The organism is Bacillus daqingensis, assembly GCF_042654445.1.
In the GTDB taxonomy this organism is placed as follows: Bacteria; Bacillota; Bacilli; order Bacillales; family Salisediminibacteriaceae; genus Alkalicoccus; species Alkalicoccus luteus.
This window is the reverse complement of the sequence record NZ_JBHSGK010000008.1, coordinates 1-54,930: the sequence shown is the minus strand read 5'-3', so window position 1 is coordinate 54,930 and position 54,930 is coordinate 1. Positions and strand designations below refer to the sequence as shown.

The window sequence follows — 54,930 nt, the reverse complement described above, 5'->3', positions numbered from 1 at the left end:
AGACAGACGACCGAGCGTCTGGCCTTCTGCGTCAACAACCAGCCATTTGCGTTCTACTTCAGTTGGCTTCGCCATATATGTTGTACGCATGATTAATTTCCCTCCTAAATGTGACTCATTCCAAAAAACAACTTACGATCTAATCGATTCCGTACCCGGGGCAAGTGGGCATAAGAATACCGTTAACCATCATATAATAGATGATCCGTCCTGTCAATACGAAAAAACACACGGCCGAGTTGTTTTTCCATCTTTTTTTACTGGGGACGGATTTTTGCTGCGAGACGTGTCTGCAGCGCCTCTTCCGTGTAGTCGACGCCGGCTAAATAAAGGCCGTGGCCGGGGGCTGTTTTCGCAGCAAGCGTGCGGTCCTCTGCCTCAAGCAGCTCCGGAAGGGACTCCGGCTCGCGGCTGCCGTACCCGATGTCTAACAGCGTGCCGGTCATGACGCGCACCATCTGGTACAAAAAGCCGCTCCCGATAAAGCGCAGCACCCACTCCTCGCCTTCCCGGATCACGTCGATCGCGTACATCGTTCTTACTTTGTCCTCGACGTCCGTGCGGGGCGAGGAAAGGCTCGCAAAGTTGTGCGTGCCGAGCAGATAGGCAGCCGCTTTCCGCATGCGCTCTGCATCCGGCTCGTGCCGCAGCTGGTACACGTAGTGCCTGCGGAAGACGTCCCGCTCCCGGGCTGTCGTGAGCCGGTAGCGGTACTCCTTCGCCACAGCCCCGTAGCGGGCGTGAAACCCTTCAGGAGCCGTCTCAGCATGTCTCACGTGGATGTCATCCGGCAGCAGGCTGTTCAGTGCCATCGGCCAACGCTCCTCCGGAATAGCGAGCGGCGTATCGAAGTGAACCGGCTGGCTTAGTGCATGCACGCCGGTGTCCGTTCGCCCCGAGGACGTGGACGGCCAGCTGGCCGCTTTATGCAATTTAGCGAGCGCCCGCTCGATCTCTCCCTGGACCGAGCGCGCGTCCGGCTGCTTCTGGTAGCCGCGAAAGCCGCTCCCGTCATAGCTGATCTGCATCACCATACGTTTCATGAACAACGCTCCTTCTTATACAACAGACAGCACGCTCCACACGCCAAAAGCTGCAAACACGAGCAGCACGACCGTATCGCGGTTCCGCCAGGCGAGCTGCCGGAACTTCGTGCGTCCTTCACCGCCCGCGTAGCCTCTCGCCTCCATCGCTTCTGCCAGCTCTTCGGCCCGCTGAAACGACTGGACAAACAGCGGCACGAGCACGGGGATAAACGCGTTGAGCCGCTTCCAGATCGAGCCGCTGGAGAACGTGGCGCCCCGGGCGGTCTGTGCCTTTAAAATCTTTTCCGTTTCCGTTAAAAGCGTCGGAATAAAGCGGAGCGCGATCGACATCGTCAGCGCAAGCTCATGCACCGGCACGCGGAAACGGTTGAGCGGATGCATGAGCCGCTCCATCCCGTCGGTCAGATCAACCGGGGTCGTCGTGAGAGTCAGCATCGTCGCGAGCACGATTAATAAAAACAGGCGCGTCGCAATCAGGCTGCCCTCTATAACGCCGCCGCTGTAAATCGTGAGCCAGCCGAGACTGACGAGCACTGTTCCATCCCGCGTCATAAACAGATGCAGGAGGAACGTAAAGACGACGATAAGCAGAATCACGCGGATTCCTTTCCAGAAAAAGCGGAACGGGATCCCGGCGGATAAAAAGGCGGCGACCGTGAGCGCCGCTGCCGTCCCGAGCACGAGCGGGTCGCGTGAGACGAACAGAAAGATCATAAAAATGATGACGGCAATCAGCTTTGCCCGGGGATCAAGCGAATGAACGAACGATTTCCCCGGCACGTACTGGCCGATGATGACGTGCTCAAGCATCCCGTACGCCCCCTTTCAGAAGCGTCAGAATGCGCGAGAATGTTTCTGTTTCATCAAAGGCACTGATGTCCACTTTAGCTCCGGAAGCCTCTCTCAGCCGGTAAAGAAGCCTGACGGTGTCCGGCATTTCCAGCTGGTGGCGCTCTAAAAGCTCCGCATCCGTAAACAGCTCATGCGGCGCTTTCTGCGCGATCGCTTTTCCGCTCTCCATGACCGTCACCGTGTCCGCATAGCGGGCGACGGCATTCATGTCATGGGAAATCATAACGACGGTCCGCTCCGGCTTTTCCTCTTGCCAGGAGCGGAACAGCTCCATCATGCTTTCACGGCCGGCCGGATCGAGTCCTGCCGTCGGCTCATCGAGTAACAGCAGCTCCGGCTCCATTGCGAGCACGCCTGCAATCGCAGCCCGGCGCATCTGTCCCCCGCTCAAATCGAACGGCGAACGGGTGAACAGCTCGGCGCTGATGCCGGTGCGTGCAAGTGCCTCTTCCGCGAGACGGCGGGCCTCGTCATCCGTGAAACCGAGGTTTTTCGGACCGTACATGACGTCGTCGATCACTGTTTCATCAAACAGCTGGGCCTCGGGAAACTGAAACACGACGCCTGCTTTGCGGCGAAGACCTGCGATGTGCTTCTGCTTCGTTTCCGGGGTGATCGTCCAGTCGCCGACGTAGACTGTTCCCTCCTGCGGACGGAGCAGGCCGTTTAACAGCTGCAGCAGCGTCGACTTGCCCGACCCGGTATGGCCGACACAGGCGTGAAAGGCACCGGAGGCAAACGAGACCGACGTGCCCTGAAGTGCCTTCGCTTCAAACGGGCCTCCCGGCATATAGGCATACGAAACGTTCTCTACACGTAATTGCACAGCACCCTCACCAGCTCTTCTTCTGACGTAGGGGACCCGGGGTCAATCCCTTCCAGCCGCAACCGCTCTGCCATCAGCACCGCAAGCGGAAGCACCAGGCCCGCCTCTTTTAAGAGATCAGGCTTTTTGAACAGCTCAGCCGGCGATGCATCGGCTGTCAACTGCCCTTCGCGCATGACGAGCATGCGGTCCGCTTCAGCAGCTTCCTCGAGGTCATGCGTGATCATAATGACCGTGATTCCGTCCTCGCGGCAAAGCCTGCGGACAACGTCACGTACGTCACTTCGTCCGGCCGGGTCCAGCATCGACGACGCCTCGTCCAGAATGATCACATCCGGCTTCAGCGCCGTAATGCCGGCAAGGGCCACACGCTGCTTCTGACCCCCGGAAAGGCGGTGCGGCTCGCGGTCCTCGAGCCCGCTTAATCCGAGCCTCTCCACTGCCGCTGCGACACGCTCCTTCATCTCGTCATACGGAATGCCCGCATTCTCAAGTCCGAAGGCGATATCGTCTGCGACCGTCGGGGCGACCAGCTGGTTATCCGGCTGCTGAAACACCATCCCGGCCCGGCGGCGGAGTGTCATGATCGTCTCCGGGTCGGTCGTCAGAAAGCCGCACGTCGTCACCGTGCCCTCCCGCGGAAGCAGCAGGCCGTTCAGACAGCGGGCGAGCGTCGACTTGCCGGAACCGTTGTGGCCGGTTACCGCCAGCCATTCACCGGCTGCAGCGGTAAACGACACGTTTTTTACGACATCTGTCTCCCCATCATAGGAAAACGAGACGTTTTCTACGATTACCCGGCTCATGTCTGCCCGCTCCTTTCACGTATAGATGAATGATGGATCTCTGCTGAGAGGCTAGTCGTAACTCACAGCCCCTATTCGCAGCAGATTCCGCCGCTGTGCGCAGTGATCACTGCTTTATGCGTACCGAACCCCTGTTGTGCGTAAAGTACACTGCTTTATGCGCACCAGAGGCCCCGTTACGCGCACGGACCCGCCGTTTGTGCATAGGCGGACGCCTGTTTATTACCAAACTGCCGCCGCGCTCTGCACCAACGGAACGCTTCTGGCTGATATATAGATGTTTACGGGTTCCGGCACTGGCCGGAACCTTCCTGCTGAGAGGCTAGTCGTAACTCACAGCCCCTATTCGCAGCAGGTTCCGCCGCTGTGCGCAGAGATCGCTGCTTTATGCGTACCGGAACCCTCGTTGTGCGTAAAGATCCGCCGTTTATACGCAGATAGACGGCTGTTGTGCGGAAGCGGAAACGAGGAGCCCCCTGCGGTCGTCCATTATCAACAAAAAAAGGGCGTCGCGCAATGACTGTTTCCAGCATTGGCTGTGCGCCCCTTTCGCTTCCTTATACGAGCTCGATGATTGCCATTTCCGCACCGTCTCCGCGGCGTGGTCCAAGCTTCATCACGCGAGTGTAGCCACCCTGGCGTTCGTCGTAGCGCTTTGCGATGTCATCGAAAAGCTTCTGGACTGCGTCCTGACCAGTTTCTTCGTTCGCTGTTTCTTTGCGGACGAATGCAGCAGCCTGACGGCGTGCATGCAGGTCTCCACGCTTACCGAGCGTGATCATCTTCTCGACTGTGGAACGAATTTCCTTTGCTTTCGCTTCTGTCGTTTCAATGCGCTCATTGATAATCAGATCTGTAGTGAGATCGCGGAGCAGGGCTTTACGCGCGCTGCTGTCACGACCGAGCTTTCTGTATGCCATGAGTCATTTCCCTCCTTCGCTGAATCCATCCGGCCAAAGCCGGATGCAAAGTCGTCAGTCTTCTTTACGCAGGCCGAGGCTGAGTTCGTGCAGCTTTTCCTGGACTTCCTCAAGGGATTTGCGTCCGAGGTTGCGCACTTTCATCATGTCCTCTTCGGACTTCTGCGTCAGTTCCTGAACTGTATTAATACCGGCACGCTTCAGGCAGTTGTATGATCGCACAGATAGGTCGAGTTCCTCGATCGTCATCTCGAGTACCTTTTCCTTCTGATCTTCCTCTTTTTCGACCATGATCTCAGCGTTTTGCGCCTGATCGGTGAGGCCGACGAAGATGTTCAGATGTTCTGTCAGGATCTTTGCTCCGAGCGATACGGCTTCTTCCGGACGGATACTTCCATCTGTCCAAACGTCGAGCGTCAGCTTGTCATAGTTTGTTACCTGACCGACACGCGTGTTTTCCACCTGGTAGTTCGCACGCACGACCGGCGTGAAGATGGAGTCGATCGGAATGACACCGATCGGCAGGTCGCCGGTATTGTTGTCCTCAGCGAGAACATACCCGCGGCCGCGTGACGCTGATACTTTCATTTGGAACTGCGCGCCTTTGGAGAGCGTTGCGATGTGAAGTTCCGGATTCAGGATTTCAACGTCGCTGTCGTGCGTGAAGTCCGCAGCAGTGACAACTCCCTCTCCATTTGCTTCGATCTCAATCGTCTTCTCCTCATCGGAGTAGATTTTAAGCGCGAGCTTTTTCAGATTCAGGATGATCGTGGTTACATCCTCCACGACACCTTCAATAGTTGAAAACTCGTGCAGTACGCCGTTAAAGGAAACGGACGTAACCGCTGCTCCCGGCAGTGAGGAGAGCATGATGCGGCGCAGAGAGTTCCCAAGCGTTGTTCCGTATCCACGTTCCAGAGGTTCTACGACGAATTTTCCGTACGTTTGATCGTCGCTTAATTCGACTGTTTCAATCTTCGGCTTTTCTATCTCGATCATTCAACAAACCCTCCTTCAAAACGTCGAAACCCCGGTTGTGAGTGACCACAACCGGAATCCCTCACTGGGCACACCTTGAACTGTTACGATTTTCATCCCGTTCAGGTGGAACGAGACATTGTGCTCGTTGCAATTATACGCGGCGACGTTTTGGTGGACGGCAGCCGTTGTGTGGAACAGGTGTTACGTCACGAATCATGCTCACTTCAAGACCAGTAGCCTGAAGGGAACGGATCGCTGCTTCACGTCCTGCACCCGGCCCTTTAACGGAAACTTCAACTTCCTTCATACCGTGATCCATTGCTGCTTTTGCTGCTGCTTCTGCTGCAGTCTGTGCTGCGAATGGAGTGGACTTACGGGAGCCTTTGAATCCAAGACCGCCTGCACTAGCCCAGGATACGGCGTTTCCCTGAGGGTCTGTGATCGTTACAATCGTGTTGTTGAACGTGGAACGGATGTGTGCAATACCGGACTCTATATTTTTACGCTGACGGCGCTTTGCGCGAGTCGTTTTTGGTTTAGCCATAGTATTCCGTTACCTCCTTTACTTTTTCTTGTTCGCTACAGTGCGGCGTGCACCTTTACGGGAGCGCGCGTTGTTCTTCGTCTTCTGACCACGGACTGGCAGACCGCGACGGTGACGGATTCCACGGTAGGATCCGATTTCGATCAGACGCTTGATGTTGAGGGAAACTTCACGACGGAGGTCCCCTTCTACCTTCACGCTGTCGACAACGCTTCGGATTTTACCGAGCTCTTCTTCTGTAAGATCGCGGACGCGGGTATCAGGAGATACGCCGGCTTCCTCGAGAATTTCCGCAGCGCGGGACTTTCCGATTCCGTAGATATACGTCAGGGAAATGACTACTCGCTTGTCGCGGGGAATGTCAATACCTGCAACTCGTGCCATACATTACACCTCCTGTATTTATCCTTGCTTCTGCTTGTGTTTTGGATTCTCGCAAATTACCATGACGGTACGTTTGCGGCGAATTACTTTGCACTTTTCGCAAATTGGTTTGACGGATGGTCTTACCTTCATGTTCTTTACCTCCTTGATAGTCGGAGTACTGCGCGACTTCTGCCGGTGTTATTTATATCGATACGTGATTCGACCGCGAGTCAGATCATACGGAGATAATTCGACGGTGACCTTGTCTCCCGGAAGAATACGGATATAGTGCATACGAATTTTGCCGGATACATGTGCGAGCACCTTGTGCCCGTTATCCAGCTCGACACGGAACATCGCGTTTGGAAGCGGCTCTATGACCGTGCCTTCAACTTCAATAACATCTTCTTTGGCCATGAATTTACTCTCCTTCCTTCAGTAAATTATCGTTGATATGGGACGAAATTGCAAAACGCAGTTTCGCATTGGTGACACGACCTGTTTCTATTATACTGTTCCTTACTTCGGGGGCAATGATCTCCATGCGTTCTAAATGCTGCAGGTTCTTGCGTTTCGGACGATCGACTTTGCGCTTGTCGCCGTCGGCAATGTGCACAAACCGTTCGTCAAGAACCTCTATGATGCACGCATATTGATCTCTATCCCTTCCATTCAGTATCCGCACAAGCTCACCGGCTTGTGGAACCGAGTCAGGATCTTTCATTCCTTGACCACCTTCATCCATCACTGGATTTTGTCAGTATTTCGTATCCTGTTTCGACAATAGCAATCGTGTGTTCAAAATGAGCGCACCGGGAACCGTCACTCGTGACGACCGTCCAATTGTCGGACAGCGTCCGTACGTACCGCTTCCCAGCATTGATCATCGGCTCCACGGCCAGCACCATTCCTGTTTCCAGCCGGGGTCCCTTGCCGGGAGGCCCGAAGTGGGGAATGGCCGGATCTTCGTGAAGGCTGCGGCCAATACCGTGTCCGGTGTATTCTCTCACAACAGAAAATCCCGCTGCTTCTGCATAGGTCTGCACGGCATGGGAAATGTCGGAGAGATTGTTCCCCGGCGCAGCAGCGCGCAGGCCTTCGTACAACGAGGCTTCGGTGACGTCCAAAAGACGCTCCGACTCCGGGGAAATGCTGCCGACTGGATACGTCCAGGCGGAGTCCCCGTGAAAGCCTTCGTACATAGCCCCGATGTCAATGCTGATGATGTCACCATCCTGGAGCACCCGGGATCCGGGTATTCCATGCACCAACTCTTCGTTTACTGAAGTACAAATACTTCCCGTAAATCCATAGAGCCCTTTGAAGGATGGAACCGCATGTTGAGATCGGATATACCTGTCGGCGATCTGATCCAGTTCTTGCGTTGTGACTCCCGGCTGGATGTGTGCCTGAAGCTCCTGATGGGTGCGGGCAACGATGTCCCCCGCCTTGCGCATCAGGGCCAGTTCATCCGCAGACTTGCGGATGATCATGCACGCGACTCCTGCAAAAGCTTGTCCACATCTGCAAAGACGTCGTTGATATCCTGCTGGCCGTCAATATTACGAAGATAGCCTTTCTCTTCATAAAAGTCAACGAGTGGCTTTGTCTGCTCGAGATTGACTTCGAGACGCTTATCAACCGTTTCCGGCTTGTCGTCGTCACGCTGAATCAGCTTGCTTCCATCCTTGTCGCATTTGCCGGCTTCCTGAGGAGGATTAAATACCTCATGGTAAGCCGTACCGCAGTCAGGACAGATCCAGCGGCCTGTGAGACGCTTAAACAGATCGTCACGCGGTACCTTGATGTAGATCACGTGATCGAGCGTGCGTCCAAGATCCGTTGTCATCTCTTCCAGTGCCTGGGCCTGGGCCGGTGTCCGTGGAAAGCCGTCCAGCAGGAAGCCTTTCGCACAGTCGTCCTGGCTCAGACGCTCACGAACGATGCCGATCGTGACTTCATCCGGGACGAGGGCGCCTTCATCCATAAAGGCTTTTGCCTTCAGCCCTAGTTCCGTGCCGTTTTTAATGGCAGCGCGGAACATGTCGCCTGTCGAGATGTGTGGAACACCGTATTTTTCAACGATTTTTTCTGCCTGAGTCCCTTTTCCGGCTCCCGGAAGACCCATAAGGATTAAATTCATGTGTCGATTCCCTCCAGCGTTTTGATGCGGCCGGCCTTATTCGGCCGTACCGGTGGAACATCTTCACTTTCAACTTGTTTCATCGTTTTAAGCAGCGGCATCTGCGACGATTCGTATTCCGTGGAAAGTTAAACGAGAGAATAACATGAGCTGATCCTGCGTCCTTGTTTCCGGGACGGATGTACGGGCCTCCGGCAGTCCGGTCTGCCCGCCGAATCGTACGGCGCGCTGAACAGGTATTTCCATCTTCCAAAAGCCCTATTCTGTAAAGACCGCTGACAGTACCGGCTCAGCGGCACAGTAACGAGGTGCTTTTATATGGCATCTCCTGCGCCTTCGAATAGCGTTACATTCACAGGTAACTCCATTCGGAATCCCAGCAGCAATCCCAGCAACGAGGAGAATAATGATCCCTCTCTGGATCCGCCTGACCTGCTGCTAAAACAGCATATGCGGTTGTCAAAAGACGATCACATTCTGCCTGTCTCTTGTCACTTGTGCCAGCTTTCCTGCGACCTGTTCCTCCGCTGCCGTCTGAACGGCAAGGAAGGTCATTGACGCGCCCTATCCCGAAAGGTGCAGCCCGAAGGCGTCGATCTCCCCGCTCCTTGGCGGCAGAATTGAACCTTCAGGGGCATGGGGCACCGATTTCGAAAGACGTGAGCGCTGCAGGTGAAGGCAGAAGCCCTCAGCCTGCCGGAAGATGCGTGAACGGGTGATTAAACGAGTTCAGCAGTTCCGCCGGCTGCTTCGATTGCATCTTTTGCAGATCCGGAGAATTTTGTAGCTTTAACAGTAAGCTTGCGCTCAAGGCTGCCGTTGCCAAGCACCTTGATGCCGCTCTTTTCATTTTTCACTACGCCTGTTTCCACAAGCAGAGCTGGTGTAACCTCTGTTCCGTCTTCGAAACGGTTCAGTGTTTCCAGGTTCACTACAGCGTACTCTGCGCGGTTAGGGTTCTTGAACCCACGCTTAGGCAGACGGCGGAAGATAGGCATCTGTCCACCTTCGAAACCAGGGCGTACACCGCCTCCGGAACGAGCGTTTTGACCTTTGTGTCCGCGACCGGCAGTTTTACCGTTACCAGTTGCGATACCACGGCCTTTACGCTTGCGCTCTTTGCGGGACCCGACAGCAGGCTTAAGTTCGTGAAGTTGCATGATGACACCTCCTCAGGTTTTTTCGTGTCTTACGCTTCGATCTCGTTAACTTTAATGAGATGGGATACTTTGTTTACCATCCCGCGCATTGCAGCGTTGTCTTCTTTCACAACAGTGCTGTTGACTTTGCCAAGACCAAGAGTCTTCACAGTCACGCGCTGATCTTCAGGACGTCCGATCAGGCTGCGGGTGAGGGTAATTTCGAGTTTCTTTGCCATGCCAATCCCTCCTTAACCTAGCAACTCTTCAACAGATTTGCCGCGTAGTTTAGCAACCTCTTCAGGGCTCTTCAGGCTTTCCAGACCCTGCATTGTTGCACGTACCATGTTAATAGGGTTGTTGGAACCTAGTGACTTGGAAAGGATGTCACCGACACCTGCAAGTTCAAGTACCGCACGGACTGGTCCGCCGGCAATAACTCCAGTACCCTCAGAAGCTGGCTTCAGAAGGACAGAGCCTGCACCGAACTGGCCTGTGATCTGGTGAGGGATCGTTGTTCCCTGCATTGGCACCTGAATCAGGTTTTTCTTGCCTTCTTCAATTGCTTTACGGATCGCTTCCGGTACTTCAAGAGCTTTACCCATACCGAAACCGACATGTCCGTTCTTGTCGCCTACGACAACGAGTGCTGCGAAACGAAAGCGGCGTCCGCCTTTTACTACCTTCGCGACACGGTTGACCGTGACCACTCTCTCTTCAATTTCCAGTTTGCTTGCATCGATACGCAATGTGTTTCCCTCCTTTATTCCGTTGATTAAAACTTGAGGCCGGCTTCACGCGCAGCGTCTGCAAGTTCTTTAACTCGTCCGTGGTACAGGTAGCCGCCGCGGTCAAATACAACCGTTTCCTGGCCATTATCAATGGCACGCTTCGCTACAAGTTCCCCGACCTGGCGAGCAGCGTCTTTGTTTCCGCCGTTTTCAACGTTAAGTTCTGTATCTAAGCTGGAAGCACTTGCGACTGTGACGCCTGCGACGTCATCAATCAGCTGTGCATAGATGTGCTTATTAGAACGGAAAACATTCAAACGCGGACGTTCAGCTGTGCCTGTGATCGAACGACGAACGTGGGCGTGTCTTTTCTTACGTACCGCGTTCTTAGCAGTCTTCGTGATCATCGAACGTCAGTCCTTTCTTTCCGTTAATTCAGGGCTTACTTCCCTGTCTTACCTTCCTTACGGCGAACGTACTCGCCCTCGTAGCGGATTCCCTTGCCTTTATAAGGCTCTGGAATACGTACGGCACGGATGTTGGAAGCAAGTGCGCCTACGCGCTCCTTGTCAATTCCCTTTACCGTTACCTGCGTGTTGGCAGGAACTTCAATTTCGAGACCGTCTTCCGGAACAAACTCAACCGGGTGGGACAGGCCTACGTTCAGAACCAGCTTGTTGCCGGTCTTCTGAGCACGGTAACCAACACCGACGAGCTCAAGCTTCTTCTCGTATCCTTTGGAAACACCTTCGATCATGTTGTTGATCAGGCTGCGCGTTGTGCCGTGCAGGGAACGGTGCTCCTTGTGGTCGGAAGGACGCTCGACTGTGATCGTGTTATCTTCGTGCTTGATTGTCATGGCTTCGTGCATTTCACGTGTCAGTTCCCCTTTAGGGCCTTTCACGGTTACAGTCTTGCCATCAAGCTTAAATTCAACTCCAGATGGAACTTCAATCGGTTTTAAACCAACTCGGGACATACGTGACACCTCCGTTCTATTACGTAATGAATTACCAGACGTAGGCGATTACTTCGCCGCCGACTTTTTGCTGTCGTGCTTCTTTATCCGTGATAACGCCAGAAGATGACGAAATGATTGCAATACCGAGTCCTCCAAGTACGCGCGGTACTTCGTCAGACTTTGCATAAACGCGCAGGCCAGGCTTGCTGATTTTCTTAAGACCAGTGATAACCTTCTCGTTGTTAGCACCATACTTAAGGAAAATACGCAGCATACCCTGCTTGTTGTCCTCAACGGATTCGTAGTCGCGGATGAAACCCTCACGCTTGAGGATATCTGCGATTTCTTTTTTCATGTTGGAAGCCGGGAGCTCCAGGCTTGTGTGTCGCACCATGTTCGCGTTGCGGATGCGGGTTAACATATCAGAAATAGGATCTGTCATGACCATCGTAGTTACCTCCTTCCTTTAAGCGGAATTACCAGCTAGCTTTTTTGACGCCCGGAATTTGACCTTTGTGTGCAAGTTCACGGAAGCAGATACGGCAGAGCTTGAATTTGCGCAGTACACTGTGAGGGCGTCCACAGCGTTCGCAGCGGGAGTACTCTTGTACACCAAACTTTTTCGTACGCTTCTGTTTAGCGACCATCGATTTTTTCGCCAAGGTCTTCACTCCTCTCGTTTATAAGAGTTTATTTTTGGAACGGCATACCGAACTGTGTGAGAAGCTCACGAGCTTCTTCGTCTGTGTTAGCAGTTGTAACAATGACAATATCCATTCCTCGGACCTTGTCTACATCATCGTAGTTGATCTCTGGGAAGATCAGCTGCTCTTTCACGCCGAGCGTGTAGTTGCCTCGTCCGTCAAATGCTTTCTTGGAAACACCGCGGAAGTCACGTACACGTGGCAGGGATACAGAGACAAGCTTGTCGAGGAAGTCATACATACGCTCACCGCGCAGTGTTACCTTCGCACCGATTGGCATTCCTTCACGGACTTTAAAGCCTGCGATGGATTTCTTCGCCTTTGTTACAAGCGGCTTCTGACCAGTGATCGTTGCGAGCTCTTCTACTGCTTTGTCAAGCACCTTCGAGTTCTGTACAGCGTCACCGACACCCATGTTTACAACGATCTTTTCGAGCTTCGGTACTTCCATAACGGAAGAGTATTCGAACTTCTCTTTCAGAGAAGGTGTAATTTCCTGATTGAATCTTTCCTTCAAACGACTCATTGAATGAACCTCCTTTCAGCAGCCGGCTGCTTAGTTATCAAGCGCTTCGCCGGATTTTTTAGCAATACGTACTTTCTTGCCGTCTTCGACTTTGAAACCAACGCGCGTAGGCTCGTTTGTTTTCGGGTCGATCACCATAACGTTTGATACGTGAATAGGCGCTTCCTGGTTAAGAATTCCGCCTTGTGGGTTCGTCTGGGATGGCTTAGCGTGTTTCTTTACCATGTTTACGCCTTCCACGAGTACGCGGTCTTTCTTTGGATAAGCTTCAAGAATTTTACCTTCTTTACCTTTATCCTTACCGGAGATGACTTTAACGTTATCTCCCTTTTTCACGTGCAGTTTCGCCTGGGACATGAGGGCACCTCCTCTTTACTCGGTTGTTTCCGATCTCTATTCTTACAGTACTTCCGGCGCCAGAGAAACGATCTTCATGAACTTGTTTTCACGCAGTTCACGTGCAACCGGTCCAAAGATACGAGTTCCTCGTGGGCTCTTGTCGTCACGTACGATTACAGCTGCGTTCTCGTCGAACTTGATATAAGATCCGTCCGGACGGCGTGCACCTGTGCGAGAGCGTACGATTACAGCACGTACTACTTCACCTTTCTTGACAACGCCACCAGGTGTTGCCTGCTTTACAGAGCAGACGATTACGTCACCGATGTTCGCAGTCTTACGGCCTGTACCACCAAGTACTTTAATGCACTGTACTTCACGGGCACCGGAGTTATCAGCTACTTTTAAACGGCTTTCCTGTTGAATCATAGATTCCTTTACCTCCCTTCGGATGCGAAGACGCTATTGCGTGCTTAGATGATTACGGCCTCTTCCACTACCTCAACAAGGCGGAAGCGCTTGTCTTTGGAAAGCGGGCGGGTTTCCATGATGCGGACGATGTCGTTCACCTTTGCAGTGTTGTTCTCATCGTGCGCTTTATATTTCTTCGTGTGCTTAACACGCTTTTTATACAGCGGGTGCATCTTGTAGGACTCGATGGAAACAGTGATTGTCTTGTCCATCTTGTCAGATGTCACGCGGCCTACGTAAACTTTACGGTTGTTACGTTCCACGGTTATTCCTCCTCTCGGGACTATTCCGCAATACCGAGTTCGCGCTCGCGTAGTACGGTCTTAGCTCGTGCGATTGACTTCTTCACTTCGCTGATGCGAGCCGGGTTATCCAGCTGACCAGTCGCAAGCTGAAAGCGAAGGTTGAAAAGCTCTTCCTTAAGAGAAGTGGCTTTCTGTTCAATTTCTGCAGTGGTTAGGTTGCGGATTTCATTAGCTTTCATTTGCGTCACCACCCACTTCTTCACGTTTAATTACTTTCGTACGGATCGGCAGCTTGTGGGATGCAAGACGAAGTGCTTCGCGTGCAACCTCTTCCGATACACCGGCGATCTCGAACATTACCTTCCCTGGCTTTACGACTGCTACCCAGCCTTCAGGAGAACCTTTACCGGAACCCATTCGGACTTCAAGCGGCTTTGCAGTGTAAGGCTTGTCTGGGAAGATCTTAATCCATACCTTACCGCCACGCTTCATGTAACGCGTCATTGCGATACGCGCAGCTTCGATCTGACGGTTTGTGATCCAGGAAGCTTCAACTGCCTGAAGACCATACTCACCGAAAGATACTTCCGTTCCGCCTTTCGCTCGTCCGCGCATCTTACCACGGTGCTCACGACGGAATTTAACACGTTTAGGCATTAGCATGATTAATTTCCTCCTTCCTCTGCGTTCGTTCCTTTAGTTGGAAGGACTTCACCCTTGTAGATCCAAGTTTTAATACCGAGCTTGCCGTACGTAGTATCTGCTTCTGCAGTACCATAGTCGATGTCAGCACGGAGTGTGTGAAGTGGAACAGTACCTTCGTTGTATGATTCTGATCGGGCGATATCGGCTCCGCCGAGACGTCCGGATACTTCTGTTTTGATACCTTTTGCGCCGGAACGCATTGTGCGCTGCATGGACTGCTTCATTGCGCGGCGGAAAGAAATACGGCTTTCCAGCTGGCGTGCAATGTTCTGAGAAACGAGTGTTGCATCCATATCAGGCTTCTTGATTTCGTTGATGTTGATGTGAACACGCTTGCCAGTCATCTGGTTCAGTGTTCTGCGAAGTACTTCTACTTCAGAACCGCCTTTACCAATAACCATACCTGGCTTAGCAGTATAGATCGTAACGTTCACACGATTTGCCGCTCGTTCGATTTCAATCGTGGAAACGGACGCTTCGCTGAGACGCTGCTCGAGATAGTCGCGGATGCGGATATCTTCGTGAAGCAGATCAGCATAGTCTTTATCAGCATACCATTTGGACTCCCAGTCTTTGATGACGCCGACACGCAGTCCATGAGGATTTACTTTTTGACCCACACTTATCCCTCCTTCTTTTCTGTTAGCACTAATGTGATGTGGCTCGTACGCTTATTGATACGGCTTGCGCGTCCCTGTGCTCTTGGACGGAACCGCTTAAGTGTAACTCCTTCGTCTACGAATGCCTGAGCAACGACGAGGTTGTCCGGCTCCATTTCGTAGTTGTGCTCCGCGTTCGCGATCGCTGAATTCAAAAGCTTCTCTACAATCGGGGATGCTTTTTTCGGCGTGTGGTTCAGGATGGAGATTGCTTCTCCAACTTCCTTTCCACGGATCAGGTCAACGACCAGACGAGCTTTGCGAGGAGCAACACGTACTTGTTTTGCTACTGCTTTGGCTTCCATGAGTCAGTACCTCCCCTCTTTATTAACGTCGTGTTTTCTTATCGTCAGAAGCATGGCCCTTGTACGTACGCGTTGGCGCGAATTCGCCAAGCTTGTGGCCTACCATGTCTTCCTGAACGTAAACCGGCACGTGTTTACGGCCATCGTATACAGCGATCGTGTGACCGATGAACTGTGGGAAAATTGTAGAACGGCGGGACCAGGTCTTGATTACCTTCTTGTTGCTGGAATCAGCCTGTGCTTCTACCTTCTTCATCAGATGATCATCTACAAATGGTCCCTTTTTCAAACTGCGACCCATAATGGTACCTCCCTTCGCGATTGCGCTACGGCCCTCCGTGAGAACCGTAGGACAACCCCGTTATTTTTTACGGCGACGACGCACGATATATTTGTTGGACTCTTTGTTCTTGTTTCGTGTCTTGTAACCAAGAGTCGGCTTGCCCCATGGAGACATTGGAGAAGGACGTCCGATTGGAGCGCGGCCTTCACCACCACCGTGTGGGTGATCGTTCGGGTTCATAACAGAACCACGTACAGTCGGGCGCTTGTTCATCCAGCGGGAACGGCCTGCTTTACCGATTGTGACAAGCTCGTGCTCAATGTTGCCGACCTGGCCGACAGTCGCACGGCAAGTTCCAAGGATGAGGCGTGTTTCACCGGAGCGCAGACGTACGAGAACGTACTTTTCTTCGCGTCCGAGAACCTGTGCTTCAGCTCCTGCAGAACGTACAAGCTGTCCACCTTTTCCTGGGCGGAGCTCGATGTTGTGGATGATCGTACCTACCGGAATGTCCTTCAGCTGAAGTGCATTTCCGACTTTGATATCGGCATCCTTACCGGACATGATCTCTGTTCCAACCTTGATGCCTTTTGGCGCAAGGATGTAGCGCTTCTCACCGTCAACATAGTTGATCAGTGCGATGTTCGCAGAACGGTTCGGATCGTATTCGATCGTAGCAACGCGGCCTGGAATTCCATCTTTGTCACGCTTAAAGTCGATGATGCGGTATTGACGCTTATGACCGCCGCCCTGGTGGCGTACTGTCAGGCGTCCCTGGTTGTTGCGTCCAGCTTTTTTCGAAAGCGGCGCAAGCAGTGATTTTTCCGGCTTGTCGGTCGTGAGTTCTTCGTTCTGAAGAGTTGTCATGAAACGACGGCCGTTCGTAATCGGTTTATACTTTTTGATAGCCATGAGCTTTTCCCTCCTTCGTTAAGACGTTTTATTTACGCACCTTCAAAGAACTCAAGTTCTTTGCTGTCTGCGGAAAGTTGTACAATTGCTTTCTTGCGCTTGCGGGTATAGCCGCTGTGGCGACCGAAACGCTTGAACTTGCCTTTGTAGTTCATCGTGTTGACAGAAGCTACTTCCACGCCGAAGATTTCTTCGATAGCTGCGCGGATCTGAGGCTTAGTGGCAGATGGGGAAACTTCGAACGTGTACTTCTTGTTCTCCATCAGCTCAGCAGAGTTTTCAGTGATAATCGGGCGCTTAATAATATCGCGTGCGTTAGCCATTATGCAAGCACCTCCTCTACCTGTTTAACAGCATCCTGTGTAATAACGAGCTTCTCGTGCTTGAGAAGATCCAGTACGTTTACACCGGAAGCTTTAATAGCCGTTACTCCTGGAAGGTTACGGGCAGAAAGTGCAACTGCTTCGTTTTCGTCCGCTGTTACGATCAGTGTCTTCGTGTTAGCAGAAAGACCTGCAAGTACAGCTTTCATTTCCTTCGTTTTTGGAGCTTCGAAGCTCAGCTCTTCAAGAACAAGAATGTTATTCTCGTTTACCTTTGAAGAAAGAGCGGATTTCAGTGCAAGACGACGCTGCTTCTTAGGAAGCTTGTATCCGTAGCTGCGTGGTGTTGGACCAAACGCTACGCCGCCTCCTACCCAGATTGGGGAACGAGTTGAACCATGACGTGCACGGCCTGTTCCCTTCTGACGCCAAGGCTTGCGTCCACCGCCGCGTACTTCCGAGCGGTTCTTAGTGGAATGAGTTCCTTGACGAAGTGATGCTTGCTGCATGATGACAGCTTCATAAACTACGTTTTCGTTCGGTTCAATACCGAATACGCCTTCTGCCAGCTCGATATCGCCGGCCTGTGAGCCATCCTGTTTGTACAGAGTTACTTTAGGCATCGGGGCTCCTCCTTTCTTATCCGAAATTAGTTAGCTTTTACAGCAGACTGAACAGTTACAAAGCTGCGCTTTGCACCAGGTACGTTACCCTTAACGAGCAGTACGTTGCGCTCTGCGTCAACTTTTACAACTTCAAGGTTCTGAACGGTTACAGTGTCTCCGCCCATGCGCCCTGGAAGCAGTTTACCCGGACGTACGTGGTTCGGGTCAACAGGCCCCATGGAACCTGGCGAGCGGTGGTAGTGAGAACCGTGGGACATTGGCCCTCGGGACTGATTGTGTCGCTTGATCGCACCCTGGAATCCTTTACCTTTGGACTTACCAGTTACGTCTACGATATCTCCCTCAGCAAATACATCTACCTTGACTTCCTGACCAACCTCAAGTTCAGCTGCGTCAGCGTCGCGGATTTCCTTCACGAAGCGCTTAGGCGTTGTGTCTGCTTTAGCAGCGTGTCCTTTTCTCGGCTTGTTCTGGTTGTTTTCTTTCTGGTCAAAAGCACCAAGCTGAATCGCTTCGTAGCCGTCGCCTTCTGCTGACTTCTTCTGAAGCACAACGTTTGGCTCCGCCTGGATTACAGTGACAGGCACTGCTTCACCGGCTTCTGTAAAAACTTGCGTCATGCCGAGCTTTTTTCCTAAGATTCCTTTGGTCATCCGTCACACCTCCTGTTAATAATTAAATATTTTTTATATAAAGAAATTAAAGCTTGATTTCAATGTCCACACCAGACGGCAGGTCAAGACGCATCAGCGCATCAACTGTCTGTGGTGTCGGCTCAAGAATGTCGATAAGACGCTTGTGCGTGCGCATTTCGAACTGCTCACGGGAATCCTTGTACTTGTGCACCGCACGAAGGACTGTGTATACAGAACGTTCTGTCGGAAGCGGGATAGGACCGCCTACTCCGGCACCTGAACGCTTGGCAGTCTCAACAATCTTCTCAGCAGAAGCGTCGAGTACGCGGTGATCATACGCCTTTAAACGAATACGAATCTTTTGCTTTGCCATTTTTTTACCTCCTTTTTTCGCCCATTTTTGGAAATAGACTTGCTCCTCGGAAATTTTCCGTCACCCGATCCATGGCAACGGGATCGGGTGTGTCGGTAACCTCCCGAATCAAAGCCTTTCTGTGACCAACATTGTATAGTATACAGGAAACGCGCTGTATACGCAATGCTTTTTCCGCTTATTTCTACAGTCACACTTTGTGTAGTATACAGGCTCGAAACGCTGATTTCAAGGGGTATTTGATGTAAATTCACAGATTACGAAGGGCGGAATTTTCTGATAGTTATCTGGTGGGTCCAAGCCTATGGAGAACTCCTCCCCGGAGAACATCCATAGTATAGAAGAAACTCGTCACGACCGGAAGTGAAGCTGGATCACAGCCGGAGCCAGCAGGTGCACAGGGTGCAGGTTGCCGGGATCCTCATGAAACTGAAGAATGTCACCTCGCGCACCGGCAAACAGGTGCATCGCTTCAGCCGGGATGCCGTCATGACGTACGTTTATCAGCACCTCCCCTTCTTCGTTTTTCACATTGAACTGCGTGCCGCTGAATCCGCCGTCGCTCTCGCCGATCTGCTTGCCTGCTTCATCGTAGAACGTCGTGTAGCTGCGCGTCACGTTCCAGACGTTCAGCTTATATGAACCAAGCTTTCTGCCATGCTTGTCATAGAGATACGTATACTGATGCAGCCCGCGCTTCTTTTTAAGCCGGTACAAGACGCCCTCTTGGTTTTCGACGATAAGCTGTTTCTTTAAGTACGGCCGCAGTCCGAGCAAGTGCAGCAGTGCGGTGATAATTTTTGTGAATCCCTCTGCTTCTTCCCTGACAATTGCCGACCCCTCACCGCGCATGGTGATGTAATGCATGTTTCTGAGCCAGTGCACAGCAGGGACGAGCATGATGCGCCTTTCCCCTTCGAGTGCAGGTGGTACATCAGGTACCGTCAGACGGAGTTTTTCGGCACGGTGCCTTTTAGCAGCGGCGGCAATAAAGTGGCCCGGTCCGGCCGCAATAAGAGTCAAGAGCGGAACAAGCGAATCGGGTGAGTCCGGCCAGCCGGTCAGTATCCAGTAGCCTGCAAGGAGAAGCGCTGCAATCGTACAGGCGGTGCCGATCTTTTGAAATGTGCGCGCCGTGCGCAAGTAATGTGCTTGTAAGTCAGGCATCGGTTCTCTCCTTTTTGAGCTGAATTGTTTGAACAAACGCAAGTAGCTGTAACCATCGAAGGCTCATGCTCCGCCCGCCTGTCGATCGTGAGCAGACAAGCTTCTGTTGGTTTTGAGAAGCGTAAAGTTAGATTTGCAGCTTCTTGTATCACTTTTTTCGTTATATCGGTCCGCTTGTGTTGCGCAAGTGACAATTGGGTCCGCGACAGTTAATGATAGGACGAGCTGTGTTACTTTCCGTTACCGTTAAGTTCTTTTTGAAGCCCGGAGTTTTACTTTTTCATTCTAGTTTTCAACATGCCTGCCTGTTTTTATACGCTGCTAAGCTTCTTACATATAAATCCGCTGCCAAAATTGACAGCGGACAAGAATCTTATAAGGATTCAATAATTTCATTCATACGTTCAATGTTTTCAACCGCAAGTTCATAGTATTCAAAACCCGTTTCATATTGTTCAGCATTATTTGTTACTGCTCTATATAAAAGATGGCGCGTCTCGTATGACCATTCATGAATCAATTGATATTCTTCACTCTTATAATGTTGTTCCAATTCGTAGAGCTCACGATTAATATTTATAGAAGTATTTTGGATAGCGTCCCAACCGTAATGTATGATTTCAGTTGGCCGTCCTTCTTCTTCGATTCGCTCTGTTCCGAATGTCCCCATTGGTTCCGTTATATATTCACCGTAATAATCTGTGCCGCCGCTTAGGGGCAGGCCAAATTCACCGGATGGTGTGTTAAATGAGTCATAACTAATACTTGCGCGTTTCATCATTAAGCCTACCGCCTGACTTGCTTCAGGAATTTCAGGATCCCTTTGATGAAATTCCGGTGACGGCAAATGTCCGTGTGTGGCTACTTTCGTTTCCCGCTCAAATTCAAAACCGTTCTCATAAACGATCAGGTCACCCTCAATCGATTTCCCCTTTTCAGGAAGATTCAAATTTCGCAACGTTTCTTCGATAGATCGATACTTTTCTTCATCTAAATACGACTCCGGCGTGTCATATGTTCTATTTCTCAGTTCATCAAAATAGGATAACTGCCCCTCTTCACCTGCATTCTCTTCATCAGCCATAGCTTCGATATTATTCTGATCGTCTTCTAATTGTCCTTCGTTTAATTCTGCGTTTTCTCCTTCACCGCATGCAGTTAAGAAAGCCAGTGAAAGGAGAGCGGATGATTGTATGTATTTCTGCAAATTTGGACGCCCCTTTTTATTTGTAATTCGTTTCCAATGCTAACAAATAACCGTTTGATTTGTAAACTTGTATGAAATAGATCTGCTTTATTTGATGCAGGTTAGCGGACCCCGAGAAAAGATGCGAACTCCGCCATTCTTTAACTTCTTGAATACTTAGCGGCATGATCATATAAGCGGAACGCTGCCTTCCAGCATAAACAGTAATCCACCACAAGAAATAGGTAAAGACCATTCTCGTAGAAATTATTTACAAATATAAATGGCAAACATTGTCTGACATTGGCAAAGGAATCCACAAAAAAAACCGGGCAGGTAAGCCTGCCCGGCTGGAGATGCGGATGAAGATCCGCATGTATTCATTCAATTACTCAGTGATTTCAGCAACGACGCCTGCGCCTACTGTACGTCCGCCTTCACGGATTGAGAATTTAGTACCTTCTTCAATCGCGATTGGGGAGATCAGTTCAACAGTCATCTCTACGTTGTCACCAGGCATAACCATCTCTACACCTTCTGGAAGGTGAGTAACACCAGTTACGTCCGTAGTACGGAAGTAGAACTGTGGACGATAGTTTGTGAAGAATGGAGTGTGACGTCCACCTTCTTCTTTAGACAGAACGTAAACTTCTGCTTTGAACTTTGTGTGTGGAGTGATAGAACCTGGCTTAGCAAGTACTTGTCCACGGTTGATGTCGTCACGGGATACACCACGGAGCAGTGCACCAATGTTGTCACCAGCTTCAGCGTAGTCGAGAAGCTTACGGAACATTTCAACACCAGTTACAGTAGTCTTGGATGGAGCTTCAGCAAGACCAATGATCTCAACTTCGTCACCAACGTTAAGCTGTCCACGCTCAACACGGCCAGTTGCTACTGTACCACGGCCTGTGATAGAGAATACGTCCTCTACAGGCATCATGAATGGCTTATCCTTGTCGCGGTCAGGTGTTGGGATGTAGTCATCCACCTGCTGCATCAGTTCAAGGATTGCGTTTTCGTGCTCTTCGTCACCTTCGAGAGCCTTCAGAGCAGAACCTTTAACGACTGGGATGTCGTCACCAGGGAAGTCATACTCAGAAAGAAGCTCACGTACTTCCATTTCTACGAGCTCGAGAAGCTCTTCGTCGTCAACCTGGTCCGTCTTGTTCAGGAATACAACGATGGAAGGTACACCAACCTGACGGGAAAGCAGGATGTGCTCACGCGTCTGTGGCATTGGGCCGTCAGCAGCAGATACAACGAGGATTGCTCCGTCCATCTGTGCAGCACCAGTGATCATGTTCTTAACGTAGTCAGCGTGACCTGGGCAGTCAACGTGTGCATAGTGACGAGAATCAGTCTCGTACTCTACGTGTGCAGTGGAGATAGTGATTCCACGCTCACGCTCTTCTGGTGCACCATCGATCTGGTCGTACGCCATTGCAGTACCCTTACCGGACTTCTTGTGAAGTACAGCAGTGATAGCAGCAGTCAGAGTTGTTTTACCGTGGTCAACGTGACCGATTGTACCAATGTTCGCATGCGTTTTGGAACGATCAAATTTTTCTTTTGCCATGATCGAAATCCTCCTTACATATAGTTAAATTATTTGTATTTCTATTTGAAAAGGTGAAGAGCGCATCTGTCACCTTTTCTAGCTTACAACAAAATCAAAACAGTGACAATGACAGGCTTACTTACCGGAGGACTTTTTTACGATTTCCTCAGAGATGCTCTTTGGAACTTCTTCATAGTGGTCGAAGTGCATCGTGTACTGTCCACGGCCCTGTGTGTTGGAACGCAGGGAAGTTGCATAACCGAACATTTCAGCAAGCGGCACCATCGCTTTCACGATCTGTGCGTTTCCGCGTGCTTCCATACCTTCTACACGTCCGCGGCGTGACGTGATGTCACCCATGATGTCACCCATGTACTCTTCAGGGATAACAACTTCGACGCGCATAACTGGCTCAAGAAGAACCGGGCTGCACTTGCCTTTTGCTTCCTTCAGTGCGAGGGAAGCTGCTACCTTAAATGCCATCTCGTTGGAGTCGACATCGTGGTAGGAACCGTCGTAAAGACGTGCTTTTACGTCAACAACCGGGTAGCCTGCGAGCATACCGTTCTCCAGGGATTCTCTTACACCCTGTTCAACAGAACCGATATATTCACGTGGAACGACACCACCGACTACGTTGTCGATGAATTCGAATCCGCCGCCTTCGTCGTTTGGAGAGAACTCGATCCAAACGTGACCGAACTGACCGCGTCCACCGGACTGTCGAACGAACTTACCTTCACACTTAGCAGCCTGACGGATTGTCTCACGGTAAGATACCTGAGGTGCACCGACGTTTGCTTCCACTTTAAACTCACGCTTCATACGGTCTACGATGATGTCGAGGTGAAGCTCACCCATACCACCGATGATCGTCTGTCCCGTTTCGTCATCTGTGTGCGTGCGGAAAGTAGGATCTTCCTCTGCCAGCTTGGCAAGCGCCATACCCATCTTATCCTGGTCTGCTTTAGAAGCAGGCTCTACGGACAGGTGGATAACCGGCTCAGGGAATTCCATGGACTCAAGAATAACGAGATTCTTTTCGTCACAGAGCGTGTCCCCTGTAGACGTGTCCTTCAGGCCGACACCAGCTGCGATATCCCCGGAGTAGCAAGTCGGGATTTCTTCACGGTGGTTGGCGTGCATCTGAAGAATACGGCCCATACGCTCACGCTTGCCCTTCGTAGAGTTCACTACGTAGGAACCTGCGTTAACCGTACCGGAGTAAACGCGGAAGAATGTCAGCTTACCAACGAACGGATCGGTGGCAACCTTGAAGGCAAGCGCCGCGAACGGCTGATCGTCGCCGGACTTCCGAACAACTTGTTCTTCCGTCTCAGGTACGTGACCTTCAATATCTTTAACGTCTGTCGGAGCCGGAAGGTAGTCAATAACAGCATCAAGAAGAAGCTGGACACCTTTGTTCTTAAATGCGGAACCGCAGAGTACCGGATAGAATTCAACGTTACATGTTGCAGTACGGATTGCTTTTTTAAGCGTTGGCGTGTCGATCTCTTCTCCTTCGAGATAGAGCATCATGAGATCTTCGTCAAGGTCGGAAACGGCCTCAACCAGCTTCTCACGATATTCGGCAGCCTGTGCTTTGTACTCTTCCGGAATTTCGCGTGCTTCTGTACGCGTGCCCTGGTCATCCAGGTAGTAGAACGCCTCCATTTCGACGAGGTCGATGATTCCTTCGAAGTCATCTTCCGCACCGATTGGCAGCTGCACTGCTGCAGCGTTTGCACCGAGACGGTCAGAAAGCGTCCCGAGAGAGTAGATGAAGTCTGCACCAAGCTTGTCCATCTTGTTGACGAAAACAATACGAGGTACGCCATACGTTGTAGCTTGACGCCAAACCGTTTCAGTCTGTGGTTCAACCCCGGACTGGGCATCAAGTACGGCTACTGCACCGTCGAGTACACGCAGGGAACGTTCAACTTCTACTGTGAAGTCTACGTGACCTGGAGTATCGATGATGTTAATGCGGTGGCCATCCCACTGGGCTGTTGTTGCAGCAGAGGTAATCGTGATTCCACGCTCCTGCTCCTGCTCCATCCAGTCCATCTGAGAACCGCCGTCATGCGTTTCACCGATTTTATGGATACGTCCTGTGTAGAAAAGAATACGCTCGGTCGCGGTCGTCTTACCGGCATCGATGTGAGCCATGATCCCGATATTACGAGTCTTTTCCAAGGAGAACTCTCGTGCCATGTGTCTTTTCTCCTTCCTGTGAATCGGAATTTGATTGTCTGCGGCAAAGGCGGAGAAAACTCCGCCCCTGCTGCAGGATGATCATGACAGTGGATCCTACCAGCGGTAGTGTGCGAATGCTTTGTTCGCTTCTGCCATTTTGTGTGTTTCCTCACGCTTCTTCACGGCTGCGCCAGTGTTGTTAGCTGCGTCGAGGATTTCGTTAGCGAGACGCTCTTCCATCGTCTTCTCACCGCGAAGGCGCGCGTAGTTCACGAGCCAGCGGAGACCAAGCGTGGTTCGGCGGTCCGGCTTTACTTCAATCGGTACCTGATAGTTGGCACCGCCGACACGGCGTGCTTTTACTTCAAGTACTGGCATGATATTCTTCAGCGCTTCTTCGAATACTTCCTGTGGATCCTTGCCGGATCGCTCACGGACGAGGTCGAAAGCTGCGTAAAGAGATTTCTGTGCAACACCCTTCTTACCATCGATCATGATGCGGTTGATCAGGCGTGTCACAAGCTTAGATTTATAGATAGGATCTGCTAATACATCTCGGCGAGGTACTGGTCCTTTACGAGGCATTAAAGGTCCCTCCTTTCAATATGATTCGGCTGCTTGCGCGCAGCTGCTTATTTCTTAGGACGCTTTGTTCCGTACTTGGAACGGCCCTGCATACGGCCGTCAACTGCTGCAGTGTCAAGTGCACCGCGCACGATGTGGTAACGTACACCAGGAAGGTCCTTTACTCGTCCACCGCGGATAAGCACAACGCTGTGCTCCTGCAGGTTATGTCCGATACCAGGGATGTAGGCGTTCACCTCAATCTGGTTTGTCAGACGTACACGTGCGTACTTACGAAGGGCCGAGTTCGGCTTCTTCGGAGTCATAGTACCAACACGCGTGCAGACACCGCGCTTCTGTGGAGAAGCTTCATCCGTCTGGCGCTTCTTGTAGCTGTTGTAACCTTTGTTCAGTGCAGGAGAGTCAGACTTCTTCCCTTTAGACTGGCGTCCCTGACGTACTAGCTGGTTAATTGTAGGCATGATGTTTCCTCCCTTCTGATCTCAAAATGCAAGCCCACTGGTCCAGGTGGTTCACAAATGGGTAAAAGGAAAGTTTTCGCTGCATCTGTAAGAATACAGCCAAAACTTTTTTCATTTTTTAATTGCTACGATCGCTGCGTTGACATCGATTCCGCATGCCCTGCCGAGCTTCTTCATCGAATCGGCATAGGTGATGGGAACGTTAAGTTCACGTGCTGTCTCGAGCGCTTTTGCCAGCACTTCCTGATCAGCGTCTTCAGCAACGACGAGCTCCCTTACCTGTTCACTTTCCAGTGCTTTTAAAGTTTGTTTCGTGCCGACCACTTTTTCAGCTGCCTGTGCTACTTTTTCATAAGACATTGTCATCCTCCAAAGCATCAGGTATTTGGCACACTTAAATATAGTATCACCAGGGCCGGACAGTGTCAACACTTTCCTGAAGGGAATTTTGTGCTGTGTCCGGCCCGGCGATCCTACATTTCTTCTTCGGGTACGGTTACTTCTTCAAATGATTGTTCTTCCGGCTCGCTCGTGTCGACGTGCTTCATCTGACGGTAGCGCTGCATGCCGGTTCCGGCAGGTACGAGCTTCCCGATGATGACGTTCTCCTTCAGGCCGACCAGTTCATCGCGCTTGCCTTTGATGGCTGCGTCAGTAAGAACACGTGTCGTCTCCTGGAAGGATGCAGCGGACAGGAACGAATCCGTTTCAAGCGATGCTTTTGTGATACCGAGCAGCACCGGCAGTCCGGTTGCCGGACGGCCGCCGCGCAGCAGAATCTCGCGGTTCACGTCGTTGAACTGATGGATTTCCACGAGGGATCCAGGCAGCACCGTCGTGTCGCCGGCGTCGATCACGCGTACTTTGCGCATCATCTGGCGAACCATGACCTCGACGTGCTTATCACCGATTTCAACACCCTGCATACGGTAAACCTTCTGTACTTCGCGCAGCAGGTATTCCTGCACGCCGTGTACACCGGAGACAGTGAGAAGCTCTTTCGGATCGATCGAACCTTCTGTCAGTTCCTGACCCGGCTTCACTTCATCGCCGATCTCCACTTTAAAGCGGGCTGCGAACAGCGCCGTATACGTGCGCGTTTCAAGCTTGTTGGAAACGACGATCTCTTTCTTTTCGCTCGCTTCGCGGATATCCGTGACTTGACCTTCAATCTCGGAAATGACAGCCTGACCTTTCGGATTACGCGCTTCGAATACTTCCTGAATTCGAGGAAGACCCTGTGTGATGTCATCCCCGGCTACGCCGCCTGTGTGGAACGTACGCATCGTAAGCTGGGTACCCGGCTCACCGATGGACTGGGCCGCGATGATGCCGACTGCTTCGCCGACTTCCACTTCTGCGCCTGTCGCCAGGTTGCGTCCGTAGCATCGCTTACAGGAACCGTGCTTCGTATCACACGTGAAGACAGAGCGGATCAGAACGGTCTTGATGCCTGATTCCTCAATAACCTTCGCCACATCTTCGGAAATATCTTCGTTACGGCTGACGAGCAGCTCGTTTGTTTCCGGATGGTAGATGTTCTGGAAGGAGACACGGCCGACAAGACGGTCGTAGAGGCTTTCAATAACCTCAGCGCCTTCAGTAATAGCCTTCACTTCCAGTCCGCGATCCGTGCCGCAGTCTGTTTCACGGATAATCACGTCTTGGGCAACGTCAACGAGACGACGCGTCAGGTAACCGGAATCCGCTGTTTTCAGTGCGGTATCGGCAAGACCTTTACGGGCACCGTGTGTCGAGATAAAGTACTCAAGTACCGTCAGCCCTTCACGGAAGCTGGACTTGATCGGAAGCTCGATGATTCGTCCGGACGGGTTCGCCATCAGACCACGCATACCCGCAAGCTGCGTAAAGTTCGAGGCGTTACCTCGTGCACCGGAATCACTCATCATAAAGATCGGGTTCGTCTTCTCGAGTGTTCCGAGAAGCTTCTCCTGGATCACATCTTTCGCTTTGCTCCATACTTCGATGACTTTATCGTAGCGCTCTTCCTCCGTGATCAGACCACGGCGGAACTGCTTCGAAATCTTGGATACTTTTTCCTCAGCCTCATCGAGAATTTCCTGCTTGTCTTCGAGTACGACGATGTCGGAGACCCCTACTGTAATACCAGCTTTTGTGGAATAGTAGAAACCGAGTGACTTCATCTTATCGAGCATGACGGACGTTTCGGAAATCTTAAACTTCTTAAATACTTCCGCAATGATGTCCCCGAGGAAGCCTTTCTTAAACGGCGCTACGAGCTCGCTGTTTTTGAAATGCTCTTTTACATCGGTTGTACCCGGGACGAAGAACCGCTCCGGTGTTTCGATCTCCAGGTTTTCTGCCGTCGGCTCGTTCACATACGGGAAGGACTTCGGAAGAATTTCGTTAAAGATCACCTTGCCGACTGTCGTCAGCAGCAGGTGGTTTTGGAATTCTTCACGGAAGTTATCTTTATCAATCGAGCTTACCGGCAGCGCGATACGCGTGTGCAGATGCGCATAGCCGTTCTGATAAGCCGTGAGCACTTCGTTCGGATTGTTAAAGACGCCGCCTTCGCCGATTGCGCCCTCACGCTCGAGCGTCAGGTAGTAGTTACCAAGAACCATATCCTGGGAAGGTGTGACGACTGGCTTGCCGTCCTTCGGGTTCAGGATATTCTGTGCAGCGAGCATAAGCAGGCGGGATTCAGCCTGTGCTTCAGCGGAAAGCGGTACGTGCACCGCCATCTGGTCCCCGTCAAAGTCAGCGTTGTAGGCTGTACATACGAGCGGGTGAAGCTTAATCGCACGACCTTCCACAAGCGTTGGTTCAAACGCCTGGATACCGAGACGGTGAAGCGTCGGTGCACGGTTTAACAGCACCGGATGCTCACGGATCACTTCTTCCAGTACGTCCCATACTTCCGGATTCACGCGCTCTACCTTGCGCTTTGCACTCTTGATGTTATGTGCAAGCCCGCGGCTGACGAGTTCTTTCATGACGAACGGTTTGAACAGCTCCAGCGCCATTTCCTTCGGCAGACCGCACTGATACATCTGCAGGTGCGGACCAACGACGATAACGGAACGGCCGGAGTAGTCAACACGCTTACCGAGAAGGTTTTGACGGAAGCGTCCCTGCTTCCCTTTCAGCATGTGGGAAAGGGATTTAAGCGGACGGTTACCTGGTCCTGTGACCGGTCGGCCGCGGCGGCCGTTGTCGATCAAGGCGTCTACTGCTTCCTGCAGCATACGCTTCTCGTTCTGCACAATGATGCTCGGTGCACCGAGGTCGAGCAGGCGCTTCAGACGGTTGTTCCGGTTGATCACGCGGCGGTACAGGTCGTTCAGGTCAGACGTTGCAAAACGTCCGCCGTCCAGCTGGACCATCGGACGAAGCTCCGGTGGAATAACCGGAAGCACGTCGAGGACCATCCAGTCCGGATCGTTGTCGGAGTGACGGAATGCTTCGATCACTTCCAGACGCTTGATTGCACGCGTACGGCGCTGTCCCTGAGCTGTTTCCAGCTCTTCTTTCAAGGAAGCCGCCTCTTTGTCGAGGTCAATGTCCTCGAGCAGCTGGCGGATCGCCTCCGCTCCCATGTTAGCGGTGAACGAACGACCGTATTTCTCGCGGTAGCTGCGGTATTCTTTCTCAGACAGCAGCTGCTTCAATTCGAGCGGCGTGTCGCCGGTATCTGTTACGACGTAGGAAGCGAAGTAGATCACTTCCTCGAGGGAACGCGGAGACATATCGAGCACGAGGCCCATACGGCTCGGAATTCCTTTGAAGTACCAGATGTGGGAGACAGGGGCAGCAAGCTCGATGTGCCCCATACGCTCACGGCGGACTTTCGCACGTGTTACTTCTACGCCGCAGCGGTCACAGACAACGCCCTTATAGCGGACGCGCTTGTATTTACCGCAGTGGCATTCCCAGTCCTTTGTCGGACCGAAGATACGCTCACAGAAAAGACCGTCCTTTTCCGGCTTCAGCGTACGATAGTTGATCGTTTCCGGCTTCTTGACTTCTCCCCGTGACCAAGAGCGAATCTTGTCGGAGGAAGCGAGGCCGATTTTCATATATTCAAAGTTATTTACATCTATCAAGGGGCCAACCTCCCTTTCAGCATTCGAATTCACCGATTACGCGTTCGATTCTCCGCCTGACTCCAGATTCAGGTTCAGCTTATCGTTCGCCTGATCTTCTTCTTCATCGATTTCGAGCATGTCGATCTCTTCATCGTTGCTGGACAGCATCTTCACGTCCATACCGAGACTCTGCAGCTCTTTGATGAGAACTTTGAACGACTCTGGTACACCCGGCTCCGGTACGTTTTCACCTTTTACAATTGCTTCGTACGTCTTCACGCGGCCGATCGTGTCATCGGACTTCACGGTGAGGATTTCCTGAAGCGTGTAGGCAGCACCGTAAGCTTCGAGTGCCCATACCTCCATCTCACCGAAACGCTGTCCGCCGAACTGGGCTTTACCACCGAGCGGCTGCTGCGTTACGAGCGAGTAAGGACCTGTGGAACGGGCGTGCAGCTTGTCATCTACCATGTGTGCAAGCTTAATCATATACATGACACCGACAGAGACTCGGCTGTCGAACGGTTCACCTGAACGGCCGTCATACAGGACGGTTTTTCCGTCGCGGGCCATACCGGCTTCTTCGATCGTGGACCAGACATCTTCCTCGTTGGCACCGTCAAATACCGGCGTTGCAATGTGCATGTTCAGCTGACGTGCAGCCATACCCATGTGCAGCTCCAGCACCTGTCCGATGTTCATACGGGAAGGTACCCCGAGCGGGTTCAGCATGATGTCGATTGGTGTGCCATCCGGCAGGAACGGCATGTCCTCTTCCGGAAGGATTTTGGAAATAACACCTTTGTTTCCGTGACGGCCGGCCATCTTATCCCCTTCGTGAATCTTACGCTTCTGTACGATGTAAACTCGTACGAGCTGGTTCACGCCAGGAGGCAGCTCATCGCCGTCTTCACGGTTGAAAATCTTCACATCAAGCACGATGCCGTCGCCGCCGTGCGGAGCGCGCAGGGACGTGTCACGGACTTCACGTGCTTTTTCTCCGAAGATGGCGTGCAGAAGACGCTCTTCTGCGGTCAGCTCGGTAACCCCTTTAGGCGTTACTTTACCGACGAGAATGTCGCCGTCTTTTACTTCAGCACCGACGCGGATAATGCCGCGCTCATCCAGGTTGCGGAGTGCATCGTCCCCGACGTTTGGAATGTCACGCGTGATTTCTTCCGGTCCGAGCTTCGTATCACGTGCTTCGGATTCGTACTCTTCAATGTGGATCGACGTGTACACGTCGTCCTTGACGAGACGCTCGCTGAGAATGATGGCATCCTCATAGTTGTAGCCGTCCCACGTCATAAAGCCGACGAGTACGTTCTGACCGAGTGCCATTTCACCTTTTTCCATGGAAGAGCCGTCTGCAAGGATTTCTCCCTTTTCCACGACCATTCCTTCAGAGACGATTGGGCGCTGATTATAGCACGTTCCCTGGTTGGAACGTTCAAATTTCATCATGTTGTAGCGGGTAACGTCCCCTTCTACTTCACGGCCGTCGATCGTCTTCAGCTCGCGAATGTCCACGAAGTCGGCAGTTACTTTTTCCACGCGGCCGGGCTTTCTGGCTACGACTGCAGCACCGGAGTCTTTGGCAGACACGTATTCCATGCCTGTACCGACGAGCGGGGAGTGCGGCTCAAGAAGCGGCACTGCCTGACGCTGCATGTTCGCACCCATGAGGGCACGGTTGGAGTCATCGTTTTCAAGGAACGGAATACACGCCGTTGCAGCAGATACAACCTGCTTTGGCGATACGTCCATGTAGTCAACGCGGTCGCGGGCAACGATAATGTTTTCCCCGCGGAAGCGGCAGATGATGTTCTCATCCACGAAGTGACCTTCATCATCGAGCTTGGCGTTCGCCTGGGCGACGACGTAGTTGTCCTCTTCATCCGCTGTCAGGTAATCCACTTCCCGTGTTACGAGTCCTTTTTCATGGTCCACACGGCGGTAAGGCGATTCGATAAAGCCGAACGGATTCACTTTCGCAAAAGAGGAAAGCGAGTTGATCAGCCCGATGTTCGGACCTTCCGGCGTCTCGATCGGACACATACGCCCGTAGTGGGAGTAGTGAACGTCACGCACTTCAAAGCCGGCGCGTTCACGCGTCAGACCACCGGGTCCAAGCGCAGAAAGGCGGCGCTTATGCGTTAATTCCGCAAGCGGGTTCGTCTGGTCCATGAACTGGGACAGCTGGGAGCTTCCGAAAAACTCTTTAATAGATGCGATAACCGGGCGGATGTTGATCAGCGCCTGCGGCGTAATCATGTTGGCGTCCTGAATGGACATACGTTCGCGCACGACACGCTCCATTCGGGAAAGTCCGATGCGGAACTGGTTTTGAAGCAGTTCCCCTACAGAACGGAGACGGCGGTTGCCGAGATGGTCAATATCATCGGTCTGGCCTGTTCCGTGCAGCAGGTTGAAGAAGTAGCTGACAGACGAAATGATGTCGGCCGGCGTGATGTTTTTGATTTTGGAATCAATGCCGCCGTTGGCAATGATCTTCACCGGCTGCTCTTCGTCGCCATCCTTCTGGGAGTAGATCATCACCGTCTGAAGATCCACATCTTCATCCTCAATGACGCCTCCGTTCAGGTTGTGGCGCTCAAATGAGAGCCCGTCTTCAAAGTAAGGAATGAGTTTATCGAGGACGCGGCGGTCGATCACCGTTCCTTCTTCTGCAAGAATTTCGCCTGTTTCCGAATCAACGAGTGTTTCTGCAAGACGCTGATTGAAAAGACGGTTCTTTATATGAAGTTTTTTGTTCATCTTATAGCGGCCGACGTTTGCCAGGTCGTATCGCTTCGGATCAAAGAAGCGGGACTCGAGCAGGCTTTTCGCGCTTTCGACTGTCGGCGGCTCACCAGGGCGGAGACGCTCGTAAATTTCAAGCAGCGCCTTTTCGGATCCGTCTGTATTGTCTTTTTCGAGCGTATTGCGGAGATACTCATCTTCTCCAAGCAGATCAATGATTTCCTGATCAGAGCCGAAACCGAGCGCACGCAGGAGCACCGTCACCGGAATTTTCCGCGTACGGTCAATACGTACGTATACGACGTCCTTGGCATCTGTCTCCAGCTCCAGCCATGCACCACGGTTTGGAATAACCGTAGCCGTGTAGCCGCGCTTGCCGTTTTTGTCCATCTTCTGACTGAAGTAGACACTTGGCGATCGCACGAGCTGGGAAACGATGACGCGTTCTGCCCCGTTAATAATGAATGTACCGGTATCTGTCATGAGAGGGAAATCTCCCATGAATACTTCTTGTTCCTTTACTTCACCGGTATCTTTATTAATCAGGCGTACTTTCACGCGGAGCGGTGCGGAATACGTCACGTCGCGCTCTTTCGATTCGTCGACCGGATACTTAGGCTCCCCTAAGCTGTAATCGACAAATTCCAGAACGAGGTTTCCAGTAAAATCCTCGATCGGTGAAATGTCCTGAAACATGTCCTGAATACCTTCATCAAGAAACCATTGATAAGAAGCCGTCTGAATTTCAATTAAGTTCGGCAGATCCAAAACTTCATTGATTCGTGCATAACTTCTTCTCTGGCGGTGGCGTCCATACTGAACTAGTTGACCTGTCAACTCATTCACCCCTCAAACCTAACGTTTTTATCATCAAGAGACCATAAATGCCCCTGACTGATCGTATACTGATAATGTGTGTTACGGTGGAATATGCTGTAGGAATCACAGGCCGTGCTTTTCGAGGCTGCTGTGCAGGAAGATTTGTGCAGATTCTGGAAACAAAGAAAAAAAGGGCACTAAGGTCGTTGGCATGCATCCATGTTGATGACGACTGTAGTTAATGTTCCCACCCTTTTTCTCCGCAGTTTTCTATTCAAATTCTATAAAAGCAGCTGGCGCTATGATAAAGAAGTGCATAAGAGCCCTATTTTCATATTCATACGCATTAAATAACATTAACACAGCGCCCGTATCGCGTCAATGTTTTTCTGCACGAAAGATGAAATAGCCCTTCTTTTTAGCAGTCGTTTCAACGGTGAAGCCCAGTTCTTCAAGCTTTGCCTTCGTCGACGGCGCTCCCTGCTTTTTCTGAATCACAATTGTAAGCGTACCGCCCTGCTTCAGGACGTGCCACGCCTGTTCGTACAACCGGAAGACAACCTCCTTGCCAGCCCGGATCGGCGGATTGCTGACGATCATCGCAGCACTGCCGGCATCGAGCCCTTCCAGCAGATCCTGCTCCCGCACCTCGGCCCGGGCTGCTCCGTTTCGATCCGCATTGCGCCGGGACAGTTCCACGGAACGTTCGTTCACGTCGACCATGAGCACCGGTCGTTCCGGATACCAGACGGCTGCGAAAATTCCCAGCGGCCCCCAGCCGCAGCCGGCATCGATCAGACGCCCTTCCGCTGTCGGCTCTTCAAGCGATTCGAGCAGAAGTCGTGATCCAAAGTCGAGCCCGCCTTTGGAGAAAACGCCGCTGTCGACGGTAAAGGACAGCTCCGTGCCGCGGACGGACTCCTTGAGCTCCCGCGGGCTGCTCGCTGTCGACGGTTTTTTTGAGTAATAGTGATCTGCCATAGCAGTCCCTCCCAGTCATTCAGGGCCGAAGCCCTTCTGTTTATCAGCTGCACATCATGCACTTTTACAGTTATGAGAACAAACGTTCTTATTTGTTTTTATGCGCACAGTGCCGTGTCCCTGCACCGGCTGACCTTATGAGTATCGGGTGTATATCGCGCGGTCAGCCTGAATGTCAAAAAAGAACCCGCAGGAAATGAATTCCCGCGGGTTCCAAGCGTGCGTTGAACGCGATTACTTAACCGTGATCTTCGCTCCAGCTTCTTCAAGCTTCGCTTGCATTTCTTCAGCTTCAGCCTTTTCAACGCCTTCTTTAACTGGTGAAGGAGCGCCGTCAACAAGTGCCTTCGCTTCTTTCAGGCCGAGACCTGTGATTTCACGAACAGCCTTGATAACACCGATCTTGGAAGATCCAGCGTCTTCGAGTACTACGTCGAATTCAGTCTGTTCTTCAGCAGCTTCTCCTCCGCCGCCGCCTGCTACAGCTACCTGAGCTGCTGCAGATACACCAAATTCTTCTTCAATTGCTTTTACCAGGTCGTTCAGTTCGAGTACGGACATTTCCTTAACCGCATCGAGAATCTCTTGATTCGTCATGATTAAATTCCTCCTGTAAATAAGTTTTTATGCTGCCGGGCAGCTTTTTATGACGCGCTTTCTTCTTCGTTCTTGTCTGCCACTGCCTTGAGGCCGATCGCGAGTCCGCGGATTGGAGCCTGAAGTACGTTGGCAAGCATGGAAAGGAGTGCTTCCTGCGAAGGAAGTTCCGCCAGTGCTTTTACTTCGTCGAGAGACACAACTTTGCCTTCGATGATTCCCGCCTTGAGTTCAAGAGCTTCATGCTTCTTCGCAAACTCGTTGAGGATCTTGGCTGGTGCTACAACATCGTCATAGCCGAACGCAATTGCAGTAGGGCCTGCAAGCTGCTCATCGATTCCAGTCAGTTCTGTCTGTTCTGTCGCGCGGCGTACCATTGTGTTCTTGTACACCTTGAAGTCGATTCCGGCTTCACGCAGCTGCTGACGCAGTTCCGTTACTTCTGCCACGTCCAGTCCGCGGTAGTCTACAACGATTGTAGACTGGCTTTCTTTCAGTTTCCCGGCGATTTCTTCCACGATGCTTTGTTTCTGCTCAATTACACTGCTCATCTAGATGACACCTCCTATGCCTGAAGCTGTTCATACCGTCCGTGTTCCAGCCCAATAAAAAGGGCTTCCTCACATAGACGCAAGGAAGCCGCAGGTCGTCCTGGGCAAACTACTGCCCGGACTGTATCTGGTGCAAACCTCGGCAGGACGTTTAAGCCCGAAGGCTCCTGCTGTCTACGGTATGATTTATTTATTCACAACTGACAGTATAACGCGCTCAACAGGCTTCGTCAACTACAGTTTGAATTCGTTTGTTGATACGCGTACGCCAGGTCCCATTGTTGCAGCAACGGAAAGGTTGCGCAGGTAGGTACCTTTTGCAGCAGCAGGCTTTGCCTTCATGATAACATCCATCATCGCACGCAGGTTTTCTTCCAGCTGCTGTTCGCTGAAGGAAGCTTTCCCGATCGGTACGTGCATGTTACCAGTCTTGTCGGCACGGTATTCTACCTTACCAGCTTTGATTTCTTCAATGGCCTTTGTTACGTCGAATGTAACAGTGCCTGTTTTCGGGTTCGGCATGAGGCCGCGTGGTCCGAGAACACGTCCGAGCTTACCAACCTGAGCCATCATGTCCGGAGTAGCTACGACAACGTCGAACTCCATCCAGCCCTGGCTTACTTTGTTAATCAGGTCTTCTTCTCCGACAAAATCAGCGCCGGCTGCTTCTGCTTCCTTTGCCTTTTCGCCTTTAGCGAATACAGCAACGGTCTGGGTTTTACCCGTTCCGTGTGGAAGAACAACAGCTCCGCGGATCTGCTGGTCGGCTTTCTTTGTGTCGATTCCAAGGCGCGCAGCCATTTCGATTGTTTCATCGAAGTTGGCTGTTGCAGTCTGCTTTACAGCTTCCACTGCTTCTGTTACACCGTAGTTCTTCTCACGGTCAATAACTTTCAGTGCATCTTCGTACTTTTTGCTGAACTTAGCCAATGTTTTTTCCTCCTCGTTGTGGTTTTAGCGGTTAAACCTCCCACTAATAAAGGTTGCGAACCTGAACGTGTCAGGCAGGACAGCGTCCTTTACTCGCAACCTCATTGACCGGTTATGGTCTCTACATTAGTCTTCGATCGTGATACCCATGCTTCGGGCAGTACCTTCAACCATACGCATAGCTGCTTCTACATCAGCTGCGTTAAGGTCAGGCATCTTTGTTTCCGCGATTTCGCGTACTTGATCACGTCCCACTGTTGCAACTTTCGTCTTGTTCGGCTCACCGGAACCGGATTCGATTCCTGCGGCTTTCTTAAGAAGAACAGCTGCTGGCGGAGTTTTCGTGATGAATGTAAAGGAACGGTCCTCAAATACAGTGATTTCAACTGGAATGATAAGACCTGCCTGCTCTTGAGTCTGAGCGTTGAATTCCTTACAGAAGCCCATGATATTTATACCTGCCTGACCGAGTGCTGGCCCGACCGGCGGTGCTGGGTTTGCTTTACCAGCTGGAATTTGCAGTTTTACAACCTTAATAACCTTCTTTGCCACGCGACACACCTCCTTAAGTCCGTGATGTGGTAAACCGAGCGATTGCTTCCGCTCTCCCACTCAAAAAAACCTGCGTATTCGCAGGAAAAACGTGAACAGCATGTCCACGTTCATTAGCAACATTCAAATTCTATCACTTCACTACAAAATTGACAAGGAGTTTTTGTGATCCTATGATAATTTTTCAACCTGCGTGAAGTCCAGCTCTACCGGCGTTTCGCGGCCGAACATGTTGACCGTTACCTTCAGCTTTTGCTTTTCGGCTGAAATGTCTTCGATCGTGCCGACGAATTCTGCAAACGGTCCTTCCTTCACTTTGACAGCTTCCCTCAGCTCGAAATCAACTTCCTGCTTCGGTGCTGCCACACCCATTTGACGCAGGATGGCTTCTGCTTCTTCGGGCAGGAGCGGCGTCGGCTTTGATCCGGCACCGGAGGAACCGACGAATCCGGTAACACCAGGCGTGTTGCGCACAACGTACCAGGAATCATCTGTCATCACCATTTCTACAATGACGTAGCCTGGAAATACTTTTTTGGAAACCTGCTTTTTCTTGCCGTTCTTTACTTCTGTCTCTTCCTCTACAGGAACGAGTACGCGGAAGATCTTATCGACCATGTCCATGGACTCGACCCGCTTTTCAAGGTTTGTCTTCACCTTGTTTTCGTAGCCGGAATACGTGTGTACTACATACCAGTTTTTCTCCATAAGAATCAGGGGGTGCCCCCGTATTCCCTCCTCCTACCGGTGCGATCCGGGAATCTGTTAGTTCGTGATCAGCTGGAGCAGTGATGAAATAATAAAGTCGGAAATTGCGAAGAAGATGGCTATGAATGTGACTGTTGCAACAACAATCCCCGTGTAGCGCTTCAGCTCTTTTCCGTTCGGCCACGTAACGCGCTTCATTTCCGCTACGACCTGCTTCAGAAAGACTGCCGGGTTTTTCGTCGTCTTGGTGTTTTCCGCCATGCCGGACACCTCCATTTCCTTTTAGCTCCCCGCTGTGTCAGCCGGATGCCGTATTTCCCACTGCACCGCCGTCACTTTGTTTCGGCGTGCATCGTATGTGATCCGCAAGTCTTGCAATATTTCTTTATCTGGAGCCGCGTCTGGCGGCTGTCGGTTGATTTCGTCGTCCAGTAATTACGGCTGTTGCATGTCTGGCAGGCGAGAGCGACCTTCATCGGCTCTCCCTCCTTTTAGCTGAACTGCTTACATACTAAACGAACTTATCACAGGAAACAGCGGCGTGTCAATGCTTCTCCGGGATTCCGGACAAACGAAACGGCACCTGCCGGATCGTCGCTCGTCCGGAGGTGCCCGCAGGTTTACGTAAATTTAACTTCCTTCAGTTCCACATACCGTTCGAGCTTCCGCTTGACCCGCTGCAGGGCATTGTCGATCGACTTGACGTGGCGCTCCAGATCCTCGGACATCTCCTGATATGTTCTGCCGTCCAGATACTGCATGAGCACCTCGCGCTCCAGCTCACTGAGCATCTCGCCCATTTTGGATTCAATATCGGAAAATTCTTCCCGGTTGATCAGCAGCTGCTCCGGATCGGTTACCCCGTGTCCGCAAAGGACGTCGAGCAGCGTTCGTTCTGATTCTTCATCGTATATCGGCTTATCGAGAGATACGTAGGAATTCAGCGGAATATGCTTTTGACGTGTCGCCGTTTTGATCGCGGTGATGATCTGTCTCGTGATACAGAGCTCCGCAAAGGCGCGGAAAGAGGAAAGCTTATCTGCCTGAAAATCACGGATCGCCTTATAGAGACCAATCATGCCTTCCTGCACAATATCCTCGTGATCGGCGCCGATCAGAAAGTAGGACCTTGATTTAGCGCGTACAAAATTCCGGTATTTCGTAATCAGGTATTCGAGCGCGCCGCTATCTCCCTCCCGGACAAGACGGACGAGTTTCTCATCCTCAATGTCACGATAGTGCTGGTGCATGCCAGTTTCCATAAGATGTACAGCCACGGCGATCCCTCCGACCTGTCTTTAGTGAAAGTCGTACGCAAATTCCGGTTTTCGTGGTGCAGGACTCCTGATAGTAACGTTAAGTATACTAGATAAAAAAGGAAATCGTCAAGGTGTTATCGCTTTCCTCTGCGCCATTTTTCAAAAATTTCTGCCATTTCCTCGTCAATCGGCAGCTTCGTTTTGACCTTCTTCTGCTTCGTTTCCGCTACGCTCTGCTGAATCCCTTTTTCAATTTGCTCCACCTCGGTACGAAGCTCGCGGGCCGACTTGCGGTAGGCGCCGCTTGCGAAAATCACCCGCTGCTCGACAAAGTCGGAAGTTGCGACGTAAATCTGGCGGTCGACCCGCTTGCGTTCAATGACGAGCTTTTCGATCCGCTCATCCGCTGTTTCTTTTTCTTTTGTAAAGACAATATCGAGATCGTAGTGCCGGTACTTCTTACCGGTGCCGGGAACCATATGAGCGTCAAATACAATCGTGACGCTCGTTCCCGTATAGGCCTGATACTCGGCCATCTTTTCAATGAGCAGGTCGCGCGCACTTTCCAGATCGGAGTCGGATAGAGCCTTCAGCTCCGGCCAGTCTCCGATGATGTTGTAGCCATCCACGAACAAGTACGCTTTTCGCATCGGTTATGCCTCCCCGGCTACCGTGCGCCGGCGGAATACTTCATACATCAGCAGCGATGCCGCGACCGATGCATTCAGCGAAGTAACCTTGCCGAGCAGAGGAATCTGCACGAGAAAATCACACTTTTCTTTGACGAGCCTGCTCATGCCGCGTCCTTCACTGCCGATCACAAGCCCGACCGGCATGTCGAGGTCGACGCTCCGGTAGTCCTCGCGTCCGGACGCGTCCGTTCCGACAAACCAGAGGCCGCGGTCCTTCAGCTCATCCATCGTTTTTGCCATGTTCGTCACGCGCACGACCGGTACGTATTCAATCGCACCGGCCGATGCTTTGGCAACCGTCGCTGTCAGGGCGGCTGCCCGGCGCTTTGGGATAATGACTCCGTGCGCACCGGATGCATCCGCTGTGCGGAGAATCGATCCGAGGTTGTGCGGGTCCTCCAGTTCATCCAACAGAAGAAAGAACGGTGCTTCGTTCTTTTTCTCCGCACGCTCAAACAGAGTCTCCATGTCGGCATATTCAAATGCGGCGAGAAACGCCAGCACCCCCTGATGAGCCTTTCCATTTCCGGCAATCTGCTCGATCTTCTGCTTCGGCACGTTCTGCAGCTGCACCTTTTTCTCCCGGCAGAGCTTCTGAATCTGGCTGATCTGTCCTTTTGCGGTATCTGCCACGAGTACTTTATGAACCGTACGGTCTCCCCGCAGGGCTTCCAGTACGGGGTTTCTTCCAATGACGTAATCGGTATCCTTCATGATGCTCCCTCCTTTCCTTCTGCAATTGTCAGGGCAGCAGCCGCAATTTCATCCAGCCGCTCGTCCTGTCCGGTCACGTACAAATAGCCGATGAGCGCCTCAAACGCCGTACTGCTTTGATAAACGGACCGTTCGGTATGTTTTGGAATCGTACCCGATTTGGCATTGCGCCCGCGGCGGACGACCGCTTCTTCCTGCTCCGTCAGCACATTTTGTTCATACAGTTTTTCCAGAATGCGCGACTGGGACTTCGCTGATACATAGGCTGTCGCTGCTTTATGAAGACGATTTGGCTTTACGCCGCCTTTAACGAGCAGCCGATAGCGGACGTAGGTTTCGAATACGCCGTCTCCCATGTAGGCGAGCGCCAGAGCATTCAGCTGCTCAGGCTCGCGGATCGTTTCATTCAGCTTCATGCGTCTCCCCGCTTCCAGCGAGTGCCCTGCGGTGTATCCTCTAACAAAATATGCTTTTCTTTTAATTCGTCCCGGATCTCATCTGCCCGGGCGAAATCGCGATCGTCTCTCGCCTGTTCACGCTCGGCTATCAGCGCCTCGACTTCTTCATCAAGCAGCTCTTCCGCTGTGCCCAGCTGCATGCCGAGCACGTATCCCATGTCGTCGAACTGCTGGAGAAACGCCTTCAGCACGGAGGTGTCTGTCTGCTTTTCCTGCAGGTACAGGTTCGCCTGGCGGACAAGGTCAAACAGAACGGCAACTGCATTGGCGCTGTTTAAATCATCATCCATCGCCTCGGTAAAACGTGATTCGTGCTCCGCGATCACCCGCTCCCACTTTTCTGTCTGCAGGCCGAGATCGGCTGCTGTCTCAAGGCGGTGCTGCACGTTCTGATACGTCGTTTTGATCCGCTCAAGCGAGGCGGCCGCCGTATGCAGCTGCTCGTCGCTGAAATTAATCGGGCTCCGGTAGTGCGCGTTTACGATAAAGAAGCGCACGACTTCCGGGTCAAATGTCCGGATGATGTCGTGAACGAGGATAAAGTTCCCGAGTGATTTGGACATCTTTTCGTTATCAATATTAATATAGCCGTTGTGAATCCAGTAGTTGGCCATCGGCTTTTCGTTCAGTGCTTCAGACTGGGCAATTTCATTCTCATGGTGCGGGAACGATAAATCCTGGCCGCCGGCGTGGATGTCGATCGTATCACCGAGATACTTCTTCACCATCGCCGAGCACTCAATGTGCCAGCCCGGGCGTCCTTCGCCCCATGGACTCGACCATGAAATTTCTCCCGGCTTTGCTGTTTTCCAGAGGACGAAATCGAGCGGATCCTCTTTTTTATCGCCAACGTCGACGCGGGCTCCTGCCTGCAGGTCGTCAATGGACTGATGCGAAAGCTTCCCGTAGCCGTCAAAGCGGCGAGTGCGGAAATAGACGTCTCCCTGAGATTCGTAGGCATAGCCTTTTTCAACGAGCTTATGGATAAACGTGATGATATCATCCATCGTATCTGTTACCCGCGGGTGCAGATCGGCTTTTTTGACGCCGAGTGCAGCTGTATCTTCATGGTACGCATCAATGAAACGTTCGGCGATCTCCATCACGTCGCCGCCGATTTCTTCCGCTGCTTTAATGATTTTATCGTCGACATCGGTAAAGTTGGATACGTACTGCACCTCGTAGCCCCGGTACTCAAAATAGCGGCGGACCATGTCGAACACGACAGCCGGGCGTGCATTGCCGATATGAATATAGTTGTAAACGGTCGGACCGCAGACGTACATTTTAATCTTGCCGGACTCGATCGGTTCAAACGTTTCTTTCTTTCGTGACAGGGTATTGTAAAGCTGAATCGCCATATGCTGGCTCACACCTTCCTTTTTTCTGCTTCCTCTTTTTCGTGCTTCAGCTCGCGCACTTCCCGCTTAAGCCGGATCATTTCTTTTTCCAGCTGCCTGAACTTATCTGCGACAGGGTCGGGCAGGTTGATATGGTCAAGATCATCATCCACCTTGATGCCGTCCTGGACGACAATCCGTCCCGGAATACCGACGACCGTTGAATTCGGCGGCACTTCCTTCAGTACAACGGAGCCGGCTCCGATCCGCGAGTGCTTTCCGATGCGCATTGATCCGAGCACTTTCGCACCGGAGGCGACGAGCACGTGATCCTCCAGCGTGGGGTGGCGCTTGCCTTTTTCCTTTCCGGTCCCGCCGAGCGTTACCCCTTGAAAAATGGTAACGCTGTCTCCAATTTCACACGTTTCCCCAATGACAACGCCCATCCCGTGGTCAATGAACAGGCGCTGGCCGATCGTCGCGCCGGGATGAATTTCAATTCCGGTAAAAAAACGACTGACCTGCGATAAAAAGCGGGCGAAAAAATACAGCTTCTTCTTCCAGAGCCAGTGCGCGGCACGGTGCGCCCAGACGGCATGCACACCGGAGTACGTCATGATTACTTCCAGCCTGTTGCGCGCGGCCGGGTCGCGCTCCAGGACGACATCGACATCATTTTTCAGCGTGGTAAACACCGGCATTCCCTCCTCTCGCTACTTGCACTTCAGGCTGCATGCGCCTGTTAATCGGTACGGCGTGCGGCCGTCTTTCTCTGTCCAGACGATCATCTGATCCTCCGATGAAAAAAAGCGTCTTTGTGCCGCATTGGCACAGAGACGCTTTGTAAAAGCGCGGTTCCACTCTGCTTGAAGGCACGGATGCCTCCCGCTTTTTTCCGCTTCGACCGTTGACGGTGATCCGGGTGCATTTCCAAACTGACGGCCTGATCCGCTTCCAGCCGCGGCGGATCTCTCTGGGAAAGCGTCTGTTTGTACTTCGTCCGGGGACGGTCTTGTTTAATTATGCATCTGCCAGCAGCGTGTCGAGGCGCTTCAGCACCTTGTCACGGCCGAGCAGAACGATCGTTTTTGGTAAATCGGGTCCGTGCATCTGGCCTGTAACAGCCACGCGCACCGGCATAAACAGCTTCTTGCCTTTATGCCCGGTTTCCTTCTGCACTTCCTTCAATGCGGCTTTGACAGCATCCGGCTCCCACGTAAGTTCTTTCACCTTCGTCCGGAATGCATCAAGAACCTCCGGCACCTGCTCTTCATCGAGCACAGCCTTTGCGTCTTCATTATAATCGATCTGTTCCTTAAAGAACAACTCTGTAAGCTCTACAATTTGCGCACCGTAGCTCATTTTTTCCTGATGAAGCGTAATCAGATCATATGCCCAGTGGCGCTGCTGCTCGCTCATGTTTTCCGGCAGCCGTCCTGCTTTGACGAGATGCGGGAGCGACATCCAGACGACGCGGTCAGGATCTGCCTGCTTCATATACTGGTTGTTCATCCACTCCAGCTTTTGTGTATCAAACACTGCCGGGGCCTTGATCACCCGGTCGAGACGGAACTGTTCTGCAAGTTCCTTCAGCGACAGCATTTCCTCTTCGCCGCCTGGAGACCAGCCGAGCAGGGCGATAAAGTTCACGATCGCCTCCGGCATGTAGCCAAGCTCCCGATACTGTTCCACAAACTGAATGATCGACTCGTCACGCTTGCTCATCTTTTGACGATCCTGGTTCAAAATGAGCGACGCATGGCCAAACACCGGCGTTTCAAATCCGAGCGCTTCATACAGCAGCACCTGGTTCGGTGTATTCGACAAATGTTCTTCACCGCGGATAACGTGTGAGATTTTCATCAGGTGGTCGTCGATCGTTACCGCAAAATTGTACGTTGGAATGCCATCCTGGCGCACGATAACAAAGTCTCCGATTCCGTTCGAGTCAAACGTCACGTCGCCGCGGACTTCATCCTGTACGACGATTTCCTGGTCGGACGGTACAAGAAAACGGACGACAGGCTTCCGTCCTTCAGCTTCGTATGCCCGCTTCTGTTCGTCAGTAAGGTTGCGGTCGCGGCCGCTGTACATTGGTGTCTCTCCACGGGCGCGCTGCTCTTCCCGCTCTTTTTCAAGCTCCTCCTGCGTCATATAGCAGTGGTAGGCTTTCCCTGATTCCAGCAGCTGGTCCACGTAGGTTTGATACAGCTCCAGACGGTCCATGCTTTTATAAGGACCGTATTCTCCGCCTTTATCGACGCTTTCGTCCCAGTCGATGCCGAGCCACTTCAGGCTTTCCATCAGTTTTTCAGTGGCCGTATCCACGTTTCGTGCCTGATCGGTATCTTCAATCCGGAGAACGAATGTGCCTCCGTGATGGCGTGCAAATAAGTAGTTGAACAATGCCGAGCGTGCCCCTCCAATATGGAGGTGACCGGTCGGACTCGGTGCAAACCGCACGCGGATGTCGTTGCTCATATCCGTGATCCCTTCCTCTCTCAATAGCATCTTTTCCTATTTTATCATGCCTGGCATCAGGCTTTAACCCTTTTCGGGTACAAGCAGGATTACCGCCTGGGAGGCAATGCCCTCTCCGCGTCCGGTAAATCCGAGCTTTTCTGTCGTCGTCGCTTTCACGTTTACTTGGCCTGGATCTGCTTCAAGCAGTTCCGCAATTCGTGCCTGCATCTGCGGCACGTACGGAGCCATCTTCGGCTTCTCGGCCATGATGGTACAGTCGAGGTTGCCGAGCCGGTAGCCGTGCCGCTTAATGATCCCCCATACGTGCCGGAGCAGCTCCGCTGAATCCGCTCCTTCAAAGGCCGGGTCCGTATCCGGAAAATGGCGGCCAATATCTCCTTCCGCAACTGCTCCAAGAGCCGCATCTGCTACGGTGTGGAGCAGCACGTCGGCGTCCGAGTGTCCGGCCAGTCCTTTTTCATAGGGAATGTCAATGCCGCCTAAGATAAGCGGGCGCCCCTCTGTAAGCTGGTGTACGTCAAATCCTTGTCCAATCCTCATTCCAACGCTTCCTTTCGATAACGGATGACCGCCTCAGCAAAGACGAGGTCTTCCGGAGTCGTCACTTTAAAGTTTTCGTAATCACCTTCCACAATCGCCACGCTGCCGCCGTTGCGCTCAACAAGGCTTGCATCATCCGTGCCGATCCATTCTCCATCTTCTGCAGCCTGGTGAGCATCCAGTATCACCTCGTAGCGAAATGCCTGCGGCGTCTGAGCGCCCCAGAGCAGAGAGCGGTCGGTCGTCTTTTCAATGATGCCGTCTCGCACTTCCTTTACGGTGTCTTTTACCTTTACGGCCAGAATTGCCGCGCCGTGCTCAGCTGTGCGAACAGCAAGCCGGTGCAGCTGCTCCTGCCTGACGAACGGACGGGCGGCATCGTGAATAAACACCAGACCAGATCCGTCACCGGACTCTGCGCCTGCGCGGATGCCGGCACGAACGCTGTCCTGCCGCTCCTTGCCGCCCTCCACGTAGCGAATCGGCGTCAAGCCGTGCCACGAGCTCAGCATGCGGCGGATGTCCGCTTCCTCCTGCTTGTTAATGACGAGCAGGATTTCCGTGCACAGCGAATCCTCCTCAAACACACGAAGCGTGTGCAGGAGAAGGGGGTCGCCGGCTATACTCAGAAACTGTTTGTTTCGTCCTGCCTGCATGCGCCGGCCCTGGCCGGCAGCAAGCAGTACGGTCTGGTACGTTTGCATCTGCATCTTCCTTCTTCAAACTCAGTCTAGGTTCAGAGGGCCTTTTCCACCGGCTTCGGCTTGGCAAAAATCATGCGTCCGGCTGACGTCTGCAGCACGCTGGTAACGATGACCTCTATTGTTTCGCCGATGTGGTTCCGGCCGCCTTCCACGACGATCATCGTGCCGTCATCAAGATAGGCAATGCCCTGATTCTGCTCTTTGCCATCCTTGATCACCTGCACCGGCATTTCTTCACCAGGCAGGACGACCGGCTTGACGGCGTTGGCAAGATCGTTAATGTTCAGCACCGCGACACCCTGCAGGTCGCATACTTTGTTCAGGTTGAAGTCATTGGTAACGACAAAGCCGTCCAGCAGCTTCGCCAGTTTAACGAGCTTGCTGTCCACTTCCTGAATATCGTCAAAGTCGCCCTCGTAAATCTCTACTTCCACGTCGAGCTCTTTTTGCATTTTGTTTAAAATATCCAGCCCGCGCCGGCCGCGGTTCCGCTTCAGCACGTCCGAAGAATCAGCGATGTGCTGCAGCTCTTCCAGTACAAACTCAGGTACAAGCAGCGTTCCTTCGAGAAAGCCGGTGCTGCAGATATCTGCAATTCTTCCATCAATAATGACGCTCGTATCGAGGATTTTCAACCGGTAGCGGTTTGCTTGTTCCTCCGCATTATCTTCCAGCTTCTTCTCACTCTTATTCTGCGCCGTGCGCCCGAGTGTAAACAGGCCCATGAGCTCCTCGCGCTTCTGGAACCCGATCCGCGCACCGAGATACCCCATAAAGAGCGTCAGGAGAATTGGCACAACAGAGCTTACGATCGGAATTTCCAGGCTGATCAGCGCCACGGTGATCAAGTAGGCAAGACCCAGTCCTACAAACAGGCCCATCGATCCAAACAACAGATCTGTCACGGGATATTTCATCAGGGATTCTTCAACATACCGAATGGAGTGGACGATGTTATCGGTGAACCAATAAAGAGAAGAAAAGAGAATGATTGCACCTAGCAGAGACCCGAATAACGCGCCTGTTGACCATTCCGGCAGCTGTTCAAACGGCAGGCTTGCAATTAAGTCCGGCATAAACAAATAACCGAGCACCCCGCCGATAAACACGATCACCAGCTGTACTATTTTATGCAGCATGTTATCACCTCCTTATCATCAATATAGACAAAAACATCTCCGCTGAACCAAAAGCGGACCGTTTCACAACTATTTACATATTTTACCCGTTAAATGTGCCTGTCGATGAACAGCTGCTCCTGCAGCCTAGTTAATCCGTCCTTAATCTTTTTCGCCCGCGCTTCCCCGATGCCATCCACGTCATCCAGCTCCTCCTGTGAGGCCCGCGTAATGTGCGGAAGCTGTTCAAACCGGCTGATCAGGTTTTCAATAACCATCACCGGCAGCCGCGGAATTTTGCTTAAAACCCGGTATCCTCTCGGAGCAATTGGATATTCAGACAGATTGACGATTTTGCTGTAGCCGAGCAGCTTCACGATGACGTTATCATCGAGCAGCTCTTCGTTGCTCAGCCGCTTCAGCTTGCGCAGCGTTTCCTTCGGGCTGTAGTCGGCTTCCTTCATGTAGTCCTTGATTAGAAGCAGTGCCTCCTGCTCGGTGTTCATGACAAGCTCCTCGAGCTGCATCGAGATCAGTCTTCCTTCATCACCGAGCTCGTTGACGTAGTTTAAAATTTCTCCCTTGATGCGAAGCACCATCTCGATCCGGTGCATCACCTGCGAAACCTCCGAAAACGTTACAAGCTCCTCAAACTCCAACGCCCCTAAATTCGTGATGCTCTGATCCAGGACGGACTGATATTTCTCCAGCGTTTGAATGGCCTGATTCGCTTTAGTGAGGATCACGCCGATATCCTTGAGCGCATAGCGGTAGGCACCCTGGTAGAGCGTGATGACGTTCCGGCGTTGGGAAATCGAGATGACGAGGTTCCCGGTCTGCCGGGCTACCCGCTGTGCTGTCCGGTGACGAATCCCCGTTTCGGTAGAATCAATCGTATTATCCGGCACAAGCTGGGTGTTGGCATAGAGAATGCGGCTCCCGTCCTCGCTCAAAATAATCGCTCCGTCCATCTTGGCCAGCTCATACAAGTAGGCCGGTGAAAAATCGGTGTTGATGAAAAAGCCGCCGTCGACAATGTTCATCATCTCATTATTGTATCCGAGGACGATGAGTCCGCCGGTGCCTGCCCGGAGCACGTTATCAATGCCTTCCCGGAGCTTCGTACCCGGCGCGACGAGCCTGAGTACATCGTTTATAAAGTTTTCGTCATAGCTCGAACGATGGTGTTCCACGCGTCTTCCCTCCTAACGTCACTTCCAGCGCCTCGCTTACCGTGCGGACACCGGTTACCTGTATGCTGCTCGGGGGCTCCCATCCTTCCAGGCATTTCGCCGGGACGATCACCCTCGTAAATCCAAGCTTGGCCGCTTCCTGAACACGCTGTTCAATCCGGGAGACACGGCGGACTTCGCCGGTTAGTCCCACTTCCCCGATGATGACATCTCCCGGCTCGGTCGGTACATCCCGGAAGCTTGATGCAATCGCGACGGTGATCGCGAGGTCGATCGACGGCTCATCCAGCTTGACGCCGCCTGCCACTTTAATATACGCATCCTGGTTCTGCAGCATCATGCCGACCCGCTTTTCCAGTACGGCCATAATCAGCGAAATCCGGTTATGGTCCACGCCTGTCGCCATCCGCCGAGGATTTCCAAAGCTTGTTGGAGAAATGAGCGACTGAATTTCTACGAGAACCGTTCGCGTGCCCTCCATCGAGGCGACAACAGCAGAGCCTGCAGCTCCGGCCGACCGCTCTTCGAGAAAGATTTCAGAAGGATTCAGCACCTCTTCCAGTCCGCTTTCTTTCATCTCAAAAATACCGATTTCATTCGTTGAACCGAACCGGTTTTTTACGGCCCTTAAAATACGGTACGTATGATGCTGCTCTCCTTCAAAATACAGCACCGTATCGACCATGTGCTCGAGTATACGAGGTCCGGCAATGGCTCCCTGCTTCGTCACGTGGCCGACGAGAAAGATGGCAATCCCCTTCGTTTTGGCAATACGCATAAAGGATGACGTACATTCCCGCACCTGCGAGACGCTCCCCGGTGCACTCGTCACATCCTCTAAATGAACCGTTTGAATGGAGTCAATGATCACAAGAGCCGGCTCCATTTCCTCGATGACACGTTCAATGACCTGCACGTCCGTTTCAGCGAGAACGAGCAGTTCATCCTCCTCGATTCCAAGACGATCTGCCCGCAGCTTCGTCTGCCTGACAGATTCTTCTCCCGATATGTACAAAACGCGTTTCTTATGAGAGGCAAGCATAGCCGACACCTGCAGCAGCAGCGTCGATTTCCCGATTCCCGGATCCCCGCCGACAAGCACCAGAGACCCCGGTACAATTCCGCCGCCCAGCACCCGGTTCAACTCGTCAATGTGAGTGCTGCTGCGCGCTTCTTCCCGGCGTTCGATCTTCGTGATTGGCTCAGGCTTTACTTTTCTCGGCCCGTCAGACGTCACAAATCCGCGCCGCTTCGTTTTCGGCGCTGCTTCCATTTCTTCCACGAGCGTATTCCACTGCTGACAGCCCGGACATTTTCCCATCCATTTTGTAGATTCATACCCGCATTCCTGACAAACAAATTTCGTCTTCTGCTTGGCCATATGTGTCCTCCTTTGCCGTTTTATCTCCTGCCCTTTATTTTAGCATGAAATCAGGCGTGAGCGCGCCTCTCACGCCTAAAAAGCCGGTATATCCCTGTTTTTAACCCGCAGCAGCCGCTACGGGTTAAAGGTCGTTTCTTTTTTCCGCTTCGGCCTCTTTTTACGCGGGAAGGCCGTCAGTTCAATCAGCACATACAAAACGAGGACAATGATATAAAAATTAATCCCAAATCCGGCGGCAGATACGAACAGTCTGTAAATGAAAAGTCCTGCAACGAAAGCTGCGGCCAGTGCTAAAAGTGAAAGCTGGAGTCGCTGAATCACGAAAATCCCCTTTCCCAGGCTGTGGCTTCTCTATAGTTTCTCCTTCGACACACCGCCCGGCGCTTCCTGCCGCTGCTAAAAAACGGTAAAAAAGATGCCCCGGATTCCGGTCCGGGACATCGTTCTCGTATAGAGATTTTACACCGTTTCTTCTGCTTCGGCAGTCGTTACGTAAAACTCACCGTCGCGAATACCGAGCTTTACTTTTTTCCCTTTCGAGATGTTGCCTTTCAGCAGCTCCTCGGAGAGGCGGTCTTCCACTTCTTTTTGAAGGGCCCGGCGGAGCGGTCTCGCTCCATATTCCGGATCGAAGCCTTCGTCAGCGATTTTCGCCTTCGCTGCGTCCGTCAGCTCAAACTCAATGCCCTGCTCTTTAAGACGCTTTTTCAGTGCATCAGCCATGAGCGTCACGATCTGCTTAATGTGCTGCTTCTCAAGCGAATGGAAGACGATGATTTCGTCGATCCGGTTCAGGAACTCTGGACGGAACGACTTTTTAAGCTCGCCCATCACTTTGCCCTTCATGTCCTGGTACTTTTCGCTTTCCTTTTGAGCCGTAAAGCCAAGGCTCTTCTCCTGGCGCAGCACGCTTGCTCCGACGTTGGACGTCATGATGATCGCCGTATTACGGAAGTCCACGCGCCGCCCTTTGGAGTCTGTAAGGAACCCGTCTTCAAGCACCTGAAGCAGAATGTTAAAGACTTCCGGGTGTGCCTTCTCGATCTCGTCCAACAGAATAACGGAGTACGGCTTGCGGCGGATCTTCTCTGTCAGCTGGCCGCCTTCTTCATGGCCGACATACCCTGGAGGTGAACCGACAAGACGGCTCGTCGTATGCTTCTCCATGTATTCGGACATATCGATTCGCACGATCGCATCCTCGTCACCGAAGAGGGATTCGGCGACAGCACGGGCGAGCTCCGTTTTACCGACACCGGTCGGTCCAAGGAAAATAAAGGAGCCGATCGGTCGCTTCGGATCTTTCAGGCCGGCACGGGCGCGGCGTACCGCTTTGGATACGGCCGTAACTGCTTCATCCTGACCAATAACACGTCCGTGAAGAATTTCTTCCATGCGCAGCAGACGGTCCGTCTCTTCCTCTGCCAGCTTGCTCACCGGAATCCCGGTCCAGGTAGCTACGACGGAAGCAATATCCTCGGTTGTTACTTCCGAATTTTCCTGCCCTTGCTTTTCTTTCCATTTATCCTTCAAAGACTCCAGCTCTTCGCGCAGCTTCTGCTCATTGTCGCGCAGCGAGGCTGCTTTTTCGAACTCCTGGCTTTGCACGGCTGCATCCTTTTCCTTGCGAAGCTCCTCCATCTCCTGCTCTTTCTCCTTCAGGTTCGGCGGAGCGGTGTACGAACGCAGGCGCACTTTGGATCCCGCTTCATCGATCAGGTCAATTGCTTTGTCCGGAAGGAAGCGGTCGGAAATGTAGCGGTCCGACAGCGTGACTGCAGAATCAATGGCCTCATCGGTGATTTTGACACGATGGTGGGCTTCATAGCGGTCACGAAGACCGGATAGAATCTGCTTCGATTCTTCCACCGTCGGCTCGTTTACTTGAATCGGCTGGAAACGGCGCTCAAGCGCAGAGTCCTTTTCAATATATTTACGGTACTCATCCAGTGTCGTCGCACCGATACACTGCAGCTCACCGCGTGCCAGCGACGGTTTCAGAATATTGGAGGCATCAATCGCGCCTTCTGCGCCGCCTGCCCCGATCAGCGTATGAAGCTCATCGATAAACAGGATGACGTTTCCGGCCTGACGGATTTCCTCCATCACTTTTTTCAGGCGGTCCTCAAATTCACCTCGGTATTTCGTTCCGGCTACAACCGTTCCCATATCGAGCGTCATAACCCGCTTGTTACGGAGAATCTCCGGCACTTCATTATTGACGATCTGCTGCGCCAGTCCTTCAGCGATTGCTGTTTTACCAACACCCGGCTCCCCAATGAGCACCGGATTGTTCTTGGTGCGGCGGCTGAGGATCTGAATGACGCGCTCTATTTCTTTTGACCGCCCAATAACCGGGTCGATCTGCTCCTCTTTAGCAATGGCCGTTAAGTCACGGGCGAGACCGTCAAGCGTCGGCGTGCTTGCATTTGCTGCTCCGGAGGTTGCCTGCTGCTGCTGATTGTTTGCCTCGCTGCTTCCAAGCAGCTGCAGTACCTGCTGTCGGGCTTTGTTCAGGCTGACCCCGAGGTTATTAAGCACTCTCGCTGCCACACCTTCTCCTTCACGAATAAGGCCGAGCAGGATGTGCTCTGTACCGACATAGGAATGACCAAGCTTTCGTGCCTCATCCATAGACAGCTCAATGACTTTCTTCGCTCGCGGAGTGTAATGAATCTGCTTTGTTACTTCTTCTCCGCGGCCGATCAGGTTTTCCACTTCAGTCTGAATTTTTTCAGCACCGAGGCCGAGGCCGGTCAGCGCTTTTGCTGCGATTCCTTCCCCTTCCCGAACCAGACCGAGTAAAATATGCTCTGTTCCTATATTGCTGTGGCCGAGACGCGCTGCTTCTTCCTGCGCTAAGGCCAATACCTTCTGGGCTCTTTCCGTAAATCGTCCAAACATCATCTACTTGCACCTCCATCATTATTATCTGTCTCTTCTTCCATCTGCAGCCGTTCCCGAATGAGAGAGGCTCGGCGCTGGTCACGCTCGGAAGCGGAGAGCGCTGCCCCTGCATACTGCTGCAGAAAGCCGGGCTGCGTCATCACCATCAGCTCGTTTAAAATGCTTCCCTTTACTTGCTCAATAATACCCATATCGATGCCGAGCCGTACGTCCGACAATCGTTCCATCGCTTCTTTCGTTTCCATCGTGCGGCTGTAGAGCAGGGCTCCGTAGGAACGGTATATCCTGTCCTCCAGCTTCAGCAGCGAGTTCTGCGCCAGCTGTTCACGTGCTGCACGCTCATGCTGAATCATCTGGGAAACGACGCTGCTGAGGTCCTTAATGATTTCTTCTTCTCCCTGTCCGAGCGTCGTCTGATTGGAAATTTGATACAAATTACCGAGCGCTTCACTGCCCTCGCCGTAAATTCCTCGTACGACGAGTCCCAGCTGATTAATCGCAGGCAAAATCCGGTTCAGCTGGTTCGTCAGCACGAGCGCCGGAAGATGCATCATAACCGATGAACGAAGCCCGGTGCCAACATTGGTTGGACAGGAAGTCAAATACCCTCTTCGTTCATCAAAGGCGAAATCAAGCTCTTCTTCAAGCCAGTCGTCTATCAGTTCCGCATGCTTTAACCCTTCTTCCAGCTGAAATCCGGAGAGCAGACATTGGATGCGGAAATGATCCTCTTCATTGACCATCACACTGATCGATTCATCCTCACTCAGCAGCAGACCGCGCCCGGCGGCTTCGCCTGTCAGATTCGGACTCATTAAATGCTTTTCCACGAGCACGCGCTTCTGATTATCACTCAGATCTTCCATTCGCAGCAGAGAAAACGGCCCGAACGGATCGCGGTTTGTTTCGTGGCAGACAGCACTCGTCTGTTCCAAAATCGACCGCAGCTGCTCTTCCTTTGCCACAATCGGAAATGGAACGTCCGCGAGATTTCGCGCCAGACGGACTCTGCTGCTGATCGCGATGTCCGCCTCCGGTCCCTCGTTTTTCATCCAGGGACTGATCGCATCATTCATAAAAGACTGAAGCGTCATGATGCATCACCTCCCTTTTTCTGAACGGTTTCCTCCAGGCTGCGGATTTTATCCCGTGTCTCTGCCGCCTGTTCGAATTCCTCTGCCTCAATTTGTTCCTGCATCTGCTGTTTCAGTGTCTCAATCTCCCGGTAAACGTGCATGTCCTTCCCTCTGCGCTTTGGAATTTTTCCGCCGTGTGCAGAATTGCCTCCATGGATGCGCTTAAGTACTGGATCGAGTTTCTTGTCGAAGTACTGGTAACAGTCCGCACAGCCAAATCGGCCAATGTCAGCGAACTGCTTATACGTCATGCCGCATGACTCACATCGCAGCTGCGGCCGCGGTTTCTGCGTGGAGCGCTGCTTGGCAGTCTGGGAAAAAGGCTGGTTCGCATCAAGCAGTCCCGACAGAAGCTGATGAATCGAAAAGCTTTTGCCGCCAGGCAGATACTCACCCTTATCCTTGGCACATACCTCACAAATATGAAATTCGGTTTTTTCCCCGTTTATAATTTTCGTAAAATGAAGGGATGCTTCGCGTTCCCCGCACTCTTGACAAAGCATGCAGATCCCTCCTTCACAGGTTCGATAATTTATACTTTAACGTTCTGATTAATGCCACCATCAGCTTCGCACGAAGCTGGTCGCGTGCAGGAAGCGGAACTGTGAGCACTTCCCGGTCCATGACGGCCTTCATCAGCTTTGCCTCCCGTCCTGTGACGGCTTCCTCTTCTTCCAGCCGGCCAATAATCCCCTCGGCTGCCTGCTGGCTGAGCTGAGTGCCGATTAATTCAATCAGCCTGTCATATAAGTCAACGTGATCGGTCAGTTCCACCTTAATGATTCGGATGTAGCCTCCTCCTCCGCGTTTGCTTTCCACGACGTACCCTTTTTCCTCGGTAAAGCGCGTACGGATCACGTAATTAATTTGGGAGGGGACACAGTCGAACTGGTCGGCCAGCTCACTACGTTTAACTTCAATTAAAGCCTGCTCATTTCCTTCTATTATCTGCTTTAAATACTTCTCAATTACATCTGAAATATTCCTCATGGCATCATCCCTCTCTTTCGTGCCAGGCAGACACCCGGTGATATATGCACACTATCTGACTTTGACTATATTTGACTATAATTATATAAAAGAACCGTCTAAAACACAACTAAGACGTTCAGACAAACATGCAGCCACCGTCGGATGGATGAAGCCGTTTCTTTCTATTCCACATTCAGTCGCTTATTAATCGTCGTTTTTAACGTTTGGATTGGATTGATAGGAAGCTGCGCCGTAAGGCATCGAATGGCGCGAGCCAAGCGTTTTTTATAAAAAATCGTAATAAGGGAATTGACGAGGTCCACGCAAGATGTGACCGGCTTTAACAAAAGAAAAAGAACAGGATCTGGAGCACAATGCGCTGATTATCTGGCATCATGGTACGAAGAAAAATCGAAGAACGCAAAAAAAGAGGGTGCCGCCCGGGAACCAGGGTCTGGTTCCGGGAGACACCCTCCGG

Annotated in this window: 69 protein-coding genes and 1 other annotated feature (1 of these 70 only partly in view); all 69 genes read right to left on the bottom strand. The window is 52.1% G+C overall.

Going from position 1 to position 54,930, the window contains the following annotated elements:
- Positions 1–90: the beginning of a 50S ribosomal protein L13 gene (gene rplM / locus ACFO4L_RS09150; protein ID WP_168004325.1), read on the bottom strand. 348 nt of this gene lie to the left of the window's left edge; the window shows 90 of its 438 coding nt (coding positions 1–90); it begins with the start codon at positions 88–90; its stop codon lies off the left edge, out of view.
- 167 nt (positions 91–257) lie between these two features.
- Positions 258–1,043: a tRNA pseudouridine(38-40) synthase TruA gene (gene truA, locus ACFO4L_RS09145; protein WP_377909364.1), complete on the bottom strand. Its 786-nt coding sequence runs from the start codon at positions 1,041–1,043 to the stop codon at positions 258–260.
- A gap of 15 nt (positions 1,044–1,058) precedes the next feature.
- Positions 1,059–1,856 (bottom strand): energy-coupling factor transporter transmembrane component T family protein, encoded by a 798-nt coding sequence (locus tag ACFO4L_RS09140; RefSeq protein ID WP_377909363.1) that lies wholly within the window; start codon positions 1,854–1,856, stop codon positions 1,059–1,061.
- Positions 1,849–2,724 (bottom strand): energy-coupling factor transporter ATPase, encoded by an 876-nt coding sequence (locus ACFO4L_RS09135; protein ID WP_377909362.1) that lies wholly within the window; start codon positions 2,722–2,724, stop codon positions 1,849–1,851. The genes ACFO4L_RS09140 and ACFO4L_RS09135 overlap by 8 nt, the downstream gene beginning before the upstream one ends.
- Positions 2,709–3,530 carry an energy-coupling factor transporter ATPase gene (locus tag ACFO4L_RS09130; RefSeq protein ID WP_377909361.1) on the bottom strand — a complete coding sequence of 274 codons (822 nt, stop codon included), beginning with the start codon at positions 3,528–3,530 and terminating at the stop codon, positions 2,709–2,711. The genes ACFO4L_RS09135 and ACFO4L_RS09130 overlap by 16 nt, the downstream gene beginning before the upstream one ends.
- Before the next feature lie 557 nt (positions 3,531–4,087).
- Positions 4,088–4,450 (bottom strand): 50S ribosomal protein L17, encoded by a 363-nt coding sequence (gene rplQ, locus ACFO4L_RS09125; RefSeq protein WP_168004320.1) that lies wholly within the window; start codon positions 4,448–4,450, stop codon positions 4,088–4,090.
- Between the two features lie 54 nt (positions 4,451–4,504).
- Complete coding sequence (locus ACFO4L_RS09120) at positions 4,505–5,449, bottom strand: DNA-directed RNA polymerase subunit alpha (RefSeq protein WP_377909360.1); 945 nt, start codon at positions 5,447–5,449, stop codon at positions 4,505–4,507.
- Between the two features lie 133 nt (positions 5,450–5,582).
- The gene (rpsK, locus tag ACFO4L_RS09115; RefSeq protein ID WP_168004318.1) at positions 5,583–5,975 is read right to left on the bottom strand and encodes a 30S ribosomal protein S11; all 393 of its coding nucleotides are present in this window, start codon (positions 5,973–5,975) and stop codon (positions 5,583–5,585) included.
- An 18-nt stretch (positions 5,976–5,993) separates the two neighbouring features.
- Positions 5,994–6,359 (bottom strand): 30S ribosomal protein S13, encoded by a 366-nt coding sequence (gene rpsM / locus ACFO4L_RS09110; protein WP_168004317.1) that lies wholly within the window; start codon positions 6,357–6,359, stop codon positions 5,994–5,996.
- An 18-nt stretch (positions 6,360–6,377) separates the two neighbouring features.
- Positions 6,378–6,491 carry a 50S ribosomal protein L36 gene (gene rpmJ / locus ACFO4L_RS09105; RefSeq protein WP_090842670.1) on the bottom strand — a complete coding sequence of 38 codons (114 nt, stop codon included), beginning with the start codon at positions 6,489–6,491 and terminating at the stop codon, positions 6,378–6,380.
- Between the two features lie 48 nt (positions 6,492–6,539).
- Complete coding sequence (infA, locus tag ACFO4L_RS09100) at positions 6,540–6,758, bottom strand: translation initiation factor IF-1 (protein ID WP_090842671.1); 219 nt, start codon at positions 6,756–6,758, stop codon at positions 6,540–6,542.
- 4 nt (positions 6,759–6,762) lie between these two features.
- Positions 6,763–7,065 carry an RNA-binding protein gene (locus ACFO4L_RS09095; protein ID WP_377909359.1) on the bottom strand — a complete coding sequence of 101 codons (303 nt, stop codon included), beginning with the start codon at positions 7,063–7,065 and terminating at the stop codon, positions 6,763–6,765.
- A gap of 13 nt (positions 7,066–7,078) precedes the next feature.
- Complete coding sequence (map, locus tag ACFO4L_RS09090) at positions 7,079–7,834, bottom strand: type I methionyl aminopeptidase (RefSeq protein WP_377909358.1); 756 nt, start codon at positions 7,832–7,834, stop codon at positions 7,079–7,081.
- Positions 7,831–8,484 (bottom strand): adenylate kinase, encoded by a 654-nt coding sequence (locus tag ACFO4L_RS09085; protein WP_377909357.1) that lies wholly within the window; start codon positions 8,482–8,484, stop codon positions 7,831–7,833. Before ACFO4L_RS09085 ends, map begins: the two co-directional genes overlap by 4 nt.
- A 719-nt stretch (positions 8,485–9,203) precedes the next feature.
- Positions 9,204–9,644 (bottom strand): 50S ribosomal protein L15, encoded by a 441-nt coding sequence (rplO, locus tag ACFO4L_RS09080; RefSeq protein WP_377909356.1) that lies wholly within the window; start codon positions 9,642–9,644, stop codon positions 9,204–9,206.
- Positions 9,645–9,673: 29 nt separating this feature from the next.
- Positions 9,674–9,862 (bottom strand): 50S ribosomal protein L30, encoded by a 189-nt coding sequence (gene rpmD / locus ACFO4L_RS09075; protein ID WP_377909355.1) that lies wholly within the window; start codon positions 9,860–9,862, stop codon positions 9,674–9,676.
- Between the two features lie 12 nt (positions 9,863–9,874).
- Positions 9,875–10,372 carry a 30S ribosomal protein S5 gene (gene rpsE, locus ACFO4L_RS09070; protein ID WP_168004313.1) on the bottom strand — a complete coding sequence of 166 codons (498 nt, stop codon included), beginning with the start codon at positions 10,370–10,372 and terminating at the stop codon, positions 9,875–9,877.
- A 26-nt stretch (positions 10,373–10,398) separates the two neighbouring features.
- Complete coding sequence (rplR, locus tag ACFO4L_RS09065; protein WP_168004312.1) at positions 10,399–10,761, bottom strand: 50S ribosomal protein L18; 363 nt, start codon at positions 10,759–10,761, stop codon at positions 10,399–10,401.
- A 35-nt stretch (positions 10,762–10,796) separates the two neighbouring features.
- Complete coding sequence (gene rplF, locus ACFO4L_RS09060) at positions 10,797–11,333, bottom strand: 50S ribosomal protein L6 (RefSeq protein ID WP_377909354.1); 537 nt, start codon at positions 11,331–11,333, stop codon at positions 10,797–10,799.
- A gap of 31 nt (positions 11,334–11,364) precedes the next feature.
- Positions 11,365–11,763 carry a 30S ribosomal protein S8 gene (gene rpsH / locus ACFO4L_RS09055; protein WP_377909353.1) on the bottom strand — a complete coding sequence of 133 codons (399 nt, stop codon included), beginning with the start codon at positions 11,761–11,763 and terminating at the stop codon, positions 11,365–11,367.
- Positions 11,764–11,791: 28 nt separating this feature from the next.
- Complete coding sequence (locus tag ACFO4L_RS09050) at positions 11,792–11,977, bottom strand: type Z 30S ribosomal protein S14 (RefSeq protein ID WP_168004309.1); 186 nt, start codon at positions 11,975–11,977, stop codon at positions 11,792–11,794.
- 28 nt (positions 11,978–12,005) lie between these two features.
- Positions 12,006–12,545: a 50S ribosomal protein L5 gene (gene rplE, locus ACFO4L_RS09045; RefSeq protein ID WP_168004308.1), complete on the bottom strand. Its 540-nt coding sequence runs from the start codon at positions 12,543–12,545 to the stop codon at positions 12,006–12,008.
- Between the two features lie 30 nt (positions 12,546–12,575).
- A complete protein-coding gene (gene rplX / locus ACFO4L_RS09040) occupies positions 12,576–12,887 on the bottom strand; it encodes a 50S ribosomal protein L24 (RefSeq protein WP_377909388.1) in 312 nt (103 codons plus the stop codon).
- Positions 12,888–12,944: 57 nt separating this feature from the next.
- On the bottom strand, positions 12,945–13,313 hold the full coding sequence (gene rplN / locus ACFO4L_RS09035; protein WP_377909352.1) for a 50S ribosomal protein L14: 369 nt from the start codon (positions 13,311–13,313) through the stop codon (positions 12,945–12,947).
- Positions 13,314–13,357: 44 nt separating this feature from the next.
- Entirely contained in the window at positions 13,358–13,618 is a 261-nt protein-coding gene (gene rpsQ / locus ACFO4L_RS09030) for a 30S ribosomal protein S17 (RefSeq protein ID WP_377909351.1), read from the bottom strand.
- 20 nt (positions 13,619–13,638) lie between these two features.
- The gene (gene rpmC / locus ACFO4L_RS09025) at positions 13,639–13,839 is read right to left on the bottom strand and encodes a 50S ribosomal protein L29 (RefSeq protein ID WP_168004305.1); all 201 of its coding nucleotides are present in this window, start codon (positions 13,837–13,839) and stop codon (positions 13,639–13,641) included.
- Positions 13,829–14,263, bottom strand: coding sequence for a 50S ribosomal protein L16 (gene rplP, locus ACFO4L_RS09020; RefSeq protein WP_168004304.1), 435 nt, complete (start codon positions 14,261–14,263; stop codon positions 13,829–13,831). Before rplP ends, rpmC begins: the two co-directional genes overlap by 11 nt.
- Positions 14,264–14,265: 2 nt before the next feature.
- Positions 14,266–14,925, bottom strand: a complete 660-nt coding sequence (gene rpsC, locus ACFO4L_RS09015) for a 30S ribosomal protein S3 (RefSeq protein WP_168004303.1) — start codon at positions 14,923–14,925, stop codon at positions 14,266–14,268.
- A gap of 2 nt (positions 14,926–14,927) precedes the next feature.
- Entirely contained in the window at positions 14,928–15,269 is a 342-nt protein-coding gene (gene rplV / locus ACFO4L_RS09010; RefSeq protein ID WP_168004302.1) for a 50S ribosomal protein L22, read from the bottom strand.
- Between the two features lie 22 nt (positions 15,270–15,291).
- Complete coding sequence (rpsS, locus tag ACFO4L_RS09005; RefSeq protein ID WP_377909350.1) at positions 15,292–15,570, bottom strand: 30S ribosomal protein S19; 279 nt, start codon at positions 15,568–15,570, stop codon at positions 15,292–15,294.
- 60 nt (positions 15,571–15,630) lie between these two features.
- Entirely contained in the window at positions 15,631–16,464 is an 834-nt protein-coding gene (gene rplB, locus ACFO4L_RS09000; RefSeq protein ID WP_377909349.1) for a 50S ribosomal protein L2, read from the bottom strand.
- Positions 16,465–16,496: 32 nt separating this feature from the next.
- On the bottom strand, positions 16,497–16,787 hold the full coding sequence (gene rplW / locus ACFO4L_RS08995) for a 50S ribosomal protein L23 (protein WP_377909348.1): 291 nt from the start codon (positions 16,785–16,787) through the stop codon (positions 16,497–16,499).
- Positions 16,787–17,410 carry a 50S ribosomal protein L4 gene (gene rplD / locus ACFO4L_RS08990; RefSeq protein ID WP_377909347.1) on the bottom strand — a complete coding sequence of 208 codons (624 nt, stop codon included), beginning with the start codon at positions 17,408–17,410 and terminating at the stop codon, positions 16,787–16,789. Before rplD ends, rplW begins: the two co-directional genes overlap by 1 nt.
- Positions 17,411–17,436: 26 nt before the next feature.
- Positions 17,437–18,066, bottom strand: a complete 630-nt coding sequence (gene rplC / locus ACFO4L_RS08985; protein ID WP_377909346.1) for a 50S ribosomal protein L3 — start codon at positions 18,064–18,066, stop codon at positions 17,437–17,439.
- A 46-nt stretch (positions 18,067–18,112) separates the two neighbouring features.
- A complete protein-coding gene (rpsJ, locus tag ACFO4L_RS08980) occupies positions 18,113–18,421 on the bottom strand; it encodes a 30S ribosomal protein S10 (RefSeq protein ID WP_168004296.1) in 309 nt (102 codons plus the stop codon).
- 351 nt (positions 18,422–18,772) lie between these two features.
- Positions 18,773–19,588, bottom strand: coding sequence for a hypothetical protein (locus ACFO4L_RS08975; RefSeq protein ID WP_377909345.1), 816 nt, complete (start codon positions 19,586–19,588; stop codon positions 18,773–18,775).
- 373 nt (positions 19,589–19,961) lie between these two features.
- Positions 19,962–20,795 carry a hypothetical protein gene (locus ACFO4L_RS08970; protein ID WP_377909344.1) on the bottom strand — a complete coding sequence of 278 codons (834 nt, stop codon included), beginning with the start codon at positions 20,793–20,795 and terminating at the stop codon, positions 19,962–19,964.
- Positions 20,796–21,162: 367 nt separating this feature from the next.
- Complete coding sequence (tuf, locus tag ACFO4L_RS08965; RefSeq protein ID WP_377909343.1) at positions 21,163–22,353, bottom strand: elongation factor Tu; 1,191 nt, start codon at positions 22,351–22,353, stop codon at positions 21,163–21,165.
- 117 nt (positions 22,354–22,470) lie between these two features.
- Positions 22,471–24,549 (bottom strand): elongation factor G, encoded by a 2,079-nt coding sequence (fusA, locus tag ACFO4L_RS08960; RefSeq protein WP_377909342.1) that lies wholly within the window; start codon positions 24,547–24,549, stop codon positions 22,471–22,473.
- A gap of 96 nt (positions 24,550–24,645) precedes the next feature.
- Complete coding sequence (gene rpsG / locus ACFO4L_RS08955; protein WP_168004291.1) at positions 24,646–25,116, bottom strand: 30S ribosomal protein S7; 471 nt, start codon at positions 25,114–25,116, stop codon at positions 24,646–24,648.
- Positions 25,117–25,163: 47 nt separating this feature from the next.
- The gene (rpsL, locus tag ACFO4L_RS08950) at positions 25,164–25,577 is read right to left on the bottom strand and encodes a 30S ribosomal protein S12 (RefSeq protein ID WP_168004290.1); all 414 of its coding nucleotides are present in this window, start codon (positions 25,575–25,577) and stop codon (positions 25,164–25,166) included.
- Between the two features lie 111 nt (positions 25,578–25,688).
- A complete protein-coding gene (locus ACFO4L_RS08945; RefSeq protein WP_377909341.1) occupies positions 25,689–25,937 on the bottom strand; it encodes a 50S ribosomal protein L7ae-like protein in 249 nt (82 codons plus the stop codon).
- Between the two features lie 113 nt (positions 25,938–26,050).
- Positions 26,051–29,668 carry a DNA-directed RNA polymerase subunit beta' gene (rpoC, locus tag ACFO4L_RS08940; protein ID WP_377909340.1) on the bottom strand — a complete coding sequence of 1,206 codons (3,618 nt, stop codon included), beginning with the start codon at positions 29,666–29,668 and terminating at the stop codon, positions 26,051–26,053.
- 36 nt (positions 29,669–29,704) lie between these two features.
- Entirely contained in the window at positions 29,705–33,250 is a 3,546-nt protein-coding gene (gene rpoB, locus ACFO4L_RS08935; protein ID WP_377909339.1) for a DNA-directed RNA polymerase subunit beta, read from the bottom strand.
- A gap of 360 nt (positions 33,251–33,610) precedes the next feature.
- Positions 33,611–34,213 carry a class I SAM-dependent methyltransferase gene (locus ACFO4L_RS08930; protein WP_377909338.1) on the bottom strand — a complete coding sequence of 201 codons (603 nt, stop codon included), beginning with the start codon at positions 34,211–34,213 and terminating at the stop codon, positions 33,611–33,613.
- Positions 34,214–34,447: 234 nt separating this feature from the next.
- Positions 34,448–34,810 carry a 50S ribosomal protein L7/L12 gene (gene rplL, locus ACFO4L_RS08925; protein WP_377909337.1) on the bottom strand — a complete coding sequence of 121 codons (363 nt, stop codon included), beginning with the start codon at positions 34,808–34,810 and terminating at the stop codon, positions 34,448–34,450.
- A 47-nt stretch (positions 34,811–34,857) separates the two neighbouring features.
- The gene (gene rplJ, locus ACFO4L_RS08920; RefSeq protein ID WP_377909336.1) at positions 34,858–35,361 is read right to left on the bottom strand and encodes a 50S ribosomal protein L10; all 504 of its coding nucleotides are present in this window, start codon (positions 35,359–35,361) and stop codon (positions 34,858–34,860) included.
- Between the two features lie 47 nt (positions 35,362–35,408).
- Positions 35,409–35,559: a sequence feature (ribosomal protein L10 leader region), on the bottom strand.
- Between the two features lie 36 nt (positions 35,560–35,595).
- Positions 35,596–36,291, bottom strand: a complete 696-nt coding sequence (gene rplA, locus ACFO4L_RS08915) for a 50S ribosomal protein L1 (protein ID WP_168004283.1) — start codon at positions 36,289–36,291, stop codon at positions 35,596–35,598.
- A gap of 126 nt (positions 36,292–36,417) precedes the next feature.
- Complete coding sequence (gene rplK, locus ACFO4L_RS08910; RefSeq protein ID WP_377909335.1) at positions 36,418–36,843, bottom strand: 50S ribosomal protein L11; 426 nt, start codon at positions 36,841–36,843, stop codon at positions 36,418–36,420.
- Between the two features lie 171 nt (positions 36,844–37,014).
- Entirely contained in the window at positions 37,015–37,551 is a 537-nt protein-coding gene (gene nusG / locus ACFO4L_RS08905) for a transcription termination/antitermination protein NusG (protein WP_377909334.1), read from the bottom strand.
- 57 nt (positions 37,552–37,608) lie between these two features.
- Positions 37,609–37,812, bottom strand: coding sequence for a preprotein translocase subunit SecE (secE, locus tag ACFO4L_RS08900; RefSeq protein WP_168004280.1), 204 nt, complete (start codon positions 37,810–37,812; stop codon positions 37,609–37,611).
- A 71-nt stretch (positions 37,813–37,883) separates the two neighbouring features.
- Positions 37,884–38,027: a 50S ribosomal protein L33 gene (gene rpmG, locus ACFO4L_RS08895; protein ID WP_377909333.1), complete on the bottom strand. Its 144-nt coding sequence runs from the start codon at positions 38,025–38,027 to the stop codon at positions 37,884–37,886.
- Between the two features lie 144 nt (positions 38,028–38,171).
- Positions 38,172–38,813 carry an RNA polymerase sporulation sigma factor SigH gene (sigH, locus tag ACFO4L_RS08890; RefSeq protein ID WP_168004535.1) on the bottom strand — a complete coding sequence of 214 codons (642 nt, stop codon included), beginning with the start codon at positions 38,811–38,813 and terminating at the stop codon, positions 38,172–38,174.
- 131 nt (positions 38,814–38,944) lie between these two features.
- Positions 38,945–39,460 (bottom strand): NYN domain-containing protein, encoded by a 516-nt coding sequence (locus ACFO4L_RS08885; protein WP_377909332.1) that lies wholly within the window; start codon positions 39,458–39,460, stop codon positions 38,945–38,947.
- 3 nt (positions 39,461–39,463) lie between these two features.
- Positions 39,464–40,216 carry a 23S rRNA (guanosine(2251)-2'-O)-methyltransferase RlmB gene (rlmB, locus tag ACFO4L_RS08880; RefSeq protein ID WP_168004277.1) on the bottom strand — a complete coding sequence of 251 codons (753 nt, stop codon included), beginning with the start codon at positions 40,214–40,216 and terminating at the stop codon, positions 39,464–39,466.
- Positions 40,213–40,614, bottom strand: coding sequence for a Mini-ribonuclease 3 (locus tag ACFO4L_RS08875; protein ID WP_377909387.1), 402 nt, complete (start codon positions 40,612–40,614; stop codon positions 40,213–40,215). The genes rlmB and ACFO4L_RS08875 overlap by 4 nt, the downstream gene beginning before the upstream one ends.
- Before the next feature lie 14 nt (positions 40,615–40,628).
- A complete protein-coding gene (cysS, locus tag ACFO4L_RS08870; RefSeq protein ID WP_377909331.1) occupies positions 40,629–42,035 on the bottom strand; it encodes a cysteine--tRNA ligase in 1,407 nt (468 codons plus the stop codon).
- Positions 42,036–42,043: 8 nt separating this feature from the next.
- Entirely contained in the window at positions 42,044–42,709 is a 666-nt protein-coding gene (gene epsC / locus ACFO4L_RS08865) for a serine O-acetyltransferase EpsC (protein WP_168004275.1), read from the bottom strand.
- A 325-nt stretch (positions 42,710–43,034) separates the two neighbouring features.
- Positions 43,035–44,495: a glutamate--tRNA ligase gene (gene gltX, locus ACFO4L_RS08860; protein ID WP_377909330.1), complete on the bottom strand. Its 1,461-nt coding sequence runs from the start codon at positions 44,493–44,495 to the stop codon at positions 43,035–43,037.
- A 63-nt stretch (positions 44,496–44,558) separates the two neighbouring features.
- A complete protein-coding gene (ispF, locus tag ACFO4L_RS08855) occupies positions 44,559–45,038 on the bottom strand; it encodes a 2-C-methyl-D-erythritol 2,4-cyclodiphosphate synthase (protein ID WP_377909329.1) in 480 nt (159 codons plus the stop codon).
- Entirely contained in the window at positions 45,035–45,742 is a 708-nt protein-coding gene (gene ispD, locus ACFO4L_RS08850; protein ID WP_377909328.1) for a 2-C-methyl-D-erythritol 4-phosphate cytidylyltransferase, read from the bottom strand. Before ispD ends, ispF begins: the two co-directional genes overlap by 4 nt.
- A gap of 32 nt (positions 45,743–45,774) precedes the next feature.
- The gene (locus tag ACFO4L_RS08845; RefSeq protein WP_377909327.1) at positions 45,775–46,881 is read right to left on the bottom strand and encodes a PIN/TRAM domain-containing protein; all 1,107 of its coding nucleotides are present in this window, start codon (positions 46,879–46,881) and stop codon (positions 45,775–45,777) included.
- 89 nt (positions 46,882–46,970) lie between these two features.
- Entirely contained in the window at positions 46,971–48,053 is a 1,083-nt protein-coding gene (gene disA, locus ACFO4L_RS08840; protein WP_377909326.1) for a DNA integrity scanning diadenylate cyclase DisA, read from the bottom strand.
- Entirely contained in the window at positions 48,028–49,434 is a 1,407-nt protein-coding gene (gene radA, locus ACFO4L_RS08835; RefSeq protein ID WP_377909325.1) for a DNA repair protein RadA, read from the bottom strand. The genes disA and radA overlap by 26 nt, the downstream gene beginning before the upstream one ends.
- 117 nt (positions 49,435–49,551) lie before the next feature.
- Positions 49,552–49,758, bottom strand: coding sequence for a hypothetical protein (locus ACFO4L_RS08830; protein WP_377909324.1), 207 nt, complete (start codon positions 49,756–49,758; stop codon positions 49,552–49,554).
- A 138-nt stretch (positions 49,759–49,896) separates the two neighbouring features.
- On the bottom strand, positions 49,897–52,344 hold the full coding sequence (gene clpC, locus ACFO4L_RS08825; RefSeq protein ID WP_377909323.1) for an ATP-dependent protease ATP-binding subunit ClpC: 2,448 nt from the start codon (positions 52,342–52,344) through the stop codon (positions 49,897–49,899).
- Positions 52,341–53,438 carry a protein arginine kinase gene (locus ACFO4L_RS08820; RefSeq protein WP_377909322.1) on the bottom strand — a complete coding sequence of 366 codons (1,098 nt, stop codon included), beginning with the start codon at positions 53,436–53,438 and terminating at the stop codon, positions 52,341–52,343. The genes clpC and ACFO4L_RS08820 overlap by 4 nt, the downstream gene beginning before the upstream one ends.
- Positions 53,435–53,983, bottom strand: a complete 549-nt coding sequence (locus ACFO4L_RS08815) for a UvrB/UvrC motif-containing protein (protein ID WP_377909321.1) — start codon at positions 53,981–53,983, stop codon at positions 53,435–53,437. The genes ACFO4L_RS08820 and ACFO4L_RS08815 overlap by 4 nt, the downstream gene beginning before the upstream one ends.
- Positions 53,984–53,996: 13 nt before the next feature.
- Positions 53,997–54,470, bottom strand: coding sequence for a CtsR family transcriptional regulator (locus tag ACFO4L_RS08810; protein WP_377909320.1), 474 nt, complete (start codon positions 54,468–54,470; stop codon positions 53,997–53,999).
- Between the last annotated feature and the right edge of the window lie 460 nt (positions 54,471–54,930).

Coding starts and splice junctions, on each gene's coding strand:
- ACFO4L_RS08820 (WP_377909322.1), bottom strand. CDS start 53,438: ATGACGCTTCAGTCTTTTATGAATGATGCGATCAGTCCCTGGATGAAA.
- ispD (WP_377909328.1), bottom strand. CDS start 45,742: ATGCAAACGTACCAGACCGTACTGCTTGCTGCCGGCCAGGGCCGGCGC.
- ACFO4L_RS08885 (WP_377909332.1), bottom strand. CDS start 39,460: ATGCGAAAAGCGTACTTGTTCGTGGATGGCTACAACATCATCGGAGAC.
- map (WP_377909358.1), bottom strand. CDS start 7,834: ATGATCATCCGCAAGTCTGCGGATGAACTGGCCCTGATGCGCAAGGCG.
- ACFO4L_RS09095 (WP_377909359.1), bottom strand. CDS start 7,065: ATGAAAGATCCTGACTCGGTTCCACAAGCCGGTGAGCTTGTGCGGATA.
- rplP (WP_168004304.1), bottom strand. CDS start 14,263: ATGCTAATGCCTAAACGTGTTAAATTCCGTCGTGAGCACCGTGGTAAG.
- rplN (WP_377909352.1), bottom strand. CDS start 13,313: ATGATTCAACAGGAAAGCCGTTTAAAAGTAGCTGATAACTCCGGTGCC.
- truA (WP_377909364.1), bottom strand. CDS start 1,043: ATGAAACGTATGGTGATGCAGATCAGCTATGACGGGAGCGGCTTTCGC.
- infA (WP_090842671.1), bottom strand. CDS start 6,758: ATGGCCAAAGAAGATGTTATTGAAGTTGAAGGCACGGTCATAGAGCCG.
- rpsG (WP_168004291.1), bottom strand. CDS start 25,116: ATGCCTCGTAAAGGACCAGTACCTCGCCGAGATGTATTAGCAGATCCT.
- ACFO4L_RS08945 (WP_377909341.1), bottom strand. CDS start 25,937: ATGTCTTATGAAAAAGTAGCACAGGCAGCTGAAAAAGTGGTCGGCACG.
- ACFO4L_RS08975 (WP_377909345.1), bottom strand. CDS start 19,588: ATGCCTGACTTACAAGCACATTACTTGCGCACGGCGCGCACATTTCAA.
- rpsS (WP_377909350.1), bottom strand. CDS start 15,570: ATGGGTCGCAGTTTGAAAAAGGGACCATTTGTAGATGATCATCTGATG.
- rplC (WP_377909346.1), bottom strand. CDS start 18,066: ATGACCAAAGGAATCTTAGGAAAAAAGCTCGGCATGACGCAAGTTTTT.
- ACFO4L_RS09085 (WP_377909357.1), bottom strand. CDS start 8,484: ATGAATTTAATCCTTATGGGTCTTCCGGGAGCCGGAAAAGGGACTCAG.
- rpmD (WP_377909355.1), bottom strand. CDS start 9,862: ATGGCAAAGAAACTCGAAATTACCCTCACCCGCAGCCTGATCGGACGT.
- rplQ (WP_168004320.1), bottom strand. CDS start 4,450: ATGGCATACAGAAAGCTCGGTCGTGACAGCAGCGCGCGTAAAGCCCTG.
- rpmG (WP_377909333.1), bottom strand. CDS start 38,027: ATGAAGGTCGCTCTCGCCTGCCAGACATGCAACAGCCGTAATTACTGG.
- ACFO4L_RS08815 (WP_377909321.1), bottom strand. CDS start 53,983: ATGCTTTGTCAAGAGTGCGGGGAACGCGAAGCATCCCTTCATTTTACG.
- rpsH (WP_377909353.1), bottom strand. CDS start 11,763: ATGGTCATGACAGATCCTATTTCTGATATGTTAACCCGCATCCGCAAC.
- rplO (WP_377909356.1), bottom strand. CDS start 9,644: ATGCAACTTCACGAACTTAAGCCTGCTGTCGGGTCCCGCAAAGAGCGC.
- cysS (WP_377909331.1), bottom strand. CDS start 42,035: ATGGCGATTCAGCTTTACAATACCCTGTCACGAAAGAAAGAAACGTTT.
- rplB (WP_377909349.1), bottom strand. CDS start 16,464: ATGGCTATCAAAAAGTATAAACCGATTACGAACGGCCGTCGTTTCATG.
- rplR (WP_168004312.1), bottom strand. CDS start 10,761: ATGATCACGAAGACTGCTAAGAACGCGGTACGTAAGAAAAGACACGCC.
- radA (WP_377909325.1), bottom strand. CDS start 49,434: ATGGCCAAGCAGAAGACGAAATTTGTTTGTCAGGAATGCGGGTATGAA.
- rpsK (WP_168004318.1), bottom strand. CDS start 5,975: ATGGCTAAACCAAAAACGACTCGCGCAAAGCGCCGTCAGCGTAAAAAT.
- rplW (WP_377909348.1), bottom strand. CDS start 16,787: ATGGCTAACGCACGCGATATTATTAAGCGCCCGATTATCACTGAAAAC.
- secE (WP_168004280.1), bottom strand. CDS start 37,812: ATGGCGGAAAACACCAAGACGACGAAAAACCCGGCAGTCTTTCTGAAG.
- rplV (WP_168004302.1), bottom strand. CDS start 15,269: ATGGAAGCCAAAGCAGTAGCAAAACAAGTACGTGTTGCTCCTCGCAAA.
- ACFO4L_RS08810 (WP_377909320.1), bottom strand. CDS start 54,470: ATGAGGAATATTTCAGATGTAATTGAGAAGTATTTAAAGCAGATAATA.
- gltX (WP_377909330.1), bottom strand. CDS start 44,495: ATGAGCAACGACATCCGCGTGCGGTTTGCACCGAGTCCGACCGGTCAC.
- rpmC (WP_168004305.1), bottom strand. CDS start 13,839: ATGAAAGCTAATGAAATCCGCAACCTAACCACTGCAGAAATTGAACAG.
- ispF (WP_377909329.1), bottom strand. CDS start 45,038: ATGAGGATTGGACAAGGATTTGACGTACACCAGCTTACAGAGGGGCGC.
- rplJ (WP_377909336.1), bottom strand. CDS start 35,361: ATGAGCAGTGTAATTGAGCAGAAACAAAGCATCGTGGAAGAAATCGCC.
- rlmB (WP_168004277.1), bottom strand. CDS start 40,216: ATGAAGGATACCGATTACGTCATTGGAAGAAACCCCGTACTGGAAGCC.
- nusG (WP_377909334.1), bottom strand. CDS start 37,551: ATGGAGAAAAACTGGTATGTAGTACACACGTATTCCGGCTACGAAAAC.
- fusA (WP_377909342.1), bottom strand. CDS start 24,549: ATGGCACGAGAGTTCTCCTTGGAAAAGACTCGTAATATCGGGATCATG.
- rpsM (WP_168004317.1), bottom strand. CDS start 6,359: ATGGCACGAGTTGCAGGTATTGACATTCCCCGCGACAAGCGAGTAGTC.
- clpC (WP_377909323.1), bottom strand. CDS start 52,344: ATGATGTTTGGACGATTTACGGAAAGAGCCCAGAAGGTATTGGCCTTA.
- rplE (WP_168004308.1), bottom strand. CDS start 12,545: ATGAGTCGTTTGAAGGAAAGATTCAATCAGGAAATTACACCTTCTCTG.
- rplF (WP_377909354.1), bottom strand. CDS start 11,333: ATGTCCCGAGTTGGTTTAAAACCGATTGAAGTTCCATCTGGAGTTGAA.
- rpsL (WP_168004290.1), bottom strand. CDS start 25,577: ATGCCTACAATTAACCAGCTAGTACGTCAGGGACGCCAGTCTAAAGGG.
- sigH (WP_168004535.1), bottom strand. CDS start 38,813: ATGGAAACTGGCATGCACCAGCACTATCGTGACATTGAGGATGAGAAA.
- rpsJ (WP_168004296.1), bottom strand. CDS start 18,421: ATGGCAAAGCAAAAGATTCGTATTCGTTTAAAGGCGTATGATCACCGC.
- ACFO4L_RS09120 (WP_377909360.1), bottom strand. CDS start 5,449: ATGATCGAGATAGAAAAGCCGAAGATTGAAACAGTCGAATTAAGCGAC.
- ACFO4L_RS09140 (WP_377909363.1), bottom strand. CDS start 1,856: ATGCTTGAGCACGTCATCATCGGCCAGTACGTGCCGGGGAAATCGTTC.
- ACFO4L_RS08930 (WP_377909338.1), bottom strand. CDS start 34,213: ATGGCAGATCACTATTACTCAAAAAAACCGTCGACAGCGAGCAGCCCG.
- ACFO4L_RS08845 (WP_377909327.1), bottom strand. CDS start 46,881: ATGCTGCATAAAATAGTACAGCTGGTGATCGTGTTTATCGGCGGGGTG.
- rplD (WP_377909347.1), bottom strand. CDS start 17,410: ATGCCTAAAGTAACTCTGTACAAACAGGATGGCTCACAGGCCGGCGAT.
- ACFO4L_RS09130 (WP_377909361.1), bottom strand. CDS start 3,530: ATGAGCCGGGTAATCGTAGAAAACGTCTCGTTTTCCTATGATGGGGAG.
- rpmJ (WP_090842670.1), bottom strand. CDS start 6,491: ATGAAGGTAAGACCATCCGTCAAACCAATTTGCGAAAAGTGCAAAGTA.
- rplL (WP_377909337.1), bottom strand. CDS start 34,810: ATGACGAATCAAGAGATTCTCGATGCGGTTAAGGAAATGTCCGTACTC.
- tuf (WP_377909343.1), bottom strand. CDS start 22,353: ATGGCAAAAGAAAAATTTGATCGTTCCAAAACGCATGCGAACATTGGT.